This is a genomic window from Actinomadura sp. RB99 (assembly GCF_014706005.1).
In the GTDB taxonomy this organism is placed as follows: Bacteria; Actinomycetota; Actinomycetes; order Streptosporangiales; family Streptosporangiaceae; genus Spirillospora.
In genome coordinates, this window is the sequence record NZ_JABMCA010000047.1 from 1 (window position 1) to 54,641 (window position 54,641).

At 74.6% G+C, this 54,641-nt stretch carries 54 protein-coding genes and 1 riboswitch (1 of these 55 running past the window's edge); of the genes, 30 read left to right on the forward strand and 24 right to left on the reverse strand.

Annotated elements, in window-relative coordinates:
• Positions 1-269: helix-turn-helix domain-containing protein (locus amrb99_RS32595; RefSeq protein ID WP_190863383.1), on the reverse strand; the 269-nt coding region annotated here is incomplete at its 3' end.
• A 149-nt stretch (positions 270-418) separates the two neighbouring features.
• Here amrb99_RS32595 and amrb99_RS32600 point away from each other — a divergent pair.
• On the forward strand, positions 419-1,684 hold the full coding sequence (locus tag amrb99_RS32600) for an alanine racemase (RefSeq protein WP_190863385.1): 1,266 nt from the start codon (positions 419-421) through the stop codon (positions 1,682-1,684).
• A gap of 33 nt (positions 1,685-1,717) precedes the next feature.
• On the opposite strand, the gene amrb99_RS32605 is transcribed toward amrb99_RS32600, so the two are convergent.
• Positions 1,718-2,395, reverse strand: a complete 678-nt coding sequence (locus amrb99_RS32605; protein WP_190863387.1) for a TetR/AcrR family transcriptional regulator — start codon at positions 2,393-2,395, stop codon at positions 1,718-1,720.
• A gap of 349 nt (positions 2,396-2,744) precedes the next feature.
• Here amrb99_RS32605 and amrb99_RS32610 point away from each other — a divergent pair, with 349 nt between their 5' ends.
• The gene (locus tag amrb99_RS32610) at positions 2,745-4,190 is read left to right on the forward strand and encodes an MFS transporter (protein ID WP_206700191.1); all 1,446 of its coding nucleotides are present in this window, start codon (positions 2,745-2,747) and stop codon (positions 4,188-4,190) included.
• On the opposite strand, the gene amrb99_RS32615 is transcribed toward amrb99_RS32610, so the two are convergent.
• From amrb99_RS32615 to amrb99_RS32625, 3 genes are all read right to left on the reverse strand, one after another.
• Positions 4,136-4,996 carry a helix-turn-helix transcriptional regulator gene (locus amrb99_RS32615; protein ID WP_190863389.1) on the reverse strand — a complete coding sequence of 287 codons (861 nt, stop codon included), beginning with the start codon at positions 4,994-4,996 and terminating at the stop codon, positions 4,136-4,138. The two genes, amrb99_RS32610 and amrb99_RS32615, sit on opposite strands and share 55 nt — an antisense overlap.
• A gap of 70 nt (positions 4,997-5,066) precedes the next feature.
• Complete coding sequence (locus tag amrb99_RS32620; protein WP_190863391.1) at positions 5,067-6,710, reverse strand: AMP-binding protein; 1,644 nt, start codon at positions 6,708-6,710, stop codon at positions 5,067-5,069.
• Positions 6,707-8,389, reverse strand: a complete 1,683-nt coding sequence (locus amrb99_RS32625; RefSeq protein ID WP_190863394.1) for an AMP-binding protein — start codon at positions 8,387-8,389, stop codon at positions 6,707-6,709. The genes amrb99_RS32620 and amrb99_RS32625 overlap by 4 nt, the downstream gene beginning before the upstream one ends.
• Positions 8,390-8,580: 191 nt before the next feature.
• Here amrb99_RS32625 and amrb99_RS32630 point away from each other — a divergent pair, with 191 nt between their 5' ends.
• On the forward strand, positions 8,581-9,234 hold the full coding sequence (locus tag amrb99_RS32630; RefSeq protein WP_190863396.1) for a class I SAM-dependent methyltransferase: 654 nt from the start codon (positions 8,581-8,583) through the stop codon (positions 9,232-9,234).
• Here the strand turns inward: amrb99_RS32630 and amrb99_RS32635 are convergent.
• Positions 9,202-10,053: a sigma-70 family RNA polymerase sigma factor gene (locus tag amrb99_RS32635; RefSeq protein WP_190863398.1), complete on the reverse strand. Its 852-nt coding sequence runs from the start codon at positions 10,051-10,053 to the stop codon at positions 9,202-9,204. The genes amrb99_RS32630 and amrb99_RS32635 overlap by 33 nt on opposite strands.
• On the opposite strand from amrb99_RS32635, the gene amrb99_RS32640 reads away from it, so the two are divergent.
• The gene (locus amrb99_RS32640; RefSeq protein ID WP_347256952.1) at positions 10,006-10,827 is read left to right on the forward strand and encodes an NAD(P)H-dependent oxidoreductase; all 822 of its coding nucleotides are present in this window, start codon (positions 10,006-10,008) and stop codon (positions 10,825-10,827) included. The genes amrb99_RS32635 and amrb99_RS32640 overlap by 48 nt on opposite strands.
• Positions 10,828-10,838: 11 nt before the next feature.
• On the opposite strand, the gene amrb99_RS53400 is transcribed toward amrb99_RS32640, so the two are convergent.
• From amrb99_RS53400 to amrb99_RS32660, 4 genes are all read right to left on the reverse strand, one after another.
• On the reverse strand, positions 10,839-11,606 hold the full coding sequence (locus amrb99_RS53400) for an antibiotic biosynthesis monooxygenase (protein ID WP_190863400.1): 768 nt from the start codon (positions 11,604-11,606) through the stop codon (positions 10,839-10,841).
• Between the two features lie 73 nt (positions 11,607-11,679).
• Positions 11,680-12,231, reverse strand: coding sequence for a copper resistance CopC family protein (locus amrb99_RS32650; RefSeq protein WP_347256953.1), 552 nt, complete (start codon positions 12,229-12,231; stop codon positions 11,680-11,682).
• Positions 12,228-12,941, reverse strand: a complete 714-nt coding sequence (locus amrb99_RS32655) for a YcnI family protein (protein ID WP_190863402.1) — start codon at positions 12,939-12,941, stop codon at positions 12,228-12,230. The genes amrb99_RS32650 and amrb99_RS32655 overlap by 4 nt, the downstream gene beginning before the upstream one ends.
• Before the next feature lie 74 nt (positions 12,942-13,015).
• Positions 13,016-13,630, reverse strand: coding sequence for a hypothetical protein (locus tag amrb99_RS32660; protein ID WP_190863404.1), 615 nt, complete (start codon positions 13,628-13,630; stop codon positions 13,016-13,018).
• A gap of 108 nt (positions 13,631-13,738) precedes the next feature.
• Positions 13,739-13,967, forward strand: a riboswitch (cobalamin riboswitch).
• A 94-nt stretch (positions 13,968-14,061) separates the two neighbouring features.
• Here amrb99_RS32660 and amrb99_RS32665 point away from each other — a divergent pair.
• From amrb99_RS32665 to amrb99_RS32675, 3 genes are all read left to right on the forward strand, one after another.
• Entirely contained in the window at positions 14,062-16,386 is a 2,325-nt protein-coding gene (locus tag amrb99_RS32665; RefSeq protein WP_347256954.1) for a ribonucleoside-diphosphate reductase subunit alpha, read from the forward strand.
• Positions 16,386-17,384: a ribonucleotide-diphosphate reductase subunit beta gene (locus amrb99_RS32670; RefSeq protein ID WP_190863406.1), complete on the forward strand. Its 999-nt coding sequence runs from the start codon at positions 16,386-16,388 to the stop codon at positions 17,382-17,384. The genes amrb99_RS32665 and amrb99_RS32670 overlap by 1 nt, the downstream gene beginning before the upstream one ends.
• A 78-nt stretch (positions 17,385-17,462) precedes the next feature.
• Positions 17,463-17,759 (forward strand): hypothetical protein, encoded by a 297-nt coding sequence (locus amrb99_RS32675; protein WP_190863408.1) that lies wholly within the window; start codon positions 17,463-17,465, stop codon positions 17,757-17,759.
• A 64-nt stretch (positions 17,760-17,823) separates the two neighbouring features.
• Here amrb99_RS32675 and amrb99_RS32680 read toward each other — a convergent pair whose 3' ends face one another.
• Positions 17,824-18,804: an aldo/keto reductase gene (locus amrb99_RS32680; protein ID WP_190863410.1), complete on the reverse strand. Its 981-nt coding sequence runs from the start codon at positions 18,802-18,804 to the stop codon at positions 17,824-17,826.
• Between the two features lie 121 nt (positions 18,805-18,925).
• Here amrb99_RS32680 and amrb99_RS32685 point away from each other — a divergent pair, with 121 nt between their 5' ends.
• From amrb99_RS32685 to amrb99_RS32695, 3 genes are all read left to right on the forward strand, one after another.
• A complete protein-coding gene (locus amrb99_RS32685) occupies positions 18,926-19,762 on the forward strand; it encodes a helix-turn-helix transcriptional regulator (RefSeq protein WP_190863412.1) in 837 nt (278 codons plus the stop codon).
• A gap of 89 nt (positions 19,763-19,851) precedes the next feature.
• Positions 19,852-20,808, forward strand: coding sequence for an EamA family transporter (locus amrb99_RS32690; RefSeq protein WP_190863414.1), 957 nt, complete (start codon positions 19,852-19,854; stop codon positions 20,806-20,808).
• An 11-nt stretch (positions 20,809-20,819) separates the two neighbouring features.
• The gene (locus amrb99_RS32695) at positions 20,820-21,752 is read left to right on the forward strand and encodes a LysR family transcriptional regulator (protein WP_190863417.1); all 933 of its coding nucleotides are present in this window, start codon (positions 20,820-20,822) and stop codon (positions 21,750-21,752) included.
• A 12-nt stretch (positions 21,753-21,764) separates the two neighbouring features.
• Here the strand turns inward: amrb99_RS32695 and amrb99_RS32700 are convergent, their stop codons facing one another.
• On the reverse strand, positions 21,765-22,196 hold the full coding sequence (locus amrb99_RS32700) for a MarR family transcriptional regulator (RefSeq protein ID WP_190863420.1): 432 nt from the start codon (positions 22,194-22,196) through the stop codon (positions 21,765-21,767).
• A 98-nt stretch (positions 22,197-22,294) separates the two neighbouring features.
• Here amrb99_RS32700 and amrb99_RS32705 point away from each other — a divergent pair, with 98 nt between their 5' ends.
• Positions 22,295-22,930 (forward strand): MBL fold metallo-hydrolase, encoded by a 636-nt coding sequence (locus tag amrb99_RS32705; protein ID WP_190863422.1) that lies wholly within the window; start codon positions 22,295-22,297, stop codon positions 22,928-22,930.
• A 7-nt stretch (positions 22,931-22,937) separates the two neighbouring features.
• On the opposite strand, the gene amrb99_RS32710 is transcribed toward amrb99_RS32705, so the two are convergent.
• Positions 22,938-23,840 carry a hypothetical protein gene (locus amrb99_RS32710; protein ID WP_190863424.1) on the reverse strand — a complete coding sequence of 301 codons (903 nt, stop codon included), beginning with the start codon at positions 23,838-23,840 and terminating at the stop codon, positions 22,938-22,940.
• 118 nt (positions 23,841-23,958) lie between these two features.
• Here amrb99_RS32710 and amrb99_RS32715 point away from each other — a divergent pair, with 118 nt between their 5' ends.
• Together amrb99_RS32715 and amrb99_RS32720 are read left to right on the forward strand one after the other, a co-directional pair.
• The gene (locus amrb99_RS32715) at positions 23,959-24,576 is read left to right on the forward strand and encodes a superoxide dismutase (RefSeq protein WP_190863426.1); all 618 of its coding nucleotides are present in this window, start codon (positions 23,959-23,961) and stop codon (positions 24,574-24,576) included.
• 128 nt (positions 24,577-24,704) lie between these two features.
• Positions 24,705-25,118: a thioesterase family protein gene (locus amrb99_RS32720; protein WP_190863522.1), complete on the forward strand. Its 414-nt coding sequence runs from the start codon at positions 24,705-24,707 to the stop codon at positions 25,116-25,118.
• 30 nt (positions 25,119-25,148) lie between these two features.
• Here the strand turns inward: amrb99_RS32720 and amrb99_RS32725 are convergent, their stop codons facing one another.
• Together amrb99_RS32725 and amrb99_RS32730 are read right to left on the reverse strand one after the other, a co-directional pair.
• Positions 25,149-26,567 carry an amino acid permease gene (locus tag amrb99_RS32725; RefSeq protein ID WP_241756146.1) on the reverse strand — a complete coding sequence of 473 codons (1,419 nt, stop codon included), beginning with the start codon at positions 26,565-26,567 and terminating at the stop codon, positions 25,149-25,151.
• 34 nt (positions 26,568-26,601) lie between these two features.
• Positions 26,602-26,997 (reverse strand): helix-turn-helix domain-containing protein, encoded by a 396-nt coding sequence (locus amrb99_RS32730; protein ID WP_190863428.1) that lies wholly within the window; start codon positions 26,995-26,997, stop codon positions 26,602-26,604.
• A gap of 82 nt (positions 26,998-27,079) precedes the next feature.
• Between amrb99_RS32730 and amrb99_RS32735 the strand changes: the two genes are divergently transcribed.
• The gene (locus amrb99_RS32735; RefSeq protein ID WP_190863430.1) at positions 27,080-27,793 is read left to right on the forward strand and encodes an SDR family oxidoreductase; all 714 of its coding nucleotides are present in this window, start codon (positions 27,080-27,082) and stop codon (positions 27,791-27,793) included.
• 46 nt (positions 27,794-27,839) lie between these two features.
• Here the strand turns inward: amrb99_RS32735 and amrb99_RS52685 are convergent, their stop codons facing one another.
• On the reverse strand, positions 27,840-28,571 hold the full coding sequence (locus tag amrb99_RS52685) for a PaaX family transcriptional regulator C-terminal domain-containing protein (protein ID WP_190863433.1): 732 nt from the start codon (positions 28,569-28,571) through the stop codon (positions 27,840-27,842).
• A gap of 112 nt (positions 28,572-28,683) precedes the next feature.
• Between amrb99_RS52685 and amrb99_RS32745 the strand changes: the two genes are divergently transcribed.
• The 6 genes from amrb99_RS32745 (at position 28,684) to amrb99_RS32770 (ending at position 38,133) form a co-directional block, all read left to right on the forward strand.
• Complete coding sequence (locus tag amrb99_RS32745; RefSeq protein WP_190863435.1) at positions 28,684-30,450, forward strand: acyl-CoA dehydrogenase family protein; 1,767 nt, start codon at positions 28,684-28,686, stop codon at positions 30,448-30,450.
• A gap of 1 nt (position 30,451) precedes the next feature.
• Positions 30,452-31,222, forward strand: coding sequence for a crotonase/enoyl-CoA hydratase family protein (locus amrb99_RS32750; protein ID WP_190863436.1), 771 nt, complete (start codon positions 30,452-30,454; stop codon positions 31,220-31,222).
• 106 nt (positions 31,223-31,328) lie between these two features.
• Complete coding sequence (locus amrb99_RS32755; protein ID WP_190863438.1) at positions 31,329-33,485, forward strand: PQQ-binding-like beta-propeller repeat protein; 2,157 nt, start codon at positions 31,329-31,331, stop codon at positions 33,483-33,485.
• 46 nt (positions 33,486-33,531) lie between these two features.
• Positions 33,532-35,601 (forward strand): serine/threonine-protein kinase, encoded by a 2,070-nt coding sequence (locus tag amrb99_RS32760; protein ID WP_190863440.1) that lies wholly within the window; start codon positions 33,532-33,534, stop codon positions 35,599-35,601.
• Positions 35,602-35,686: 85 nt separating this feature from the next.
• On the forward strand, positions 35,687-36,934 hold the full coding sequence (locus amrb99_RS32765; RefSeq protein ID WP_190863443.1) for a cytochrome P450: 1,248 nt from the start codon (positions 35,687-35,689) through the stop codon (positions 36,932-36,934).
• A 101-nt stretch (positions 36,935-37,035) separates the two neighbouring features.
• On the forward strand, positions 37,036-38,133 hold the full coding sequence (locus tag amrb99_RS32770) for a zinc-binding dehydrogenase (protein ID WP_190863445.1): 1,098 nt from the start codon (positions 37,036-37,038) through the stop codon (positions 38,131-38,133).
• Positions 38,134-38,181: 48 nt separating this feature from the next.
• Here the strand turns inward: amrb99_RS32770 and amrb99_RS32775 are convergent, their stop codons facing one another.
• A complete protein-coding gene (locus amrb99_RS32775) occupies positions 38,182-39,114 on the reverse strand; it encodes a 2-hydroxyacid dehydrogenase (RefSeq protein ID WP_347256955.1) in 933 nt (310 codons plus the stop codon).
• A gap of 140 nt (positions 39,115-39,254) precedes the next feature.
• Here amrb99_RS32775 and amrb99_RS32780 point away from each other — a divergent pair, with 140 nt between their 5' ends.
• A complete protein-coding gene (locus tag amrb99_RS32780; protein WP_190863447.1) occupies positions 39,255-40,265 on the forward strand; it encodes a nitronate monooxygenase in 1,011 nt (336 codons plus the stop codon).
• A gap of 82 nt (positions 40,266-40,347) precedes the next feature.
• Here amrb99_RS32780 and amrb99_RS32785 read toward each other — a convergent pair whose 3' ends face one another.
• Complete coding sequence (locus amrb99_RS32785; RefSeq protein ID WP_190863449.1) at positions 40,348-40,629, reverse strand: hypothetical protein; 282 nt, start codon at positions 40,627-40,629, stop codon at positions 40,348-40,350.
• On the opposite strand from amrb99_RS32785, the gene amrb99_RS32790 reads away from it, so the two are divergent.
• Positions 40,628-41,236 (forward strand): hypothetical protein, encoded by a 609-nt coding sequence (locus amrb99_RS32790; RefSeq protein WP_190863451.1) that lies wholly within the window; start codon positions 40,628-40,630, stop codon positions 41,234-41,236. The genes amrb99_RS32785 and amrb99_RS32790 overlap by 2 nt on opposite strands.
• 19 nt (positions 41,237-41,255) lie before the next feature.
• Here amrb99_RS32790 and amrb99_RS32795 read toward each other — a convergent pair whose 3' ends face one another.
• Positions 41,256-41,684: a MarR family transcriptional regulator gene (locus amrb99_RS32795; RefSeq protein WP_190863453.1), complete on the reverse strand. Its 429-nt coding sequence runs from the start codon at positions 41,682-41,684 to the stop codon at positions 41,256-41,258.
• 108 nt (positions 41,685-41,792) lie between these two features.
• Here amrb99_RS32795 and amrb99_RS32800 point away from each other — a divergent pair, with 108 nt between their 5' ends.
• The gene (locus tag amrb99_RS32800) at positions 41,793-42,674 is read left to right on the forward strand and encodes an MBL fold metallo-hydrolase (protein ID WP_190863456.1); all 882 of its coding nucleotides are present in this window, start codon (positions 41,793-41,795) and stop codon (positions 42,672-42,674) included.
• Positions 42,671-43,873, forward strand: a complete 1,203-nt coding sequence (locus amrb99_RS32805) for an MFS transporter (RefSeq protein ID WP_190863458.1) — start codon at positions 42,671-42,673, stop codon at positions 43,871-43,873. The genes amrb99_RS32800 and amrb99_RS32805 overlap by 4 nt, the downstream gene beginning before the upstream one ends.
• Before the next feature lie 2 nt (positions 43,874-43,875).
• On the opposite strand, the gene fahA is transcribed toward amrb99_RS32805, so the two are convergent.
• The 4 genes from fahA to amrb99_RS32825 form a co-directional block, all read right to left on the reverse strand.
• The gene (gene fahA / locus amrb99_RS32810) at positions 43,876-45,048 is read right to left on the reverse strand and encodes a fumarylacetoacetase (protein ID WP_190863460.1); all 1,173 of its coding nucleotides are present in this window, start codon (positions 45,046-45,048) and stop codon (positions 43,876-43,878) included.
• Positions 45,045-45,887 carry a hypothetical protein gene (locus amrb99_RS32815; protein WP_190863462.1) on the reverse strand — a complete coding sequence of 281 codons (843 nt, stop codon included), beginning with the start codon at positions 45,885-45,887 and terminating at the stop codon, positions 45,045-45,047. Before amrb99_RS32815 ends, fahA begins: the two co-directional genes overlap by 4 nt.
• Positions 45,884-47,080, reverse strand: a complete 1,197-nt coding sequence (locus tag amrb99_RS32820) for a cupin domain-containing protein (RefSeq protein ID WP_190863464.1) — start codon at positions 47,078-47,080, stop codon at positions 45,884-45,886. Before amrb99_RS32820 ends, amrb99_RS32815 begins: the two co-directional genes overlap by 4 nt.
• Positions 47,081-47,229: 149 nt before the next feature.
• Entirely contained in the window at positions 47,230-47,760 is a 531-nt protein-coding gene (locus amrb99_RS32825; protein WP_190863466.1) for a MarR family transcriptional regulator, read from the reverse strand.
• 117 nt (positions 47,761-47,877) lie between these two features.
• Here amrb99_RS32825 and amrb99_RS32830 point away from each other — a divergent pair, with 117 nt between their 5' ends.
• The gene (locus amrb99_RS32830) at positions 47,878-49,614 is read left to right on the forward strand and encodes a pyruvate dehydrogenase (RefSeq protein WP_190863469.1); all 1,737 of its coding nucleotides are present in this window, start codon (positions 47,878-47,880) and stop codon (positions 49,612-49,614) included.
• 13 nt (positions 49,615-49,627) lie between these two features.
• Here the strand turns inward: amrb99_RS32830 and amrb99_RS32835 are convergent, their stop codons facing one another.
• Positions 49,628-50,524 (reverse strand): LysR substrate-binding domain-containing protein, encoded by an 897-nt coding sequence (locus amrb99_RS32835; protein ID WP_190863471.1) that lies wholly within the window; start codon positions 50,522-50,524, stop codon positions 49,628-49,630.
• A gap of 92 nt (positions 50,525-50,616) precedes the next feature.
• Between amrb99_RS32835 and amrb99_RS32840 the strand changes: the two genes are divergently transcribed.
• The 5 genes from amrb99_RS32840 to amrb99_RS32860 form a co-directional block, all read left to right on the forward strand.
• Positions 50,617-52,014 carry an MFS transporter gene (locus amrb99_RS32840; RefSeq protein ID WP_190863473.1) on the forward strand — a complete coding sequence of 466 codons (1,398 nt, stop codon included), beginning with the start codon at positions 50,617-50,619 and terminating at the stop codon, positions 52,012-52,014.
• A 109-nt stretch (positions 52,015-52,123) separates the two neighbouring features.
• Entirely contained in the window at positions 52,124-52,462 is a 339-nt protein-coding gene (locus amrb99_RS32845; protein ID WP_194737396.1) for a helix-turn-helix transcriptional regulator, read from the forward strand.
• A 48-nt stretch (positions 52,463-52,510) separates the two neighbouring features.
• Positions 52,511-52,918: a VOC family protein gene (locus amrb99_RS32850; protein ID WP_190863478.1), complete on the forward strand. Its 408-nt coding sequence runs from the start codon at positions 52,511-52,513 to the stop codon at positions 52,916-52,918.
• 59 nt (positions 52,919-52,977) lie between these two features.
• Entirely contained in the window at positions 52,978-54,153 is a 1,176-nt protein-coding gene (locus amrb99_RS53405) for a sensor histidine kinase (RefSeq protein ID WP_206700192.1), read from the forward strand.
• Positions 54,150-54,641 carry the 5' portion of a response regulator transcription factor gene (locus amrb99_RS32860; protein WP_190863480.1) on the forward strand. 180 nt of this gene lie beyond the right edge of the window, so the window shows 492 of its 672 coding nt (coding positions 1-492); its start codon is at positions 54,150-54,152; its stop codon lies off the right edge, out of view. The genes amrb99_RS53405 and amrb99_RS32860 overlap by 4 nt, the downstream gene beginning before the upstream one ends.

A 54,641-nucleotide genomic window follows, 5' to 3' on the forward strand; every position in this document is an offset into this window, starting at 1 on the left:
GCCAGGTGCGGCGCCGCGACGGCGCGCACGTCGCGGGCGCCGGGACGGCCCGGGGCGTCGGCGAGCGCGGCGAGCGTCCCGAGCCGCGCGCCGAGATGGAAGCGGTGGTTCTCGTCGCGGCGCACGAAGCGCTCGGCCTCCAGCGTGCGCAGCAGCCGCAGGACGGTCGTCTTGTGGACGCCGAGCCTGCCGGCCAGCTCGTCCAGGTTGCGCGGGCCGTCGCCGAGCTCGATCAGGATGCTCAGCCCGCGTCCGAGGCTCTGGCTCATCGGGTTCCCTCCTCCCGGCGGCCGATGCCGGAGCGCAGCGTACCCGCGGCCCCGCACCGCCGGAGCCGCCGCGCGCGGGCGGCCCGCCCGGGGGTCGCGCCGCGCGGCGCGGGGAAGGATCATGGCGGGCGGAGGCGACAGGGGAGGGCATGCCGGTGACGGGGATCGACACCACGGCCGTGGACGCGCTGGACGGGGAGCCGCTCGACTGGCGGTTCAAGGCGATCCCGGCGTCCGCGCAGGGCATGACGGTGGCGCAGGCGCGGGACGCGCGGCTGCCGCTGGACGACTTCGGCACGCCGCTGCTCACGCTCGACGGCGGAGCGCTCGACCACAACGTCCGGTTGATGGCGGACTGGGTGAGCGCCACCGGTATGGAACTCGCACCGCACGGTAAGACGACGATGGCGCCCGCGCTCTGGCGCCGGCAGCTCGACGCGGGCGCGTGGGGCATCACGCTCGCGACGTTCCCGCAGCTGCGCGTCGCGCGCGCGTTCGGCGTCCGCCGCCTGCTGCTCGCGGGCGCGCCGCTCGACCCCGCCGGCCTCGCCTGGCTGGCCGGCGAGCTGGACGGCGACCCCGAGTTCGCGTTCGTCTGCTGGGCCGACTCGGTGCGGTCCGTCGAGCTGATGCACGAGGCGCTGCACCTCGCGCGGGCGCAGCGGCGCGTGGACGTGTGCGTCGAGCTCGGCGGCCCGAACGGCCGGACGGGCGTCCGCGACGACGGCGAGGCGCGGGCCGTCGCCGACGCGATCCGCGCGGCGCCGTCGCTGCGGCTCGCCGGGATCGGCGGCTACGAGGGCGCGCTCGCGCACGACGCGTCCGCGGAGAGCCTCGACGCCGTCGACGCCTACCTGCGGCGGCTCGCGAACCTGCACGGGCGGCTCGCCTACGAGACGGACGACCCGGTCGTCACGGCGGGCGGCAGCGCCTTCTTCGACCAGGTCGCCGAGGTGCTCGGCGGGCTCGACGCGCGGGTGGTGCTGCGGTCCGGCGCGTACCTCGTCCACGACGACGGCTTCTACCAGGACATCACGCCGTTCGACCGGGGCGCCGGAGCGGGCGGCGAGCACCTGCGCCCGGCCATGCACGCGTGGGGCCGCGTCGTGTCCGCGCCGGAGCCCGCTCTGGCGCTGCTGGACGTGGGGCGCCGCGACGTCCCGTTCGACTCGGGCCTGCCGCGTCCGCAGCTCGTCCGCGGCAAGGGCGCCGGGCCGGTCGAGGGCGCGCGCGTCACCGCGCTGAACGACCAGCACGCCTTCCTGCGGGACGCGTCCGTCGAGCCCGGCGACATCGTCCGCCTCGGCCTGTCCCACCCCTGCACCGCGTTCGACAAGTGGACGCTCATCCCGGTCGTCGACGACGCCGCCGCCGAGCATCCCGTGGTGACCGACTACATCCGCACCTACTTCTGACCGCCCTCCTCCCGACCGCCCCCCGGCCCGGCGTCAGTGGTCGAGGAGGGAGCGGACGTGCCCGAGGATCGGGGTGCAGAGGGCCGGGAGGGTCGCGTGCTCGCCCAGCGCGACGCGGCCGGTGACCAGCGACGCGATGCCGCCGATGAGCATCCGGCAGGCGAACTCCGGGTCGGGCAGCGCGCGGAACCGCTCGTCCTCGGCCAGCAGCCCGTCCACGACCTCGGTGAAGCGGCGCTGCACCCGGTACCGCAGCGCGGCGGCGGCCGGGCCCGCCGCGTAGATCTCCAGCAGGAACGTGCGGGCCGCCGCCGCGTCCGCCGCCAGTTCCCGCAGGTAGGCGCGCAGCGCGCGCTCTAGGCGGCCCATCACCGGCTCGTCGCGCGCGCTCAGCGCCTCGTTCACGACGCCGAGGATGCGGTCGGCGGCGTGCTCGTACGCCGACATGAAGCATTCCTGCTTGTCGGTGAAGTGCTCGTAGAACGTCTCGCGCGACACGCGCGCGCGTTTCAGCACGTCCGCGACCGTCGTGCGGGCGTAGCCGCGCTCGCCGACCGCCGCCGTCATGCCCTCCAGCAGCCGGAGCCGCTGGGACGCTCTGACCTGCTCGCGGCTCAGATGGTGCCGCCCGCGCGGCAGCGACCCGCCCCCCGCCTCGCCGGGCCTTGCACCCGCACCGCCGGAACGCGCGTCCGCACCGCCACCGCTCACGGCGCAAACGCTAGCCGGTCGCGGCGTCTCCGCCCAGTAGATCGGGTTGTTCACGAACAATCGTGTTCGCGGGGATGTTACGGTTTTCCCTTGCACATGGGGGGCCGGACGTCTCCGCCGGCGCGTACGGCGGGACGGCCGAGCGATCAGGGCCCGGCGCAGCCGGTGCGCGGTGATGTCGCTACGTCCAGGCAGTGCGCCACGGGGGCCGATCTGCACTGGACGGCGCGTGCCGCCGCACCATCAAGGCTGACCCCGTCGCCGGGCCGATCGCCCGCCCCGCCCGTCCAGTCGGCTCTGCCGGCCGCCGGTTCCGCAACGGGTTGTGCGCGCGCGGGGTTGTCCCGTCATGACTCCCACAGACGACCGCGTCCGGCATCCGCGCGGGATGCTCGCGGTGCTGTTCCTCGGCCAGTTCCTGGTGAACGTCGACACCGCGATCGTGAACGTGGCGGGCCCGTCCGTCCAGGACGACCTGCACCCGTCCGGCGGCGCGCTGGAGCTGGTCGTGTCCGGCTACACGCTGACCTACGCGGTGCTGCTGGTCACCGGCGCGCGGCTCGGCCAGGCGCGCGGGCACCGGCGGATGTTCCTGCTCGGCCTCGCCGCCTTCACCGCCGCGTCGCTGGCCTGCGGCCTCGCACCGGCCACCGGGGCGCTGGCGGCGGCGCGGCTCGTCCAGGGCGCGGCGGGCGCGCTGATGGTGCCGCAGGTGCTGTCCGGCATCCAGATCCACCTCACCGGTAAGGCGCGGGCGCGCGCGCAGGGCATGCTGGTGCTGACGCTGTCCGGCGGCGCGGTCGCGGGACAGGTCCTCGGCGGCGTCGTGGTGTCCGCCGACCTGTTCGGGCTCGGCTGGCGGCCCGTCTTCCTGGTGAACGTGCCGGCGGGGATCGCGCTGCTCGCGGCGGGCGCCCGCCTCCTGCCCCGGGACGCCGGGAACGGCTCCGGCCGGCTCGACCTCGGCGGCGTCGCGCTGCTGTCGGGGAGCGCGCTGCTGGCGACCGTCCCGCTGATCTTCGGGCGCGAGGCCGGCTGGCCCGCCTGGACGTGGATCTGCCTCGCCGCGAGCGCCCCCGCGCTGGCGCTGTTCGTCCGGCGGCAGCGGCGCGTCGCGGCGCGCGGCGGGACGCCGCTGATCGACCTGCGCGTGCTCGCCCGGCCCGTCGTCGCCTGGTCGCTCGCGTCGATCGCGCTCGCGACGTCCACCTACTTCGCGATGCTGTTCACCCTCGCGCTCTACCTGCAGCAGGGCCTCGGGAAGAGCGCGATGTTCTCCGGCCTGGTGCTCGTGTCGTGGGTCGCCGCGTTCGGCGTCGCCGGGCCGCTGCTGCCCCGCCTCCCGGCCCGCGTCGCCGCCCACGCCCCGGTCGCCGGCTACCTGATCCTCGCCGCCGCGTACCTCGCCATCGGCCTGACCAGGGCGGACGGGGCGCTCCTCGTCGTGCTGCTCGGCTTCGGCGGCCTCGGGCTCGGGCTCGGCTTCGCGTCCCAGCTCGGGCGCGCCACCGCCGACGTCCCGGCCCGGTTCGCCCCCGACCTCAGCGGCGTCGTCAACACCAACTCGCAGCTGTCGGCCGTCGCGGGCGTCGCCGTCTTCGGCACCCTGTACCTCGGCCTCGGCGGCACGCCGCGGCACGCCTTCACCGTCGTGATGACCGTGTTCGCGGGCACCGCGCTCGCCGCGTGCGCCGCCGGGTTCGCCGGATGGGCCGCCGCGCGGCGCGAGCAGGCCCCGGGTCAGGGCAGCAGCCCGGCGCGGCGCGCCGACGTCACCGCCTCCAGCCGGGTGTGAGCGTCGAGCTTGCGCATCGCCGACCGCAGGTAGCTCTTCACCGTCTCCGGCAGCAGCCCGAGGCGGTCGGCGGCCTCCGCGTTCGTGCAGCCGATCGCGACGTACGACAGCACGTCCAGCTCGCGCGGCGACAGCACCGGACGCGGCGGCACCGCCGGTCCCGCGGCGTCCGGGTCGGGTCCGGCGGCGCCGGGGGCCAGCCCGGCGGCGGCGAGCCGCAGCGTCATCGCGCGCAGCCGGTCGCGGGTCGGGCCGTCCGCCACCTGCTCGGCGAGCGCCCGCAGCTCGGCGTGCACCGCCCGGACCTCCTCCCACCGCGCCGCCGCGTCCGGCGGCTCCGGCGGGCGCCACGCCAGCGCCTCGTCGGCACGGTCCCGGACGGCGAGGTCCTGCTCCAGGTCGCGGGCCGCCTGCACCGCCGCGCCGACGATCCGGTCGGCGAGCGACAGCGGCTCGCGCAGCGCCCCATACAGCACGCCGCGGACGCGCCGCCGCACCACCACCGGCACCGCCACGATCGACAGCAGCCCCTCGCGGCCGACCGGCTTGTCGTAGTCGTGGCTGATGGACGCCGCGCACGGGTAGTTGCTCACCCACACCGGCCGGCCCGTCGCCATCGACTTGCCGCCGAGCCCGTTGCCGTGCCGGACGACGAGGCCGTTCAGCGAGTCGGTGGTGTTGCCGACCAGCTCGGTGATGCGCAGCCGGTCCCGGCCGCTGAGGGCGCCGCCGAACACCATGGGCAGGCCGGTCGTGCGGTGCAGCGTCAGCACCGCCGACCGGACCGCCCCGGCGTCGTCGCCCATGCCGCCCAGCATGCCCGCGCGGGACCGATCACGGAAGGTCACGCGCCCGGAAAAACGCGCCGGCCGGACCTCACGCGTGCTTCCGGGCAGCCACGTCGCCGAGCCCGAGGATGTCCACGGCCTCGGCCCGCATCTGCACCTTGCGGATCTTCCCGGTGACCGTCATCGGGAACTCGTCCACGACGTGCACGTAGCGAGGGATCTTGAAGTGCGCCAGCCTGCCGCGGCAGAACTCGCGCAGCGCCTCGGCGGTGAGCTCCGGCGCGCCCTCGCGCAGCCGCACCCACGCCATCAGCTCCTCGCCGTACTTCTCGTCCGGGACCCCGATGACCTGCGCGTCCACGATGTCGGGATGGGTGTAGAGGAACTCCTCGATCTCGCGCGGGTACACGTTCTCGCCGCCGCGGATCACCATGTCCTTGATCCGGCCGGTGATGTTGACGTAGCCCTCGTCGTCCATCACCGCCAGGTCGCCGGTGTGCATCCAGCGGGCCGGGTCGATCGCCTCGGCCGTCTTCTCCGGCTCCTCCCAGTACCCGAGCATCACCGAGTAGCCGCGCGTGCAGAACTCCCCGGGAGTGCCGCGCGGGACGGTCACGCCCGTCTCCGGGTCCACCACCTTGATCTCCAGGTGCGGCATCACGGTGCCGACCGTCGACACGCGGCGGTCCAGGGAGTCGCCCGCCCGGGTCTGCGTCGACACCGGCGACGTCTCCGTCATGCCGTAGCAGATCGCGACCTCCGCCATCCCGAGCCGGTCGATGACCTGCTTCATCACCTCCACCGGGCACGGCGACCCCGCCATGATCCCGGTGCGCAGGCTCGACAGGTCCAGGGCGTCGGCGGACGGCTCGTTCAGCACCGCGATGAACATCGTCGGCACCCCGTACAGCGACGTGCAGCGCTCCGCCGCCACCGCGTCCAGCGTCGCCTTCGGGTCGAACGCGGGCGCCGGGATGACGATGCACGCGCCGTGGCTGGTCGCCGCGAGGTTCCCCATCACCATGCCGAAGCAGTGGTAGAAGGGCACCGGCACGCAGATCCGGTCCTCCTCGTCGTAGCCGCACAGCTCCCCGACGAAGAACCCGTTGTTCAGGATGTTGTGGTGCGACAGCGTCGCGCCCTTCGGGAACCCGGTCGTCCCCGACGTGTACTGGATGTTGATCGGGTCGTCCGCGCCGAGGCCCTCGCCGATGCCGTGCAGCAGGTGCCGGTCGCCGGCCCGCCCCGTCTCCACCAGCGCGTCCCACGCGTCCGTGCCGATGAGGACCACGTCGGCCAGCGCGGCGCAGCGCGGCCGCACCTCCTCGATCATCGCCGCGTAGTCGGACGTCTTGAACGACGGCGCCGCGACGAGCGTGCGGATCCCCGCCTGGTTCAGCACGAACTCCAGCTCGTGCACCCGGTACGCCGGGTTGATGTTGACCAGGATCGCGCCGAGCTTCGCCGTCGCGTACTGGACCAGCATCCACTCCGCGCAGTTCGGCGCCCAGATCCCGACCCGGTCGCCCTTCGTCACGCCGAGGTCCCGCAGCCCGAGCGCGACCGCGTCGACGTCGGCGGCGAACTGGTCGTAGGTCCAGCGCCGCCCGGACGCCATGTCCACCACGGCCTCGCGGTCGGCGAACGCGGCGACCGTCGCGTCCAGGTTGGCGCCGATCGTGTCGCCGAGCAGCGGCGTCGCCGAGACGCCCGACGCGTAGGAGAGCGTCATCGCAGGTCCTCCTCACGGAACTCCCCGGGCGGCCGGTCGTCCGCGCCCGGATGCTTGCCGATCTCCGCCGTCCGCAGCTCCACCCGGCGGATCTTCCCGGAGATCGTCTTCGGCAGCTCGCCGAACTCCAGCAGCCGCAGCCGCTTGTACGGGGACAGCTGCGCCCGGCTGTGCTCGAAGATCGCCCTCGCGGTCTCCGCGGTCGGCTCCCAGCCCGCCGCGAGCGTCACGTACGCCTTCGGCACCGCGAGCCGCACCGGGTCCGGCGACGGCACCACCGCCGCCTCCGCCACCGCCGGATGCTCGATCAGCACGCTCTCCAGCTCGAACGGGGAGATCTTGTAGTCGGACGCCTTGAACACGTCGTCCGCGCGCCCGACATAGGTGATGTAGCCGTCCGCGTCCCGGGAGCCGATGTCGCCGGTGTGGTAGAAACCGCCCGCCATCGCCTCCTCGGTCCGCGCCTCGTCCCCGTGGTAGCCCGTCATCAGCCCGAGCGGCCGGTCCTCCAGGTCGAGGCAGATCTCGCCCTCCTCGCCCCGCTCCCCGGTCACCGGGTCGATCAGCGCCACCGCGTAGCCCGGCACGGGACGTCCCATCGAGCCCGGCTTCACCTCCTGGCCGGGCGTGTTCGCGATCTGGACGGTCGTCTCGGTCTGCCCGAACCCGTCCCGGATCGTCCGGCCCCACGCGTCCTTCACCCGCTGGATGACCTCGGGGTTCAGCGGCTCGCCCGCCGCGACCACCTCGCGCGGCGGCGTCGGCAGCCGGCCGAGGTCGGACTGGATCAGCATCCGCCACACCGTCGGCGGCGCGCAGAAGCTCGTCACGCCGCACCGCTCCATCGCGTCCAGCAGCCGGTCGGCGTCGAACCGCGTGTAGTTGAAGATGAACACGCACGCCTCGGCGTTCCACGGCGCGAAGATGTTGCTCCACGCGTGCTTCGCCCACCCCGGCGACGAGATGTTCAGGTGGACGTCCCCGGGCCGCAGCCCGAGCCAGTACATCGTCGACAGGTGCCCCGCCGGGTACGACGCGTGCGTGTGCTCGACCAGCTTCGGCTGCGCCGTCGTCCCGGACGTGAAGTACAGCAGCAGCGTGTCCGACGACATCGTCATCCCGTACTGGGAGAACACGTCGCTTCCGTCGTAGGCGTCGGCGTACCGCAGCCACCCGTCGACCGGCTCGCCGACCGCGATCCGGGTGAACTCGCCGTCCAGCCCGGCGAACTTCCCGGCGTCGGACGAGCCCGCCACCACGTGGCGGGCCCGTCCCCGCGTCAGCCGGTCCTGGAGGTCCGCCGGGCCGAGCAGCGGCGTGCACGGGATCAGCACCGCGCCGAGCTTCATCGCCGCGAGGACCGTCTCCCACAGCTCGACCTGGTTCCCGAGCATCAGCACGATCCGGTCGCCGCGCCGCACCCCGGCCGCGCGCAGCATGTTCGCGACCTGGTTCGACCGCCGCGCGAGCTGCGCGAACGAGTACCGCTCCTCCGCGCCGTCCTCCTCGACGATCCACAGCGCGGGCGCGTCGTTCCCCTCGGCGATCTTGTCGAACCAGTCGAGCGCCCAGTTGAACCCGGTCAGCACCGGCCAGCGGAACTTCTCGTACGCGGTCGCGTAGTCGTCGCGATGCGCGAGCAGGAAGTCGCGCGCCGCACGGAACTCGACTGCGGGCATGGTCTCTCCTCGTAGCCGCACGGACACCTGGCACTCCCGCCCCACGGGCGGCCCCCGGTCTCCCGGGACGCCGCCGCCCGAAAGGCGTGGTCAGGGGCATGGTCGGACATCCAGAGTGACCCACGCCACCCCCGAACGGGGGTAGTCGTACCCGGTTGCCGCGGTCGCCGATCGCCGTAGGGTCGGTGAGCATGATCGCCTCCCACCTCGCCACCACCCGCGCCGGCTACGACTCCGTCGCGGACCTGTACGCCGACCTGTTCGGCACCGCGTTCCTCGACATGCCGTTCGACCTCGGGATGATCAACGCGTTCGGGCGGCTCGTCCGGGACGCCGGGCCGGTCGCCGACCTCGGCTGCGGCCCCGGGCACCTCACCGCCCACCTGCGCTCGCTCGGCTGCGACGCGTTCGGCGCCGACGTGTCCGCGGAGATGATCCGGATCGCCCGCGCGGCCCACCCGGGCGTCCGGTTCGACCACGTCCCGATGACCGAGGTGGACGTCCGCGACGGCGAGCTCGGCGGCGTCCTCGCCTGGTACTCGATCATCCACGCGCCGGTGGCGGACGTGCCCGGCCTGCTCGCCGCGTTCCACCGGATGCTGGCGCCCGGCGGGCACCTGCTGCTCGGCTTCTTCGCGTCCGACACCGCCGAGCCCGTCCCGTTCGACCACAAGGTGGCGCCGGCGACCCGCTGGCCCATCGACGCCCTCGCCGACCTGGCGGCCGGCGCCGGCTTCGCCGAGGTCGCGCGGCTCCGCCGCGAGCCCGGCGAAGGCGAGCGCCACCGCCAGGGCCACCTCCTCGTCCGCAAGTCAGTGCAGGAGGGCGAGGCGGAGGCGGTGTAGGCGGGCCGGGTCGCTGATCACGGTGAAGCCGGCGATGCGGCCGTCCTCCACGGCGACCTGGAGGACGGCCGCGAGGCGCCCGCGGGGGGCGACGACGACGCCGACCGCGCCGTCCACCAGGGCGAGACGGGCGTTCCGGGCGCGGACGGGGTTGGCGAGCGTCTCCCCGGCGATGCGGCGGGCGCCGCGGACCTCCGCCGCACCCTCGGCGCGCCGGAACGCGTCCGGCGCGAGGACCGCGAGCAGCGCGTCCATGTCGCCGGAGCGGGACGCGGCGAGGAACGCCGACACGGCCTCCCGCTGCCGCGCGAGGTCGGCGGCGGGCACCGACGGCGACCCATGGACGCGCTGCCGGGCCCGGCTGGCCAGCTTCTTCGTGGTCTCCGGTGTCCGCTCGACGATCCCGGCGATCTCCGCGAACGGCACGGCGAACAGGTCGTGCAGCACGAACGCGACGCGCTCGGCGGGGCCGAGGCGGTCCAGGACGACGAGCATCGCCAGCCCCACCGAGTCGGCGAGGACCGCCTCCTCCTCGGGGTCGCCCCCGGCGCGCTCCGGCCCGTCCAGGCCGTGGAGGCCGCCGGGGTCCTCGCCGCGGCGCCGCCGCGACCGCAGCATGTCGAGGCAGATCCGCCCGGCGATCGTGGTCAGCCAGCCGGGCAGGTTCGCGACGTCCCCGGCGCCCGCCCGGGACGCCCGCAGCCACGTCTCCTGGACGGCGTCGTCGGCCTCGTCCAGCGAGCCGAGCATCCGGTACGCGACCGCCCGCAGGTGGCCGCGGCACTCGTCGAACCGCTCGGCCAGCACCTGCTCGTCCATTGGTCCCCTTTCGTCGGCGCGGGTCGTCATAGCTGTGGGAACAAGGACGACACGAGAGCGAAGGAGACGCGCTCCACCATGCTATCGGCCCACGACCAGGTCACCTCGCTGCTGCACCTGGACTCCAGCCACTCCGGCGACTCCATCACCCGGCGCCTGTCCGCGCGGTTCGCGGACGCGTGGCGGGAACGGCACGGGACGTCCGGCTACCGGTACCGCGATCTCGTCGCCGATCCGGTGCCGCCGATCTCGGCGGCCTACTGCGAGCTCGGACGCCGCGTCGAGAAGAACGGCTACGTCCCGCCCGCGAAGGTCGACGCGCTCGTCGAGGGCGCCGCCGAGGAACGCGAATGGTCGTTGACCCTGCCGCTGATCGAGCAGTTCCTGGACGCCGGAACGGTTGTGATCGGCGCTCCGATGTACAACTTCTCGATCCCCGCGTCGCTCAAGGCGTGGATCGACCGGATCACCTTTCCTGGCGCGTACACCGACCCGGACACGGGCCGGAGCCTGCTGCACGGCAAGCGGGTCGTCGTCGTGACGGCGCGCGGCGGCGCGTACGGTCCCGGTACGCCGCGCGAGGGCTTCGATTTCCAGGAGCCCTATCTGCGGGCCTATTTCGGCAATCTCGGTGTCGCCGAGGACGGCGTGTCCTTCGTCAATGCCGAAATGACCCTCGCCGACCTCGTCCCGCATCTGGCGCGATTCAGGGAAATGGCGGCACGGTCACTCGCCGAGGCCCGCGAGGCGGTGGTCGATCTGGCCGCGCGGTAGCGGCGCAGCCGCTACTTGGCGGGGGTGTAGGGCGGGGCTTCGCCCCAGCTCCAGTGGGGCATGGGCGCTTCGAGGGGCGGGGTCGCGCCCGGCTGGGAGTTCGCCAGCGCGATGCGGGTGCCCCACTCGATGTAGGACGCGAACGCGGCGCGGAACTCGGGGTCGGCGGGCAGTCCGGCCTCGTCCGCCGCGTCCATGAGCAGGCTCACCCAGCGGCGGCGCTGCGCCTCGGTGATCGCCTTGCCGAGGTGCTGCCGGACCATGTGGTGGTAGCCGCCGCGCTCGCGGCTGTAGCGCTCGGGGCCGCGGAACACCTCGCCCAGCCAGATCGCGACCCATTTCGGGTGGTCCGGGGCCATGTGCTCGAAGAGGGGGCGGAGCAGGTCGTCCTTGAGGACGGCGGTGTAGAAGACCTCGGTGAGGCGCTGGAGGGCGTCGGCGCCGCCGGCCCAGTCGTACATGGTGGGGACGGACGAGCCCTTGCCGTGGACGGGGGTCGCCTCGTAGTGCCGCATCTCCTCGATCTGCTGGACGTACGGCTTGATCTCGGCGAAGAAGGCGGGGAAGTGCTCGCCGGAGCGGAAGCCCTGGGAGTGGTCCTCGGCGGACGTCCAGCGGATCCGCAGGATGTAGCACTCGGGCTCGTCGACGCAGCGGGTCAGCTCGTAGTCGACGCACTGCGGGGCGGCGGCGAGCGGGACGGCGGCGCGGGCGTAGGCGGCTTCGAACTCCTCCGCCCTCGCCCGATCGATCCGGTAGCGGATGTACTCGACGATCACTGGGCCCCCAGGGATGATCTTCCGGTCGGGTAATCACTGTAACGCTGTAATCACCCGACCGGAAGACCGATGATCATTTCTCCGGGGATTCTCCCGAGGTTCGGCGGTACCAGGCGAGCCCGCCGCCCGCGACCACCACGACGGCGGCGGCCAGGCCGATCCACAGCCAGCCGGACGAGCCGCCGGAGCCGTTCCCGGCGGCCTTCGCGGCGGGCGCGGTCGCCCCGGGCGCGGCGCCGGCGGCGCCGGCGGCGCCGGTGGACCCGGTGACGGTGAACGTGTAGGTGCCGCTGATCGGGTGGCCGTCCGGCGACACGACGCGCCAGCCGACCGTGTACACACCGTTCGGCAGCGTGCCCTTCACCGCCTCGGTGACCTTGTTGTCCACCGCCTGGGCCTTGCCCGCCTCGTGCCGCCCGCCGCCGGCGTCCGTCAGCACGACCTGCGGCAGCTGCACCGGGTCGGCGTACGTCAGGACGATCTGGGACGGCGGCGCGACCGTCGCGTTCGCGGCGGGGTTCGCGCCGGTCAGCGACGTATGGGCGGAGGCGGGCGGGGCGGTCAGCGCCAGCGCGGCGAGGGCCGCGGCGGCGCCGGCGGCGGTGCGCCGGACGGCCCGGCTCACGCCCGGCTCCGCGCCCGGGACAGGCCGTAGCCGCCGACCGCGATGCCGATCACGCCGACGCCGATGCCGGCGCCGCCGAGCAAGCGGGCGGTGCCGTCGTCGGTGCTCGCCTCCGCCTTGGCGGCGGGCTTGGACCGGGCGGTGAGCCCGGCGGCTGCGGTGTCGGTGGCGCCCTTGGGCGTCAGCTTGAGCGTGGGCGCCGGGTGCTCGGGCTCGTTGGTGCCGTCGCCCGGGTCCTGCTCCCATTTGACGACCTGGCCGTCGGAGTAGGTCTGGTCGGCCTTGAACGTCAACGTGTCGGTGTCGGTCGGCAGCGGGCCGAGCGAGACGTCGAACTCCTGGAACTGGCCGGGCTCGATCCTGCCGCCGGACCAGGTGATCTGCGTGACGGCCTTGGTCAGCTCGCCGCCCTCGGTCTTGATCGGCTTCGGCAGCGTGGACTCGACGACCTTCGCCGTCCAGCCGGGGACGGGCCGCACCGACACCGACGCGAGCGGGTGGTCGGTGGGGAGGTTCACCACGAGCTTGGTGGTGGCGGCGTTGTCCTCCTCGTTCGGCACCCGGAACGAGACCTTGGCGTAGGAGCCCTGCTCGGCGGTCTTCGGGTTGACGGTGACGTGCGCGGACGCGGCGGTCGCGAACGCGACCACGCCGGCGCCGGCGAGGACGGCGAGCGTGCCGAGCCGGCGGGCATGCGTGCGGGAAGGCAAGACGGAACTCCGTTCGAGTCGTACGGGAAGGGCCGGGCGCCGGGATCCGGCGGCCGGTGACGTACGGCGCTCGCTCAGAGGTGGGCGAGCGCCCTCGAACGCGGAGGGGGTCCCCGCCGGACGACCTGGTGCCGGAGCGCGCGTCCCGTGGCGATCGCGCCGGCCGCCACCGGCACCACCGGGGTACGCAGCGGGCGCTCCGCCGGTTCGATCAGCAGCAGCGCGAGCAGCAGCCGGATCGGGCGGTCGGCGGCGGACGCGAGGCGCCGCGCGAGGGACCACGCGGCCCGCTCGCCGCGCCGCAGCCACCAGGCCGCGACCACGGCGGCGGCGACGTGCGCGACGGTCATGGACGTGCCGGAGCCGTGCATCGCGGGCGTCGCGGCGGCGTGTCCCGCGTGCGCGGCGGTGTCGCAGTCGCGCATGCCCTCGGTCGCGCTCGCGAACAGCGTGTGCAGCGCGAACTGGCCGCCGAGCAGCCCGCCCATGATCGTCGGGAGGGAGCGCTCGTGGCCGGCGAGGGCGGCGGCGACGGCGAGGGCCGCGCCGAACCCGGCGAGCACCGCCCAGCCCGGCACCGGCTCGTGCGACGCCAGGTCGTGGCCGACGGTCGCGAGCGCGACGCACACGGTCGCGAAGACGACCGCGCGCGCGGTGCGGAAGGCCGGCTGCCTGGGACGCGGGGACATGACGGGGACATCGTCCCACCACGGTCCGCGGGCGCGCATCCGACCCCCGCGATCCGATCCCGACGCACCCTACATGTTGGGGTTGCGCAATGAGGATCAACAAGATGTAGGGTTCAATCCCGTGCTGGTTCGCCCCCGCCGCTCGCGGCGGGGGCGTCGTAAGAGGGAACCCGGTGCAAGTCCGGGACTGCCCCGCAGCGGTGAGCGGGAACGACCGCCGTCACAGGCACTGAACCGGATCGTCCGGATCGGGAAGCGACGGCCAGTAGGTCGTGCCTCCGGCAGGAGGCGCGGGTGCCCGCGAGTCCGAAGACCTGCCATGCACGCCGTACGTCCGAGGCTTCGCGGGTGAGCCGGGGGACGGTGCGCGGCAGCCTGCCGCCGCGCCCGTTCGCATGCCCTCGCGAGGCCGTCTCACGAGGGGAGAGAACGTGACAGTCACCATGCCTGCGGAGGCGCCGGCCGCCGGGGGGATCGCGGCCGAGGTCGCCGCGGCCTGCGCCGGTGTCGAGGGGACCGCGCCGGAACGGGTGCTCGGCGCGGTCCGGGCCGGGGACGGCGCGAGCGCCGCCGCCCTGCGGGACCTGGCGATCGGGGAGGCCGCCGCGCTGGTCGCGGTGGAGCCGGGGTACTCCCGGGTCGCCGCGCGGCTGCTGGCCGCCCGGATCCGCGACGAGACCGCCGAGGCCGGCGTCCGGGGCTTCGCGGAGTCCGTCGCCGCCGCGCACGCCGAGGGCCTCCTCGCCGACGGCCCCGCCGCGTTCGTCGCCGAGAACGCCGCCGCGCTGGACCGCCTCATCGACGAGGGTCCGGGGGGCGCGGGGGGTCGCCCCCCCTCGGGAGGCGCGGTCGAGGAGGCGGACGACCGGTTCGGATACTTCGGGCTCCGCACCCTCTACGACCGGTACCTGCTGCGGCATCCGCGGACCCGGCTCGTCCTGGAGCGCCCGCAGCACTTCTTCCTGCGGGTGGCCGTGGGCCTGTCCGACACCGTCGACGAGGCCGCCGAGCTGTACCGGCTGCTCAGCACGCTGTCCTATCTGCCCAGCTCGCCGACCCTGTTCAACTCCGCGGCGCGGCGCCCGCAGCTGTCGTCGTGCTTCCTGCTGGACTCGCCGCGCGACGAGCTGGAGGCGATCTACGAGCGGTACGGGCAGGTCGCGCGGCTCAGCAAGTACGCGGGCGGGATCGGGATCTCGTGGACGCGGGTCCGGTCGCGCGGGTCGCTGATCCGGGGGACGAACGGGCACTCGAACGGGATCGTCCCGTGGCTGCGCACGCTGGACGCGTCCGTCGCCGCCGTCAACCAGGGCGGCCGCCGCAAGGGCGCCGCGTGCGTGTACCTGGAGCCGTGGCACGCCGACGTCGAGGAGTTCCTCGAACTGCGCGACAACACCGGCGAGGAGGCGCGCCGCACCCACGACCTGAACCTGGCGAACTGGATCCCGGACGAGTTCATGCGCCGCGTCGAGGCGGACGGGACGTGGTCGCTGTTCGACCCGAAGGAGGTCCCGGAGCTGACGGACCTGTGGGGCGACGCCTTCGACGCCGCGTACCGGGCGGCCGAAAAGGAGGGCCGGTACGTCCGGCAGGTCCCGGCGCGGAAGCTGTACGGGCGGATGATGCGGACGCTCGCGGAGACCGGCAACGGCTGGATGACCTTCAAGGACGCCGCGAACCGGGCCTGCAACCAGACCGCCGAGCCGGGCCGGACCGTCCACCTGTCGAACCTGTGCACCGAGATCCTGGAGGTCACGGGCGACAACGAGGCGGCGGTGTGCAACCTCGGGTCGGTGAACCTGGCCGCGCACGTGTCGCCGTCCGGGATCGACTGGGACCGGCTCCGCGCGACCGTCCGCACCGCCGTCCGGTTCCTGGACCGCACCATCGACCGCGGCTTCTACCCGACGCCCGAGGCGGAAACGGCGAACCGGAAGTGGCGTCCCGTCGGCCTCGGCGTCATGGGTCTCGCCGACGTGTTCTTCACGCTCCGGCTCCCGTTCGACTCCGCCGAGGCCCGCGAGCTGTCCACCCGGATCGCCGAGGAGATCGCGCTCGCCGCCTACGCCGCGTCCGCCGACCTCGCCGAGGCGCACGGCCGGCTCCCCGCCTACGCAGAGACCCGCACCGCGCGCGGCCAGCTGCACATCGACCACTTCCCGGACGCCGCGCCCACCCGTCCCGCCGAATGGGACGCGCTCCGCGCCCGGATCGCCGACGTCGGGCTCCGCAACTCGCTGCTGATCGCGATCGCGCCGACCGCCACGATCGCGTCCATCGCGGGCTGCTACGAGTGCATCGAGCCGCAGGTGTCCAACCTGTTCAAGCGCGAGACGCTGTCCGGCGAGTTCCTGCAGATCAACGGGTACCTCGTCGAGGACCTGAAGTCGCTCGGGCTGTGGAACGACGCCGTCCGCGAGGCGATCAAGCGGGCGAACGGCTCGATCCAGGGCCTCGTCGACCTGCCCGAGGAGATGCGGGACCTCTACCGGACGGCCTGGGAGCTGCCGCAGAAGGCCCTGATCGACCTCGCCGCCGCCCGCACCCCGTACATCGACCAGTCGCACTCCCTGAACCTGTTCATGGAGACGCCGACGATCGGGAAGCTGTCCTCGATGTACGCCTACGCGTGGCGCAGCGGCCTCAAGACCACCTACTACCTGCGTTCCCGGCCCGCCACGCGGATCGCGCAGACGACCGTCGCCGCGGCGGTCTGCTCCCTGGAGAACCCCGAGACCTGCGAGGCGTGCCAGTAATGCCGCTGCTCGACCCCGGCATGGACCTGACCCTGCGGCCCATGCGCTATCCCGACTTCTACGCGCGCTACCGCGCCGCGATCCGCAACACCTGGACGGTCGAGGAGGTGGACCTCGCCTCCGACCTCGCCGATCTCGCCCGCCTCACGCCGGCGGAGCTGCACCTGGTGAACCGGCTCGTCGCGTTCTTCGCCACCGGCGACTCGATCGTGGCGAACAACCTCGTCCTCAATCTCTACAAGCACGTCAACGCGCCGGAGGCGCGGCTGTACCTGTCGCGGCAGCTGTTCGAGGAGGCCGTGCACGTCCAGTTCTACCTGACCCTCCTCGACACCTACCTGCCCGACCAGGACGAGCGGGCCCGGGCGTTCGCGGCGATCGAGCACATCCCGTCCATCCGGGCGAAGGCGGAGTTCTGCTTCCGCTGGATCGACTCGCTCGGCGCGCTGGACGAGCTGCGCACCGCCGCGGACCGGCGCGCGTTCCTGCTCAACCTGATCTGCTTCGCCGCGTGCATCGAGGGCCTGTTCTTCTACGGCGCGTTCGCCTACGTGTACTGGCTGCGCTCCCGCGGCCTGCTGAACGGCCTCGCGTCCGGGACGAACTGGGTCTTCCGGGACGAGTCCATGCACATGGAGTTCGCGTTCTCCGTCGTCGACACCGTCCGGGCGGAGGAGCCGGAGCTGTTCGACGCGGAGCTGACCGCGCAGGTCACGACGATGCTGGAGGAGGCCGTCGAGGCGGAGCTGGCGTTCGCGCGCGACCTGTGCGGCGACGGCCTGCCCGGGATGAGCGCCGGCGACATGCGCGCCTACCTGGAGTACGTCGCCGACCAGCGGCTCGCCCGCCTCGGCCTGCCGGTCCGCTACGGGACGGCGAACCCGTTCGCGTTCATGGAGCTGCAGGACGTCCAGGAGCTGTCGAACTTCTTCGAGCGCCGCGTGTCGGCATACCAGATCGGTGTGGAGGGCACCGTCGCCTTCGACGAGGCGTTCTGACGCCCCGCGGGCCCCGGCCCCGAACTTTCCGGCCGGGATACGCGTTGAACTGGGGAAGCTAGGCCGAGGAGGAAGAACATGGCTTCTCTCATCGACCGGATCATGAATTTCGTCCGGGGACCGCAGGGGCAGAAGGCCCGGGCGAAGGCGGAGCGGCTCGCGCAGAGCCCGCAGGCGCAGAAGGCGAAGGCCAAGGCGGAGCAGTTCGCGCACGGCCCGCAGGGCCAGAAGGCGCGGGCCAAGGCGGAGCAGCTCGCCCGCAGCCCGCAGGCGCAGAAGGCCCGCGCGAAGGCGGAGCGGTTCATCAACGACCCGCGCAACCAGGAGAAGGCCCGCAACCTCCTCTCCCGCCTGCGCGGCGGTCCCCGCCGCTGACCGCGCGGACGGCCCGCCCCGATCCCGGGACGGGCCGTCCGGTGGCTCCGGCGTGGGGGCCGGCTCAGGTGTCGAGGTTGGCGAGGTAGGACTCGTTGCCCTGGGCGCCCGCCGCCGCGTCCGGGGGGACGATCTCCTCCAGCCGCGCGAAGACCGGCGCGTCCAGCGCCAGGTCCCCGGCGGCGGCGTTGGCGCGGGCGTTCGCGGCCTTGCGGGTCCCCGGGATCGGCAGCGCGCCGCGGTCGACCAGCCAGGCCAGCACGAGCTGCGCCGCCGTGACGCCCTGCTCGGCGGCGAGCGCCGCCACCCGGTCCGCGAGCGAGACGTTGCGCTCCACGTTGCCGGCCTGGAAGCGCGGGTTCCCGCGCCGCCAGTCGCCCGCCTCCAGGTCGTCGAAGCCGCGGACCTGGCCGCCGAGGAGGCCCCGCCCGAGCGGGCTGTAGGCGACGAACGCGACGCCCAGCTCCGCGCACGCCAGGATCAGCTCCTTCTCCGGCGCCCGCTGGAGCGGCGAGTACTCGGTCTGCAGCGCCGTCACGGGGTGGACGGCGTGCGCGCGCCGCAGCGTCCGCTCCGACACCTCCGACAGCCCGTACCCGCCGATCTTCCCCGCCTGGACGAGCTCGCCGAGCACCCCGGCCGTCTCCTCGATCGGGGTCGTGGGGTCGAGGCGGTGCAGGTAGTACAGGTCCACGTGGTCGGTCCGGAGCCGCGACAGGCTGGCGTCCAGGGCCCGCCGGACGTACTCGGGCCGCCCCATGCCGGGGACGAGGATGCCGTCCGCGTCCTGGTTCCCGCCGAACTTGGTGGCGAGGACGTACTCGTCCCGCCGCTTCTCCAGCGTGCGGCCGATCAGGGTCTCGCTGTACCCGGCGCCGTAGATGTCGGCGGTGTCGACGAACGTGACACCGGAGTCCAGCGCGGCCAGGAGCGTCTCCGTGGCGTCGCGCTCCTCGACGCCGCCGTAGACGGGCGCCACGTTCATCGCGCCGAACCCCACCACCGACACCTGCGGGCCGCCCGTTCCAAGGGTGCGATAGCGCACTGGTCAGTCACCTCTCGTCTGTCATGGATGTGCTTTCACCCTGCCGCGCGCGCCCCCGGGCGACCAGTGCCCGCCGATGGCTAGGACTCAGAGGGCCACCCTCCGGAGGCACACTGGGCCCATGGCGACACGCGAGATGGCGGACTTCCTGCGTTCCCGGCGCGACCGCATCAGACCCTCGTCCGTGGGCCTGCCCGACGGCGGGCGGCGGCGCGCCCCCGGCCTGCGCCGCGCGGAGGTGGCGCTGCTCGCCGGGATCAGCCCCGACTACTACATGCGGCTGGAGCAGGGCCGCGGCATCCGCCCCTCGCCGTCCGTCCTGGACGGTCTCGCCCGGGCGCTCGTCCTCAACGACGACGAGCGCGACCACCTCTATCGGCTGGCGCTGTCGCTGCCGTCCCCGCCCCCCGCCGCGGACGCCCCGGTGGCGGACGCCCCGGTGCACCCCACCGTGCGGCGCCTCCTGGACGAGATCGCCCCCGTCGCCGCCTACGTGATCAATCCCCGCCTGGACGTGCTGGCCTGGAACGGGACGGCCGCCGCGCTCATGCCGCACCTGGCGGAGCAGCCCGCGTCCCGCCGCAACATGCTCCGGTACGCGCTCTGCGACCCGCGCGCCCGCACGTTCTACGTGGAGTGGGAGGAGGTGGCCCGGCACGGCATCGCGCAACTGCGCACCGCCACCGGCCGCGACCCGGACGACCCCGCGACGCGGGCCCTGATCCGCGAGCTGTCACGGACGCCGCACTTCGGCACCTGGTGGGACCGGCAGGACGTCAAGGGCCCGGGGATGGGCCGCAAGGAGTACCGGCATCCGGTGGTCGGCCGGCTGGCCCTCGACTACATCGGCATGGTCCTCCCCGGCACCCCCGACCACCAGTTCGTCACGCTCACCGCCCCCGAGGACGGCCCCGCCCGAGCCGCCCTGGACGAGCTCGCCGCCCTGGCCCGCTCCTGAGCGCCGGCGCACATCGAATAAGCATCACTGAAGCTTTTCGCAGAAAAAAGTAACTGGATCTTTTCCGTGCGGTCCGGGACGGTGGCGGGATGGCCTCCCGCTCCGGTTCCGCTCACGTTCTCGCCCTGGCGGGCACCGTCGTGCTCTGGGCCTCGGCCTTCCCCGCCATCCGGGTCGGCATCGACGGCCTCGGCGTGGCGGCGCTGTCGTTCCTGCGGATCGCGATCGCGGCGATGGCGCTGGCCCTGGTGGCGCCGCTGGCCAAGGTGCGCCCGCCCCGGCGCCGCGACCTGCCGATGATCGCCTTGTGCGGGGCCACCGGCGTCACCGCCTACCAGGTCCTGCTCAACTGGGGCGAGGTCCGGGTGGAGGCCGGGACCGCGAGCCTGCTGATCGCGACCGCTCCCGTCTTCAGCGTCCTGCTGGGGAGCCTGCTCCTCGAGGAGCGGCCGACCCGCACCGTCATCGCGGGGAGCGTCGTCGCGCTCGCCGGCGCGGCCATGGTCGGCCTGGCCGAGGGCACCGGCGGGTTCACCGTCTCGGCCCTCATCGTCCTCGCCGCCGCCGTCGTCCAGGGGACCTACCACTTCGCGACCAAGCCCCTGCTCCGCCGCTACACCGGCCTGGAGGTCGCCACCTACGCGATGGCCGCGGGAACCGTCTTCGCGCTGCCCCTGGTCCCCGCGGCGTGGCCCGCGACGTTCCGCGCACCGGCGGACGCGCTGGCCTCCGCGGTCTACCTGGGGCTGCTGCCGTCCGCGCTCGGCTTCGTCATCTGGGCCTACGCCGTCGCCCGCCTGCCGCTCGCGGCCTCCACGGCGGCCCTGTACCTGGTGCCGCCGGTGGCGCTGATCGTCTCGTTCGCCTGGCTCGGCGAGGTGCCCCACCCCGTCGAGCTGTTGGGCGGCGCGGTCAGCGCGGCGGGGGTGATCCTCATCCACCGGCACAGGGCGGCGCCGGATCCCGGCGACGCCCCGGACGGCGACGTGCCCGAGGCCGTAGGGACACACTGGGAACCGCCGCCCCGATTCGAGCGATCCGAGTAAGGAGCCCGTCCGTGCTCGACGTACGCCGTCTGCGGATCCTCCAGCACCTGGCCGCCTACGGCACCGTCGCGGCCACCGCCGAGGCCCTGCATCTGACGCCGCCGGCCGTTTCCCAGCACCTCGCCGCCCTGCGGAAGGAGGCGGGCACGCCGGTGGTGGAGAAGGTCGGCCGCACGCTGCGGCTGACCGCGGCCGGAGAGCTGCTGGTGGCCCATGCCGAGATCATCCTGGCGGAGCTCGCGGCGGCCGAGTCCGGCCTGGCCGCCCTGCAGACCGGACGGCGCGGCATCGTGCGGATCGCCGCGTTCCCCTCCGCCGCCCGCGCCCTCGTCGCGCCCCTGTGGCGGCGCCTGGCCGAGACGGACGCCTCGCCCGCCCCTTCGCTACGGCTCTCCGTCGTGGAACCCGACGAAGCCCTCGACCAGCTGCGCAAGCGCTCCACCGACCTCGCCGTGGTGCACAGCTACACCGTGCTGCCGCGGGACTTCCCCGCAGCATGCGAGCAGGCCGTCCTGATGGAGGAGCCGGTGCTGCTGGCCCTGCACCCCCGGCAGGCCGAGGATCTGCACCTGGCCCCCGGGCAACCCGCGGATCTCTCCCGGCTGTCCGATATGCCGTGGCTGACGCCCGGGCCGGAGACCTCCTGCCACGAGATGATCCAGCGCGCCTGCGGCCTCGCGGGCTTCGTCCCGGACATCCGCGCCCGCGGCAGCGACTTCTCCGTGCTGGCCGCCCTGGTCGCGGCGGGAGCGGGCGCCGCCCTGATCCCTCGCATGGCGTTGCCGGAGACCACCGCGGCCCTCAGCCTCCACCCGCTGGTCCAGCCCGTCTCCCGGACCATCTTCACCGTCAGCCGGGCGGGCACCGCCAGGCGCCCCGACCTGCGGCGCGTCCTGGACCTGCTCCACGACCCGGCGGCCGTTCCCGGGGAAGCGCGCGACTGACCCCGTACCGGGTCAGTGCGGGCCGGCGGACGCGGTCAGCCGGTCGAGGAGGGCGGGGAGCTCGGCGAGGCGGTCCCGCTCGTCCGGGGTGAGGGCGGTGGCGATGGCGGCGGCGAGCCAGTCGCGGCGGGCGCGGCGGTCGCGGTCGAGGGCGGCGCGGCCCTCGGGGGTGATCGCGATGACGCGGCCCCGGCCGTCGCGGGGGTCGGGGCGGCGGACGGCGTAGCCGAGGCTCTCGAGGTCCTTCACCGTGCGGCTCTGGCTCTGGTGCCGGACGCGGCGCCGCTGCGCGAGCGAGGCGATGCTCGCCTCGCCCTCGCGGTCGAGCAGCCCGAGCGTCTGCGCGACCGGCGGCGCGAGCGCGTCGGCCTGGGACCGGGCGGTGCGGACGAGCCCGCCGATGGACGTGCGCAGCCGCTCGGCGAGCTGGTCGTGGTCCGTCATGGCGGCCTCCGGGGTGCGGCGTCCCGCCAGTATATACAGCAAAGGTGTACAGTTTGAGCTGTAGATATGGCGGAACGGACAGGAAGGAAGGCCGCCCGATGCAGCTCACCAAGCACGCCCACGCCTGCGTCGTCCTCGAGAAGGAGGGCACGACGATCGTCCTCGACCCGGGGAAGTTCACCCCGGACGCGGAGGCCGCCGTCGCCGCCGCGGACGCCGTCCTGATCACCCACGAGCACTTCGACCACTTCGACGACGCGCTCCTCGGCGCCGCCCTCGACAAGCGCCCCGACCTGCACGTCTACGGCCCCGCCTCGGTGCGGGACAAGCTCGGCGAGCACGGCGGGCGGGTGCGGGCCGTCGCGTCCGGCGACGCGCTCTCCATCGGGGACTTCGCCGTCACCGTCCACGGCGAGCGGCACGCGGTGATCCACCCGGACATCCCGATCGTGGCCAACACCGGCTACCTGATCGACGGCCGGCTGTACCACCCGGGCGACGCCTACCACGTGCCGGACGTCCCGGTGGAGGCGCTGCTGCTGCCCACCAGCGGGCCGTGGACGAAGCTCGCCGAGGCCGTCGACTTCGTCCGGAACGTCCGGCCCAGCAGGCTGCTCCAGATCCACGAGCTGATGCTCAGCGAGCTGGGCCAGAACTCGGTCGCCGGAATGCTGAACAACCTGACCGGCCTGGAGATGACGCTCCTCGCCCCGGGGGACGCCCGCGAACTCTGAGCGGGCGCTAGACGAAGTCGGCGAAGTCCATGTTCGCGATCTCCAGGTTGGCGGCCATGCTCCCGGCCTCGTCGAGGGGGACGCGGGCCACCTGGCCGGGGGTGTCGTAGAGGTCGACGACGAGCAGCGGGCGGGCCGGATCCGCGAGGGCCTCCGCGTCCGCGAGCGCCACCATCGTGGTGTGGCCGTCCGGGCTCCGGCCGGGCGGCACGAGAGCCGGGACCTGGCCCGGCTGCAGGTCCGCGTAGGCGGGGTCGTCGACGACCACGGGATCCAGGTCGACGTGGTCGCCGTACTCGCCGTCCTCGGGGTCCCCGTCCAGCTCCGGATCGGGGAGGGCGCCGAGCAGCGCGCGCCAGCCCGCGTCATCGAGGAAATCGGTGCGGACGAGGATCGTCCCGCCGCCGGCGGGCAGCCGCGGGAACGAGGTGCGGACGACCGCGGTCGGGGTGGGCGTCTCCGGGGCGCCGCCGTCGCCCCGGTACCTGCCCCACCGGTCCATCCCCTGGACGAGCTCGTCGAAGCGCAGGGCGCCGGACGCCAGGTCCGCCAGGACGCGGCCGAGGTCGTTCGCGGCGACCCGGACACCGCGTCCGGGGACGTCGCGCATGTCGACCACCAGCGGATCGTCACCGCCGAACACGACGGGGATGTCGGCGTGCACGATCACCTGCGGCGCCGGGCCGTCCGCCGCGGCCAGCGCGGGGAAGTCCCCGCCGTGCAGGTAGTCCCAGCCGGGGTGCTCGGCGAGGCGGAGCCGTACGCCGCCGTCCAGCGTGACCGTGTCGCCCTCGCGCCGTCCGCCCAGGGCGGTGAGGGCACCGCCCCAGCGGGCCTTGCCGTCCTCGTAGGAGGTGCAGACGAGCAGCACCTCGCCGTGCGCGGGCGCGGGCAGCCTCGGGTGCGGCATGGGGCCTCCGTCGGAGTGGCAGGACGAGCCGTCGCGCCGATTCTGCCGGGGGCCTCGGACATCGGGCGCGCTTGTTGCATGCTGGACGTAGGTGCGAATGATTTGCAATAGTGGCGGCATGGCCGACTACACGCTGCCCGACCTGCCGTACGACTACGCCGCGCTGGAGCCGGCGATCACCGGGGAGATCCTGGAGCTGCACCACTCCAAGCACCACGCCGCCTACGTCAAGGGCGCCAACGACACGCTGGAGAGGCTCGCCGAGGCGCGCGGCAAGGAGCAGTTCGGCGGGCTGGTGGGGCTGGAGAAGACGTTCGCGTTCAACCTGTCCGGGCACGTCCTGCACTCGATCTTCTGGGACAACCTGTCGCCGGACGGCGGGGACCGCCCGGACGGCGAGCTGGCCGCCGCGATCGACGAGCACTTCGGGACGTTCGACGCGTTCCGCAAGCAGCTGACGGCCGCGACGTCCACCGTCCAGGGGTCCGGGTGGGGCGTGCTCGCGTGGGAGCCGCTCGGTGAGCGCCTCGTGGTCGAGCAGGTCTACGACCACCACGGGAACGTCGGCATGAACACCACGCCGCTGCTGGTGTTCGACGCCTGGGAGCACGCGTACTACCTGCAGTACCGCAACGTGCGGCCGGACTACGTCGAGAAGCTCTGGTCGCTGGTGAACTGGACGGACGTCAAGGCCCGCTTCGACAAGGCCCGCTTCGACAAGGCCGGCACAGCGTAGACGGTCGCCGCGCCGCGTCCCGAGACCACGGCGCCCTCCAGGCCGGGATCGTGCTCAGAACCCTTTCCCTGCGGCCCGGAGGGCGCCGTGCCGCGTGCCACCAGGGGATACCTAGACTGGCGCGCGTGATGAGCGACTACCCGCACCAGGTCAGCGTGCCGACGCGCTGGAAGGACAACGACGTCTACGGCCACGTCAACAACGCCGTGCACTACTCGCTGATGGACACCGCCATCAACGAGTGGATGATCGGCAAGGCGGGGTTCGCGCCGCTGGACGCGCCGTCGATCGCGCTGTGCGTGGAGTCGCACTGCCAGTACAAGGCCGAGGTGTCGTTCCCGGACACGATCCGGCTCGGCCTCCGCGTCGGCAAGCTCGGCACGTCCAGCGTCCGCTGGGAGATCGGCATGTACCGGGCGTCCGACGACGCGCTCATCGCCGAGGGCCACTTCGTGCACGTCTTCGTCGACCGGGAGACCCGCCGTCCCGTGCCGATCGCCGAGCCGATGCGCACCGAGATGGCCAAGCTCGTCGTCGCGTGACGGCGTCCGGGGCCGCGCGTCCGGGGCCGGTCAGCGCCGGTTCAGCAGGGAATGGCGCCGGCTGTAGGCGAAGTAGACGGCGCAGCCGATCAGGAACCACACCACGAACCGCACCCAGGTCTGCCACTGCAGGAACGTGATCAGCCAGACCGAGAAGACGACCCCGACGGCGGGTACCACCGGCATCCCCGGCGTCCGGAACTCGCGCGGCAGGTCGGGGCGCCGGTAGCGCAGCACGATCACCGCGACGCACACCACGATGAACGCCAGCAGGATCCCGATGTTGGTGAGCTCCGCCGCCTCCGCGATCGGCAGGAACCCCGCGATCAGCGCCGACCCGAGCCCCAGGATCCAGGTGATCCGCGTCGGGACGTGCCGCGCCGGGTGCGTCCTCGCGAACCAGCCGGGCAGCAGCCCGTCCCGGCTCATCGAGAACCACACCCGCGTCGCGCCCATCATGAACGTGAACAGCACCGTCAGCACGCCGAGGATCGCGCCGACGGCGATGACGATCCCGACGGTGTCCAGCCCGACCGACTTGAACGCCGAGGAGAACGCGGCGTTCGGGTTGATCTCCCGGTAGTCGACCATCCCGGTCAGCACCAGGCACGCCAGCACGTACAGCACCATCGAGATCGCCAGCGAGTAGATGATCGCCTTCGGCATGTGCTTGCGGGCCTCCCGCGACTCCTCCGCCGCGGTGCTCATCGCGTCGTAGCCGAAGACGGCGAAGAAGACCGTCGCGGCCCCGGTGAACGCGCCGGACAGGCCGAACGGGAAGAACGGCGAGTAGTTCCCGCTCCGGATCTTGAAGACGCCGACCACGATCACCAGCAGGACGATCGCGACCTTCAGGTACACCAGCACCGTCTCGAACCGCGCCGCGCTGCGCATCCCGAGGTTCAGCACCCACGCGATCAGCAGGCACAGCAGCGCCGCGAACAGGTTGACCTTGTAGCTGCCGTCCGCCACGTCCTTCGGCTCGGTCCCCGGCGCGCCGCTCATCCACAGCGGCAGATGGACGTGCATGAACCCGAGCAGGTCGTCGAAGTACCCCGATATCCCGATCGCGACCACCGCCACGATCGCGGTGTACTCCAGCAGCAGGTCCCACCCGATCGCCCAGCCGGTGAACTCGCCGAGCACCGCGTACCCGTAGGTGTACGCCGACCCCGCCTTCGGGATCAGCCCCGCGAACTCGGCGTACGAGAACGCCGCCGCCGCGCTCGCCACCCCGGCGACGAGGAACGAGATCAGCACCGCCGGCCCGGCCTTCTCGTTCGCCACGGCCCCGGCCAGCGAGAAGATCCCCGCGCCGATGATGCCGCCGACCCCGATCGCGGTCAGCTGCCACAACCCGAGCGTCCGGGTCAGGCCCGCGCCCCCCGACTCGTCCTCGATCTGCTCGATCGGCTTCCGCCGGACCATCCCGTCCAGGACCGAAGGCATGCAGCCACCTCCCAGGCACCGTCGCCACGGCAGATCATGTGCCCCCGCCCCGCGCCGCAAACCCGCCGGCGGCCGGGTCGGTGGTGGCGTCGAAGGTGTGCTGGGCGGTGATGATCTCGGCGGCGTGCTCGCGGATCCAGCCGGTCAGGCCGCGGAGGGGGACGGTGATGCCGCGGCCCAGCGGGGTGAGGGCGTAGGTGACCGAGGGCGGGACGGTCGGCTCCACGGTGCGCAGGACGAGGCCGTCGCGGACGAGGGTGCGGAGGGTCTGCGACAGCATCTTCTCGCTGACGCCCTCGATGCGGTCGCGGAGCTCGTAGAAGCGCAGGTCGGAGGAGTCCAGCGCGGTGAGGACGAGGATGCCCCAGCGGCGGGTCACGTGGTCGAGGACCACCCTTGCGGGGCAGTCGCGCCGGAAGACGTCGTCCATCAGGGCACCTACTCTCGGCGCATGGGCTTACCTTTCGGTACGTACTTTCGAAAGGTTAGCCGCCTCTCCTAGCGTGGGCGGCATGGAACCAGTCGCGCTCGTGACCGGTGGGGGCCGTGGCATCGGCGCCGCCACCGCAAGGGAACTCGCCCGCCGCGGATACCGCGTGGTCGTCAACTACCACCGCGACCGGGCGTCGGCGGAGGCCGTCGCCGCGGAGACGGGCGGGACGGCGATCCGCGCCGACGTCCGGGACCCGGCCGAGGTGGCGGCGCTCGTGGCCGCGTGCGGGCCGGTCACCGCCCTGGTGTGCAACGCGAACATCGATCCGTCGTTCGGGCCGGTGCGGTCGCTGCCGTGGGAGGCGTTCATCGCGAAGGTGGAGGGCGAGCTGGCCGCCGCGTACCACGTGACCCAGGCCGTCCTGCCGGACATGCCGGAGCACGGGCGGATCGTCTACGTGTCGAGCCTCAGCGCCGACCTCACGCGGCCGATGACCGGCGCGCACACGACGGCGAAGGCGGCGCTGGACGCGTTCGCGCGGCATGTGGCGGCGGAGGCGAGCCCGGTGGCGGTCAACGTGGTCGCGCCTGCGGCGGTGCGCACCGAGGGGTCGTCGGCCGCGCGGACGCCGGAGGTCGAGGCGGCGCTGGCCGGGCGGTCCGTGCTGGGGCGGATGGTGGAGCCGGACGACGTGGCGGCGGTGATCGCCGCGGTGGCGGACGGGTCGCTGCCCGCGGTGGCGGGCGCGCGCATCCCGGTCGACGCGGGGTTCCGGGTGCTCGCGGCGCCGTGAGCAGGCTCCGCGGGGGCGGCGGGCGCGAGGGCGGCGGGTGCGGCGGTCAGGGTTGGAGTTCGCTGGTGAGGAGCCGGGCGAAGTCGGTCTCGAAGGTCTCGTAGCCGCCGCGGAGGGCGTCGCCGGGCCAGCCGGGCGGGAGGAGCTCGGGCGGCAGGATCGGGTCGCGGAGCAGGTGGCGGAGGGCGGCGGCCGCGAGGGTGAAGCGCTCGGCGATGCCGTCGGCGCCGGCGAGGGCGGCGCGGAGCGCCTCGGCGGTGGCGGCCCAGCCGTCGAGGTCCCAGAGGGTCCGGGCGAGGGCGGCGGGGTCCTGCTCGGGGCGGCCTTCGAGGAAGGTGCACTGGCGGACGACGGTGCCGGGGCGGGGCCGGTCGAGGTTGGCGGGGCGCAGCCAGGTGCCCTCGCGCAGCTCGGCGAGGCGGAGCGCGGACATGGCCTGCCGGAGCGCGGCGCGGTCGGCGGCGGGGCGGCGCTCGGCGGTGATGACGGCGATCTCCCAGGCGCCGTCCCAGGGGCGGGTGCGGGGGCGGCGGCTCTCGTCCTGGCGGGCCTGGCGCTCCAGGAGCCGGTCGGTGAGGGCGTACCGGCCGTCGGTCTGGACGAGGTCGCCGGAGGTGACCATGCGGGAGAGCGCGACGCGGACGGTGCCCTCGGCGATGCCGAACAGGTCGCCGACGCGGACGAGGTGGCGGGCGGCGAGGCGGGGCGGGTGGACGCCCAGCAGGGTGCTCAGCACGACGGAGCGTGCCGTGAGCGGGCGGATGTTCAGCGTGTCCATGGCTGCTGCGGACTTTAGCCGGTGCGGGCCCGGCGGAGCGGGCGGTCCGGGTGCGGCCGCCGGTGAGATTACAGTCTTCCATCACGTGAAATGGAAGCGTAATGTCCGGGGCATGGCCTCTTACCTGATCGAGCCGTTCGACCGGCTCCCCTTCGGCGGCGCGGACAAGGCCCGCCGGTACGCGACGGAGCGCTACCAGGGGGCGGCGGGCCTCAACTGGTACGACTGCGACCCGACGCTGCGGTTCCTGATGCGGCGCCACCTCGCCGACGGCTTCGGCTGGGCCGAGCCCCGGCTCCGCGAGCTGGGCGCGCTCATGGGCGGCCCGGTCAACGCGTGGGCGGAGGAGACCGACCGGAACCCGCCGCGGCTGGAGAAGTACGACCGGTGGGGGCGCGACGTCAGCGAGGTCGTCATGCCGGGGTCGTTCGAGGCGGCCCGGCGGGAGCTGGTGGCGACGTCGTTCACCCGGCCCGCCTTCGTCGCGGAGGCGAAGGCGAACGGCGTGGACCCGGCGCCGCTCGGCGTCGCCTGGAGCTACCTGCTCGACCAGGCCGACATCGGCATGGCGTGCGCGCTCGGCACCGGCGGCGACATGGTCGTAGGGCTCACCGAGCTGTTCGCGCCGGACGAGGTGAAGGAGCGCGTCCGCGCGCTGTTCGCCGAGGGCGCGTTCTCCGGCGAGGCGGCGCAGATGCTCACCGAGCGGTCGGGCGGCTCCGACCTCGGGGCGCTGGAGTCGACGGCGACGCGGGACGGCGACGCGTGGCGTCTCAACGGGTTCAAGTGGTTCGCGTCGAACGCCAACGGGTCGGCGTTCGTCGTCCTCGCCAAGCCCGAGGGCGCGGTGGACGGGGTGCGCGGTATCGCGCCGTTCCTGGTGCTGCGGGAGCGGCGGGACGGGACGCGCAACGGGGTGCGGATCCGCCGGCTGAAGGACAAGCTCGGCACCCGGTCGGTGGCGTCGGCGGAGATCGAGTTCACGGACGCGGAGGCGTTCCTGCTGGCTCCGGCGTCGAGCGCGGGCGAGGGCGGGGACGGCAAGGGCCTCGCGCGGATGATGGAGCTGACGAACGGCGCCCGGCTCGGCATCGCGATGATGGGGCTCGGCTGCGCGCGCCGGTCGCTGGTGGAGTCGCTCTGCTACACGCGGGCGCGGGAGGCGTTCGGGGCGTCGTTGGACGAGCAGCCGCTGATGCGCCGCAAGCTCGCCGAGATGATCGTCGAGACCGAGGCCGTCCAGGCGCTGGTGTTCGACGGGTACCTCGGGCGACCGAGGCTGCGGGTCGGGGCGGCGCTGGTGAAGCTGCGCGCGGCGCGGCTCGGCGTGACCGCGGCGAGCGACGCGATCGAGATCCACGGCGGCAACGGGTACATCGAGCAGTGGCCGGTCGCCCGCATCCTGCGGGATGCGCAGGTCAACCCGATCTGGGAGGGCGGCGACAACATCCTCTGCCTGGACGTCCGCCGCGCCATCGAACGCGACGACGCGCACGAGCCGTTCATCGACCGGCTCACCGAGGCCGTCGCGAGCGCCCCCGGCGGCGACGACGCGACCGCCGAGCTGGTGAACGCGCGGATCGGGCACCTCCGCGAGGCGATCGGGAAGTGGCGCGGCCTCGACCGGGCGACGGCGGAGGCGCGCCTGTACCCGCTCGCCCAGTACATGGCCGACGTGTACGCGGCGGCGCTGCTGCTGGAGCAGGCCGGCTGGGAGCGCGCCGACTCGGGCGCCGACCGCAAGGCGCTCGTCGCGCGCCTCTACGCTCGGAGGCACCTCGCCGACGCGGGCCCGCTGCGGGCGATCGACGCGCCGGCGGAGGACCTCGAACGCTTCAAGGACCTGGCGGACGGCGCGTTCGTCCGCGTGGAGGAGTGACATGCGCGTCAGGAGCGAGCGCCGCGGGCCCGTGACGACCGTGATCATGTCCCGTCCGGAGGCGCGCAACGCCGTGGACGGGGCGGTGGCGGACGGGCTCGCGGCGGCGTTCCGGGCGTTCGACGCCGACCCGGACGCGAGCGTCGCCGTCCTGTGGGGCGAGGGCGGGACGTTCTGCGCGGGCGCCGACCTGAAGTCGATCGGCACGGAGCGGAGCCCGCGCGTGGACGCGCCGCCCGCCGACGGCCCGCTCGGCTGCACGCGGATGCGGCTGTCGAAGCCGGTGGTCGCGGCCGTCGCGGGGCACGCGGTCGCGGGCGGCATGGAGCTGGCGCTCTGGTGCGACCTGCGGGTCGTCGAGGAGGACGCGACGTTCGGCGTGTACTGCCGCCGCTGGGGCGTCCCGCTGGTGGACGGCGGGACGGTCCGGCTGCCGCGGCTGATCGGGACGAGCCGCGCCATGGACCTGATCCTCACGGGCCGTCCGGTCGGCGCGCGGGAGGCGTTCGACATCGGCCTCGCGAACCGGCTCGTCCCGCCGGGGACGTCCCGGGAGGCGGCGGAGGAGCTGGCGGCGGACCTCGCCCGCTTCCCGCAGGCGTGCCTGCGCAACGACCGCATGTCCGTCCTGGACGCGGAGGGCCTGCCGGAGGAGGAGGCGCTCGCCGTCGAGTACCGGCACGGCCTCGGCTCCCTGCGGGACGCGCTCGACGGCGCCGGGAGGTTCACCGCGGGCCACGGCCGCCACGGGGATTTCGGCGACCTGGGCTGACGGCGCTCGCACCGCCGCGCCCGCCCGCCGCGCCCGCCGCGGGACGGGCGGGAGGCGGGCGCGAAGGCCGCCGCGGAATGCCCGGATCGCTCTATCATGTCGGCCGGTGGACAGCCGGTTGAAGAGCCTGGGCGCGCACGACCCCGCGCGGGTGGGACCGTACCGGTTGCTGGCGGTGCTCGGCAGCGGCGGGATGGGCCGCGTCTACCTGGGGCGGTCTCCGGGGGCGCGGGCCGCGGCCGTCAAGGTGGTGCGTCCCGAGCTGTCCGGCGACCCGGCGTTCCTGGCGCGGTTCCAGCGCGAGGTGGCGGCGGCTCGCGCGGTCGGCGGCGCCTTCACCTCGCCCGTCCTGGACGCCGACCCCTCGGCGGATCCGCCGTGGCTGGCCACCGCGTTCGTCGCCGGGCCCTCGCTGAGCGACGCGGTGCGGGCGCACGGCCCGCTGGAAGAGCCGGTCGTGCGCGTCCTCGGCGCCGCGCTCGCCGAGGCGCTGGCGGCGGTGCACGCGGCGGGGCTCGTCCACCGCGACCTCAAGCCCGCGAACGTACTGCTCGCCGCCGACGGCCCCCGGGTCATCGACTTCGGGATCAGCCGGGCGCTGGACGGCACGGCGGTCACCCGCAGCGGCGCGCTGGTCGGGTCCCCGGCGTTCATGGCGCCTGAGCAGGTCGCCTCGGGACGCCGCGCGGGGCCCGCCGCCGACGTGTTCGCGCTGGGCGGCGTGCTCGTGCACGCCGCGACCGGCACGCCGCCGTTCGGCACCGGGGCGGTCCCGGCCGTGCTCGCCCGCGTCGTCGGGGCGGACCCGCGACTGGACGGCGTGCCGGACGGCCTGCGGCCCCTGGTGGCCGCGTGCCTGGACAAGGATCCCGGCCGGCGCCCGTCCCCGGAGGAACTGGTCGAGCGGCTCGGCGGGGCCGATCCGGGGGAGTGGTGGCCCGCGCCGGTCCGCGCGGAGATCGCCGCGCGCGCGGGCGAGGCGTCCGCCCTGCTCGCCGCGCCGCCCCTCGTCCCGCCCATCCCGGACGGGATCCCGACGCACCCGGGGGCGGCCGAAGACGACGCGCCGACGGTGCGCGAGCCGTCGCCGACGCGCATTCTGACCGGCCCTCCCGGCCGCCGCCGCTTCCTGGTCGCGGCCGGTGCCGCCGCGGGGGCCACCGCGGCGGCGGGCGTCACCGGATGGCTGCTGCACGACCGCGACTCCGACCGGCCGCACGGCCCGCGCTCCGCGACCGTCGGCGCGCCCCAGGGACCGCGCCCGCTCTGGACCTACACCCCGGCGCTGGACGACCTGGTGCCGAACCCGCCGACCGTCGTGCGCGGCGGCACGGTCCTGCTCGGCGAGACGTCCGGGCTCACGTGCCTGGACGCCGCCACAGGCGCCCGGCGATGGGCGGTCCGCGTGGACGCTGGATTCGACCACGTCGAGGTCTCCGGCGACACGGTGTACGGCCGGGCACGCGACGGCGAGCTGTTCGCGTTCGAGGCCGCCACCGGCGAGCGCCGGTGGCGGGTCGCCGGAGACCGCCTTCCCCTGCGTCCCGACGACGACGTGGCCGGGGTCGCGGGCACGCTCATGATCGGCCGCCGGTACCCCACGGGCGAGGGCCCGGCGTCCGTCCGGGCGTTCGAGGTGCCGGGCGGGCGGACGCGGTGGCGGCTGGAGGTGGCGTCCCGGCTCATGCCCGTGCTGGTGGCGGGCCGCCTGCTGGCGGCCGGGAAGGGCGCCGTGCTGGCGGTCGACGCGGCGACGGGGCGGCGGATGTGGCGGACGCCGCTGGCCGAGGACCCGCCGTCCCTCCAGGTGTCCGAGTCGGCCGTGCTGGTCCCCGGAGCCGGCACGCTCACGGCGTTCGCGAGCGGCACCGGAGCGCGGCTGTGGACCGCCGGAGGGTTGGGCCGGCTCCTGCCGACCGTCCTCGCGGCCGCCGGGAACCTGGTGTGCGTCGCCGACGGCCCCACCGCGATCGGCCTGGACGCGCGCACGGGGAGCGTCCGGTGGCGCACCCGGCTGCCCGCCGCCCCGGCCGCCGCGACGCCGCCGTGGTCCCCGGCGCTGGTCGCCGTGCCGCTCGCCCCCGATGACGCGCAGGCCCGGGCCGGCGCCGGCGCCGGGCTGGCGGCGCTGGACCCGGGCGGCGGCCGCGTCCGCTGGACGTACCGCGTCCCCAACGACGCCGTGACCGAGTGGGACGTGCGGACCGACGGCGCTCGCGTGTACGCCTTCGACGGCAGGCGGCTGCTGGTGTTCCGAGGATGACGGCCGACGCGGAGAGGACCGGAGTGCGGAGAGGACCGGAGTGGAGATGACGGAACCGCTGCGCCCCGAGGACCCGGAGACGCTCGGGCCGCACCGCCTCGTCGGGCGGCTGGGGCAGGGCGGGATGGGGCGGGTCTACCTCGCGCGCTCCCGCGCCGGGCGGCTGCTCGCGGTGAAGGCCGTCCACGCCGAGTACGCCGACGACCCGGCGTTCCGCGCGCGGTTCCGGCGGGAGATCGACGCCGCGCGGCGGGTGGCGGGGGCCTTCACCGCGCCCGTCGTCGACGCCGACCCGGACGGATCGCCGCCGTGGCTCGCCACCGCGTACGTGCCCGGCCCGTCGCTGCGGGACGCGGTGCTGCGGCACGGCCCGCTGCCGGAGGGCACGGTCCGCGCGCTCGGGGCCGGGCTCGCCGAGGCGCTGGCCGCCGTGCACGCGCCGGGGCTCGTGCACCGCGACCTCAAGCCGTCGAACGTCCTGCTGGCGGCCGACGGGCCGCGGCTGATCGACTTCGGCGTCAGCCGGGCGGTGGACGACGCGGCGCTGACGGCCGCCGGGGCGGTCGTCGGCTCGGCCGGGTACCTCTCGCCCGAGCAGGCCGCCGCGGACGAGGCGGGCCCGGCGTCCGACGTGTTCTCGCTCGGCGCGACCCTCGCCTTCGCCGCGACCGGCCGCCCGCCGTTCGGCGACGCCCGCCTGGAGGTGCTGCTCTACCGGGTCGGCCACGAGGACCCCGACCTGGCCGGGCTGCCGGGACCCCTCCGCGACGTCCTGGCCGCCTGCCTGCAACGCGATCCGGCGCGGCGGCCGCCTATCGGCCGGCTGCCCGCGCTGTTCCTCCCCGAACCCGGCGCCGCCCCGGCTCCGGCTCCGGCGCGGCACTGGTTGCCGGACCCGGTCGCGGCCGAGGTGGCGGAGTGGACCGCCAACGCCGCGAACGCCGGGGACGGCACGTCCGGTGGCGGAGGGATCGGCCGCCGGTGGCTGCTGGCGGGGCTGGCGGCCGCCGGGGTCGCGGCGGTGGCGGGCGGCGTGATCGCCTTCGCGTCCCGCGGCGACTCCAAGCCCCGGCCCCGGCCGTCGGCCGAGCCGAAGGTCACCCCGCGCCGGCTCTGGAGCGCGCGGGCCGAGAACCCGGACGGCCTGGCGATCGCGGACGGCCTGGTGCTCTACGCCACCGGCGCGTTCTCCGCGGACCTCGTCGCGCTCGACCTGAGCACGGGACGGCGGCGGTGGCGCAAGGGCGGGCTGCTGTTCGCCGACCAGCCCGGCGGGGAGTGGGCCCGGCCGCCCGTCGCGGCGTCCGGCAGTGCCCTGTACGCCGCGCTGGGGTCGCTCGACGACGGCGCTCCGATGCGCGCCCTCGACCCGGCCACCGGCGCCGTCCGGGCGACGATCGAGCTGCCCGGCGACCTCGGACCGGGCCTCGTGTGGGGAGCGCAGGGACCGGTGGTCTTCTGCAGGTCCTCCGGCGCCGCCCGCGCTCTGATCGCGGTCGACGCGGCGTCCCGGAAGGTCCTCTGGTCGTACCAGGGGCAGAGCGCGATGGACGAGATGATCACCGTCCCGCCCGCCGGGGGCCTGGTGTTCCGGACCGAGCGGTCCGGGACCGTGCACGCCCACGCGGTCGCGGACGGCACCGAGCGCTGGCAGGCCCCGACCGACACGGCCGCCGGCGGTCGGCCGGTGATCGCGGCCGGGGACGCCGTGTACGTGTCAGGCGGCTACCTGTACGCGCTGGACGCCGCGACCGGGCGCCGGCGCTGGGCGTTCGCCACCGGGACGGACGGGCGTGCCGCCGTCCGGGGCGGCGACGTCTTCGTCACGCTGCCCCGCCTCACCGCGCTCGACGCGCGCACCGGCGCGCCGCGCTGGCAGGTGGAGGCGGGCGGGACGCTCGGGCGCCTCGCGATCTGCGAGGACCTGCTGCTCGCCGTGGACCTTGACAGGGAGCACCCTGCCGTGCACGGCTGGGAGGCGGGCACGGGGAAGCGGCGCTGGGAGTATCCGCTCCCCGCGGACGAGGGCGGGAACCCCTACCGCTCCGTCGAGACCGCCGGAGACGTGTTCGCGATCCGCCACGGTTCGGCGATCGACGCCTTCCAGGTCACCTGACCCGGCGCCGCCCCGGGAGTAACCCTGCACTTACGGTCCGGGGCGCGCCGTTCTAAGCTCGACACCGACGACCCGAAGGAGCGGTATGACCCTGAGCGTGGACGAGGCGGGCTGGGCGCTCGCCGACCCGAAGGCGTACGCCGACGAGGCCCGGCTGCACGAGGCGCTCGCGCTGCTGCGGCGGGAGTCGCCGGTGCGGTGGGTGGACGCGCCGGACTACAACCCGTTCTGGGCGATCACGAAGCACGCCGACGTGCTGGAGATCGAGCGGAACCACGAGATCTTCCTGAACGCCCCGCGCCCGCTGCTCGGCACCGCCGAGTTCGACGAGCTGAACCGGGAGCGCGCGGAGCAGGGCATCGCGCTGCGCACGCTGATCCACATGGACGACCCCGACCACCGGGTGATCCGGGCGATCGGCGCGGACTGGTTCCGGCCGCGCGCGATGCGGGCGCTCGAACCGCGCGTGAAGGAGCTGGCGAAGCGGTACGTCGACCGGATGGTGGAGCTCGGCGGCGAGTGCGACTTCGCCCGGCAGGTCGCGGTGCACTTCCCGCTGTACGTCATCCTGTCGCTGCTCGGCCTGCCGGAGAGCGACTTCGACCGGATGCTGAAGCTGACGCAGGAGCTGTTCGGCGGGGACGACGACGAGCTGCAGCGCGGCCAGACGAACGAGGAGAAGCTGCAGGTCCTGCTGGACTTCTTCGCCTACTTCCAGGGGCTGACGGAGGAGCGCCGCAAGCACCCGACCGACGACCTGGCGTCCGCCATCGCGAACGCGCGGATCGACGGGGAGCCGCTGAACGACTTCGACACCGCGTCCTACTACGTCATCATCGCGACGGCCGGGCACGACACGACCAGCGCGACGATCGCGGGCGGCCTCCAGGCCCTCATCGAGCACCCCGAGCAGCGCAAGCGGCTCGCGGACGACCCGGGCCTGATGCCCCTCGCCGTGGACGAGATGATCCGCTGGGTCACCCCGGTGAAGGAGTTCATGCGCACCGCGACCCGCGACTACGACCTGCGCGGCGTGACGATCCGGGAGGGCGACGCGGTGCTGCTGTCCTACCCGTCGGCGAACCGCGACGAGGACGTGTTCGACGACCCGTTCTCCTTCGACGTCGGGCGCGACCCGAACAAGCACCTGGCGTTCGGGTTCGGCGTGCACTACTGCCTGGGCGCGGCGCTGGCCCGCATCGAGGTCCGCGCCTTCTTCGAGGAGCTGCTGCCGCGGCTGCGCTCGATCGAGCTCGCGGGTCCGGCCGAGAGCATCGCGACCACGTTCGTCGGCGGGCTGAAGCGGCTGCCCGTCCGCTACTCGCTGGACTGACGCGCCCGCCTCCCCGCCGCCCGCCCGGCACCGCCCGCCCGGCACCGCCCGCCGCCCGGCACCGGCCGCCCGACACCCGCCGTCCTGACAGGAGAGCCCCAGTGCAGATCGACGCCGCGGTGCTGCGCGCCGCAGACGCCCCCTACACGATCGAGCGCGTCGAGCTCGCCGACCCCGGTCCCGGCGAGATCGTCGTCCGGATCGCGGGCGTCGGGATGTGCCACACCGACCTGCTCGGGCGGGTGCCGGGCGACCTGGTCGCGAAGCCGGTGATCCTCGGGCACGAGGGGTCCGGCGTGGTCGAGGCGGTGGGGCCGGACGTCACCGGCGTCACCGAAGGCGACCACGTGGTCATGTCGTTCGACTCGTGCGGGTCCTGCGCGAACTGCCGCGACGCGGTGCCCGGCGCCTGCCCGCAGATGGCCGCGCTGAACATGATCGCGGTCCCGCTGGACGGGCGGCCCCGCGCCACCGACGCCGGCGGGAACGCGGTCGGCAACCGGTGGTTCGGGCAGTCGTCGTTCGCGTCGCACGCCCTCGGCACCGTGCGGAACGTCGTCCCGGTGACCAAGGACGTGCCGATCGAGAGGCTCGGGCCGCTCGGCTGCGGCGTGCAGACCGGCGCCGCGTCCGTGCTGATCTCCCTCGGCGTCCGGGCCGGCGACAGCATCGCGGTGTTCGGCGCGGGCGCGGTCGGGCTCGCCGCCGTGATGGCCGCGAAGGTCGCGGGCGCCACCACGATCGTCGCGGTCGACCTGAACGGCGCGCGCCTCGACCTGGCCCGCGAGCTCGGCGCCACCCACACGGTCGACGGCGCGGACGACGACATCGCCGGCCGGATCCGGGCGCTGTCGGGCGGCGAGGGCGTGCAGTACTCGTTCGACACGACCGCCGTCCCGTCCGTGGTGTCGGCGGCCGTCGCGTCGCTGCGCACCACCGGCGTCTGCGGCCTCGTCGGCGTCGGCTCCGAGGAGTACCGGCTCGACCCGAACCTGCTGCTCATGGGCCGGACGGTCAAGGGCATCATCGAGGGCGACGCCGTCCCGCACACCTTCATCCCGAAGATGATCGACCTGTGGCGCAGGGACCTGTTCCCCTTCGACCGCCTCATCGCGACCTACCCGCTCGACCGGATCAACGAGGCCGAGGCGGACGCCGCGTCCGGGAAGGTCGTCAAGCCCGTCCTCCTGCCCGGCTGAGCCGCGAGCCGCTGCGGCCCGCCGCGGGTCGCAGCGGGCCGCAGCGGGTCACCGCACGCGGTGGAGGAGGTCGCGGCCGGAGGCGAGCCGGCGGCAGTTCTCCGCCGCGACCTCGAAGTACCGGTCCCACGTCTCGCCGGTGAGCCACGCGACGTGCGGCATCACGACGACGTTGTCGAGCGCGAGCAGCGGGTTCCCCGGATCGACCGGCTCGCGCTCGAAGACGTCCAGGCCGGCGCCGCCGAGCCGGCCGGACTCCAGCGCCGCGACCAGCGCCGATTCGTCGATCACCGCGCCGCGCGCCGTGTTCACCACGACCGCGCCGGGCGGCAGCAGCGCGAGCCGCTCGGCGTCCAGCAGGTGGTGCGTCTCGTCGGTCAGCGGGATGTGCACCGACAGGACGTCGCTCGCCCGCAGCAGGTCGTCCAGCTCCCGCCAGGCCGGGTCGTCGCGGCGCGGGCGCCGCGAGGTGTACAGGACGCGGGCGCCGACCGCCTCCAGCATCCCGCGCAGCAGCCCCGCGATCTCGCCGCCGCCGAGCAGCCCGACCGTCCGGCCCCGCAGCTCCCCGCCGGCCAGCGACCGGTCGGCGGGCCAGCCCTCGCCGCGCCGCGTCCGCGCGTCGAACGCGACCAGCTTGCGCAGCGCCGCGAGCGCCAGCAGCAGGCTCGTCTCCGCGACGGCCTGCGCGTTGCGGCCCGGCATGTTCGCGACGGCGATCCCGCGCTCGGCGGCGGCGTCCAGGTCGATGGTGTTCACCCCGGTGCCGAGCTTCTGGACCAGCCGCAGCTTCGGCGCCCGGTCCATGTCGGCGGCGGTCAGCGGCCGCAGCACGTGCCAGATCACCTCGGTGTCCGGCAGCAGCGCGTGGAAGCGGGCGTCGTCCTGCTCGGAGCAGGAGACGATGTCCAGGCCGGGCTCGGTGTGGTCCATGTCGTAGTGCAGCAGCACCCGCATCCTGGTCCCTCTCGGTCGGTTCACGTTCGCTGAACCCGGCGGTCGCGGCCGGTGTCCCGCGGCTATCTTTCCGATCGTGGCGCATGCCGCGAGCCCGGGAAGGGCCGCCCCCGGCGGCCGCGCGGGCGGTGGTTGATCCGCGACGCCCCGGAAAGGGAACCGATATGACGGCATCCTGGCTTCCCGACCTGCCGATCGTCCAGGCGCCGATGGCGGGCGGCCCGTCCACGCCGGAGCTCGCCGCGGCCGTGTCGGACGCGGGCGGCCTCGGCTTCCTCGGCGCCGGCTACAAGACGGCGGACGCCGTGCGCGCCGACATCGACCGGACGCGGGCGCTGACGTCCCGCCCGTTCGGCGTCAACGTCTTCATGCCGTCGCACGACGACGTCGACCCCGCCGCCGTCGCCGCCTACCGGGACGCCCTCGCTCCCGAGGCGCGGCGGCTCGGCGTCGACCCCGGCACCCCGGGGGCCCGCGACGACGCCTACGACGCCAAGATCGCCGTCCTGCTGGCGGACCCGCCCGCCGTCGTGAGCTTCACGTTCGGCTGCCCGGACGCCGCCGTCGTCCGCGCCTTCCAGGAGCGCGGCACCACCGTCGTCGTCACCGTGACCACCGCCGAGGAGGCCCGGCTGGCGTCCGCCGCCGACGCGCTGTGCGCGCAGGGCACCGAGGCGGGCGGGCACCGCGGCTCGTTCACCAACACCTTCGACGGCGCGCTCCCGCTCCGCGACCTGCTCCGCGACGTCCTCGCGGTCACGGACCTCCCCGTCATCGCCGCCGGCGGCCTCGGCACGCCGGACGACGTCGCCGGCGTCCTCGCCCTCGGCGCCGTCGCCGCCCAGCTCGGCACGGTGTTCCTGCGCTGCCCGGAGAGCGGCGCGAGCGCCGTGCACAAGGCCGCGCTCGCCGACCCGCGCTTCACGTCCACCGCGATGACCAGGGCGTTCAGCGGACGTCCCGCGCGCGGCCTGGTCAACCGCTTCCTCGCCGAGCACTCCGCCGACGCGCCCGCCGCCTACCCGGACGTCCACTACGTGACGTCGCCGCTGCGCAAGGCCGCCGCCGCGCAGGGCGACCCGGACATCCCCAACCTCTGGGCCGGCACCGCCTTCCGCGCCGCCGCCGAGACCCCGGCCGCCGACCTCGTCCGGCACCTGGCGTCCCGCCTCTGACCCGCGCTTCGCGTCCGGCCCCCGACCCGCGCCTCCTCGCGGCCGGGCCCGGCCCGGCGGGGCCGCGCCCGGCGGGGCCGTGTCAGCCGACGGGGTCGTCCCGCAGGCCGCGCGGGTGGCAGGCCACGTGCCGCCCGTCGCCGGTCAGCCGGGCCGGGCGGACGAGGTGGTCGGTGCCGTAGCCGCGGCGCTGCTGGTAGACCCAGAAGGCGGCGCGGGCCCGGCCCGTCCAGCGATCGAAGATCATGACCTCGCGGGTGCCGGCGAGGTGCAGCGCCGCCGTTGGAGATTCCCTCCGGCGGGGGAGGCGGGTCGTGCCGGTGGGGGAGGTGTGGCCGGGGCGTGCGCGCGATCTTCGAAGCATGACCGAATCCGCTGTTGCCGCCGTGCGCCCCGGGCGGCTGCGGGCCGCGTGGGCCTCCGCGCACGCGCCCGTCCCCGGGGTGCCGCGCTGGGCGCGGGCCGCCGCGCTGACCGTCCCGCTCGTCGTGCTGCCGTCCAGCCTGTGGCGGATCGCGGGCGTCGCCCTGCACCTGCCGATCGTCCGGCACACGGGAGGCGACGAGAGCGGCAACCTGCCGTCCTGGCTGCCGATCGAGCTGTACGTCGTGCTGCTGTCGATCCTCTCCGAGCTGCTGGCGTTCACCGCCGTCGGGCTCGTGTCGACGTGGGGCGAGGTGTTCCCGAAATGGGTGCCGTTCCTGCGCGGACGGCGCGTGCCGACGCTCGCCGCGGTCGTCCCGGGCGCGATCGGCGCCACCGTCCTGACATGCCTGTGGACGTGGGTGTTCGTGATGCTGGCGTTCGGCCGCAACATCGCGGGCGACCGGCTCACCGCCGACTCGCCGCTCAACGCCGACACCTGGCAGGGCGCCTTGGTCGTCGTCTCCTACGTCCCGCTGGTCGCCTGGGGGCCGCTGCTCGCGGCGGTCACGTTCGCGTACCACCGGCGCCGCGCCCACGGCGCCTGAGGCACCGGACCGGCGCTGGTCAGCGCGGTTGCCGGGCGCGGAGCAGCAGGTTCTGGAGGGCGCCGAGCTCGTCCTCGCCGAGGCCGCCCAGGGGCGAGTCCTTCGAGAGCAGTTCGAGCAGGCGCGCGCGCAGTTCGGTGCCGTCCGCGGTCAGGACGAGCTCCTTGGCGCGGCGGTCCTGCGGGTGGGGGCGGCGCTCGACCAGGCCGCGCTTCTCCAGCTTGTCGACGACGAACGTGGCGTTGGACGGCTCGCAGCTCATCCGTTCGGCGAGGTCGCGCATCGTCATCGGCCCGGTCAGCTCGCGCAGCGCGGTGGCCTGGGGGCCGGTGAGCCCGAGCGTCGTGGCGCGCTCGCGGACGTGCTCCTCGATCTGCCGGGACAGCCCGGTCACCAGCCCGCACAGCTCCCGCTCGGCGGTGGCGGCGAACTCCGGATCGGTGCTCATGGCCCGAGCTTACATCAAGCTGCAATGGTTGCAGCTTGAATAGTTCTAGTTGTAAGTTTCCCGTCGTGCGGCGGCCGCAGGGCGCGGCCGTCCCGAAGGGAGACACCCATGCCCAGCACCCCCGGCACGCCCGACGCGGGCACCCGGAACCGGTTCGCCGCCGAGGCGGGCGCCAGGACGATCCGGCTCGGCGACCTGGCGATCACCTACGTCCCGGACGGCGCCGTCGAGCTGAAGCCCCGCGCCTGGTTTCCCGGTACCACCGACGCGTTCTGGGCCGAACGCCCCGAGTACCTCAACGCGGCGGGCAACCTCGTCGCGAGCATCGGCGGCCTGCTGGTCGAGCACGGCGACCGCGCCCTGCTGATCGACGCCGGCGTCGGCCCGCTCGCCTGGCCGGACGCCCCGGACCGGCCGATCGGCGCCCTGCGCGGCGGCGCGCTGCCCGCGAGCCTCGCCGGGCTCGGCCGCGGCCCCGCCGCGATCGAGGCCGTCGCCATCACCCACCTGCACGTCGACCACACCGGCTGGCTGGCGCCCGCCGCCGGCGGCCCGTCGCCGCTCGCCGGCGCGGAGGTACTGGTCAGCGCGTCCGAGTGGGAGCACCGCGCGCTGTCCGACACCGACCCCGCCGTCCTCGACGGCTTCGCCGCGCGGGTCCGGACGACCGCCGACGGCGAGGAGATCTTCCCCGGCGTGCGGGTCCGGACGACGGCCGGCCACACCGCCGGGCACACCGTCTACGAGATCGCCTCGGGCGGGCGGCGGCTCCTCGCGTTCGGCGACGCGCTGCACTCGCCCGTCCAGGTGGACCACCCGGAGATCTCCGCCGTGGTCGACCACGACCCGGAACTGTCCGCCGACGTCCGCCGGAGCCTCATCGCCGAGCTCGCCGACCCGGACACGATCGGCTTCGGCGTCCACTTCGGCGACGTCCAGTTCGGGCGCGCCGTCCCCGGTACTCCCGGCTGGCTCCCGGAGGACCGGTGACCGCGTCCGCCACCGCCCGCACGGGCCACTGGCCCGCCATCGTCGCCGCCGCGGCCGCCGCGACCGCGGCGGTGATGCCCGGGTTCACCGTCGGCGCGCTCGCCCCGTCGATGCAGCACGCCCTGCACACGAACCGGACCACGCTGGGGCTGGCGATGAGCGCCTTCTACGCGGCGAGCGCGCTCGGCTCGCCCGCCGCGAAGCGGCTGGCCGCGCGGCTGCCCGTCCCGGCGGCCCTGTCCGCGGCGGCGGCCGTCGCGTCGCTGTCGATGCTGGCCCTCTCCCGCGCCGGGCACGTCGCCGTCCTCTTCCCGGTGCTGGTCGCCGCCGGGTTCGCCAACGGGCTCGTCCAGCCCGCCGCCGGACGGCTCATCGCCGCCCGCGCCCCCGACCGCCGCCGCTCCCTCGCCGCCGGGACGATCGGCGCCGCGCTCGGCGCCGGCACGCTCGTCCCCGGCCTGCTCGTCGCGCTCGTCGTGCACCCGTACGGCTGGCGCGCCGCGATGGCGATCGCCGGGCTGCTGGCGCTCGTCCCCGTGGCGCTGGCCCCGCTGACCCGCACGCCCGCGGCCGGGCCCCGGCGCGCGGCGGCGGCGTCCGCGCCGATGCCGCGCGCCGTCCGGCGGACGCTGGTCCTGTGGGCGGTCGCGGCGGCCCTCTCCGCGACGGGGAACAACGCGGTGGCCTCGTACTTCGTGCAGCTCGGCGCGCACTCCGGGGTGCCGGACGGCCTCACCGGCGACCTCCTCGCGATGAGCGCGGTCATCGCGATCGCCGTGCGGCTGGCCGCCGGCGCGCTCGCCGACCGGGCGCCGCGCGGCGACCGGACGGTCATCGCGGTGATGATGCTGAGCGGCGCCGCCGGGCTCGCGCTCATCGCCGCCGGCTCCCCGGTCACGTTCCTCGCCGGGGCCGTCCTGGCGTTCTCCGCCGGATGGGGCTGGACGGGCCTGCTCCTGTCGGCGGCGCTCCGCCTCCTGCCGGACCGCGCGGAGAACGCGGGCCACACCGTCCAGGTCGGCGTCTACACCGGCGCGACGATCGCCCCGTTCACGTTCGGCGCCCTGTCGGCGTCGCTCGGCTTCGCGGCGGCGGCACTGCTCGCCGCCGCGGCCGCCCTCACCGCCGCGTCCCTCATGGCCGCGACCACCCGGCCCGCGCTGAGATGCGGCGAGTCGCCGTCATTGCGAGCCGCATGAGGTCAACGAGCGGGAAGGACCCGGCCCGTCACCGCGCCGAGCCCGAGGCGCGCGCCGCCCGGACCCGGCGCGGTGGCGGAGATCGTGACGGTGTCGCCGTCCTCCAGGAACGTCCGGGGCTCGCCGCCGACCTCGACCGGCTCCTTGCCGCCCCAGGTCAGCTCGATGAACGCGCCGCGCTGGTCCTTCTCCGGGCCGGACACCGTCCCGGACGCGAACAGGTCGCCGGTGCGGGACGAGGCGCCGTTCACCGTCATGTGCGCGAGCATCTGCGCGGGCGACCAGTACATCTCGCGGTACGGCGGCCGGGACACGACCTGCCCGTTCCACTCCACGACGAGGTCGAGGTCCAGGCCCCACGGGTTCTTCTCCCGCAGGTAGGGGAGCGGTTCCGGGTCCTGCGGCGGCGTCGGGACGCGGGCCGCCTCCAGCGCGAGCAGCGGCACCACCCACGGTGACACCGACGTCGCGAAGCTCTTGCCGAGGAACGGCCCGAGCGGCACGTACTCCCACGCCTGGACGTCGCGCGCCGACCAGTCGTTGACCAGCACGACCCCGAACACCCGCTCGGCGAACTCGTCCACGCCCACCGGCGCGCCGAGCGGCGAGCCGGTCCCGACGACGAACCCGACCTCCGCCTCGATGTCGAGGCGGCGGCACGGCCCGAACGTGGGCGCGGCCTCGTCCGGCGCCTTGCGCTGCCCGCTCGGCCGGACGATGCCGGTCCCGGACGGCACGACGGTGCCCGCGCGGCCGTGGTAGCCGACGGGCAGGTGCTTCCAGTTCGGCATCAGCGGCTCGGCGTCCGGCCGGAACAGCCGCCCGAGGTTGGACGCGTGGTGCTCGGAGGCGTAGAAGTCGACGTAGTCGGCGACCTCGAACGGCAGGTGCAGCGCCACCGCGTCCAGGGCGTGGACGGCGCCGTCCGGCAGGTCGTCCGCCACGGCGTCGATGACGTGCTCGCGGACCTCGACCCACCGCTCGTGGCCCTGCTCCATGAACGCGTTGAGCGACGGCCGGGCGAACACGCCGTCGCCGAGGACGGCGGCGAGGTCGACGACCGAGTCCGCCACCCGGACGCCGACGCGCGGCTCGCCGCCGGCCGGCGAGAACACCCCGTACGGCAGGTTGTCGAGCCCGTAGAGCGAACCGTCCGGGACCGAAATACGGGTCATGCGTCTTCCTTGAGCAGTGAGGAGGGGAGGAGGCCGAGGGCGGCGAGTTCGGTGAGCGGGTCGGTGATGCTGCACGTGCCGAACGACAGGAAGCGCGCGCGGGCGAAGGACGCCCGCGCCTCGCCGAGGCCGGCGACGCGGGCGGCGATGGACGCGGCGTCGCGGTCGGCGAGGACGGCGGCGACCTCGGCGGCGCCCGCGCCGTGCATCGCGACGTCGGTGGCGAGCAGCAGGTTGAGGAATCCGTGCTGGTGGAAGCCGGTCTCCGGGTCGGTGTTGCGGACCGGGTGGTGCAGCCCGGCGGTCGCCTTGAACGGGACGCCGGCGCGCACGGCGGCGAGGACCGCGGCGGCCAGCTCGTCCGGCGCCGGGTACAGGTTCGCGTGGACGCCGCCGGTGCGGAACTTCGCGCGGTGCCCGGCCTCGCCGAGCGCGGCGATGATCGCGGGACGGCGCTCGTCGCGCGGCACCTCCACGAACACCGGGACGTCGATGCGCTCCAGGCCGCACAGCAGGTCGGCCGCCGTCATCCCGGTCGGCACCGCCACCTCGACGGCGTGCACGGCGACCGGCAGGTCCGCGGCGGCCGCGACCGCCCGCGCGGCCTGCGCGGGCCCGTTCGGCGCGGTGATCGACAGGTCGAGCGGGTCGCCGGCGACCAGCGGGTACAGCTGGTCCAGCGCGGTCGCGGGCAGCACGAGCGGGCCGACGAGGGCGGCGTACGGGGCGGACCGGTGCCGGCGGTGGGCGGGGACGGCGTCGGCGAGCGGCGCGAGGCCGGGCGGGAACACGGCCGCGTCGTCGCACAGGCCGCGGGCGAAGGCGGGCACGTCGCTCATGGGGTCCGCCTTCCCGCCCAGGTCCACGCGTATGCGGGGTCCTCGCAGGCCAGGCCGCCCTCGCCGAGTTCGAGGGGGCGGAAGGTGTCGACCATGACGGCCAGCTCGTCGAAGAACTCGGTGCCGATGCTGCGCTCGTACGCGCCGGGCTGCGGGCCGTGCGCGAGGCCGCCGGGGTGGACCGAGACCGAGCCCTGCCCGATGCCGGAGCCCTTGCGCGCCTCGTAGTCGCCGCCGCAGTAGAACATGACCTCGTCGGAGTCGACGTTGGAGTGGTAGTACGGCACCGGGATGGACAGCGGGTGGTAGTCCACCTTGCGCGGCACGAAGTTGCAGACGACGAAGTTGGTGCCCTCGAACACCTGGTGCACAGGCGGCGGCTGGTGGACGCGGCCGGTGATGGGCTCGAAGTCGTGGACGCTGAACGTGAACGGGTAGAGGCAGCCGTCCCAGCCGACGACGTCGAACGGGTGGTTGGCGTAGGTGAACCGCGTCCCGCCGATGCCGCGGGAGGTGCGGTGCTTGACGAGGACCTCGACGTCGGTGCCGTCGGCGGTGAGGATCTCGCCGGGGCCGTGCAGGTCGCGCTCGCAGTAGGGGGCGTGCTCCAGGAACTGCCCGAACCGCGACAGGTACCGCTTGGGCGGCGCGACGTGGCCGGTGGCCTCGATGACGTAGGCGCGCAGCGGCTCGTCCCCGGCGGGCAGCCAGCGGTGCGTGGTGGAGGTGGGGATGACGACGTAGTCGCCCGGCCTGGCGTCGAGCGCGCCGAAGACGGTCTCGACGGTCGCGGCGCCGGACTCGACGTAGACGATCTCGTCGCCGGTGGCGTTGCGGTACAGCGGCGAGTCCGCCGCGGACACGACGTAGGAGAGCCGGACGTCGGCGTTGCCGAGCAGCAGCCGGCGGCCCGTGACGGCGTCGGTGCCCGCCCAGGTCTCCTTGGGGAACAGGTCGTGGAGCCGGAGGTGGCGCGGCTTGAGCGGCTGGTTCGGCGTGGTGGCCGGGTCGGGCACGTCCCAGGGCCGCGAGTCGACGATCGCGGAGGGGATCTCGCGGTGGTACAGCAGCGAGGAGTCGGCGGAGAAGCCCTCCTCGCCCATCAGCTCCTCGAAGTAGAGCCGGCCGGACGCGTCCCGGTGCCGGGTGTGCCGTTTCGGCGGCACGTCGCCGACCCGCCGGTAGTGCGCCATGATCCCTCGCCTCCCCGCAGATGATTAATGCGTTTACTATCTCTCCGCGACACTACGGCCCCCGGCGGGCAGAAGAAAGGCCCGGTTCCGGACACGGGGCGGAACGGGCCGGAGCGGACGGGAGCGGACCGGGAGGCGGGCGCGGCGGGTCAGCTCCGCTCGCGGACGTCGAACCGGTGCCGGCCCTCGATCAGCTTGTCCAGCAGCATCACCAGCATCCGCTGCTCGGTCTCGGTGAGCACGCCCGCCCACTGCCGCTCCCGCTCGTGCTGGCCCGCGAAGATCTCCAGCATCCGGCGGCGGCCGTCCTCGGTCAGCGACAGGATCACCGAGCGGCCGTCCCGCTCGCCCGGCGTGCGCACCATCATCCCGTCCGCCACCAGTGTCTTCGCCAGGTTGGACACGGCGGCGCGGCTCATCCCGGCGAGCGTGGCGGCGCGGCCCGGCTCCAGCGGCCCGGCGAGCCAGGTGACGAACAGCAGCCGGAACCCCGCCCAGGAGTGCCCGCGCGGCCGGTGCACCGTGGACTCCAGGTCGTAGGTGACGATGGCGGACGCCCGGTTCAGCGTCAGCAGCAGCCGGGTCGCGAGCCGGTCCGGGAAGCCGAACTCGTCCGCCAGCCGGCCTCCGGCGAGGTCGACGAACGACCAGAAGTCCAGGTCCTCGCGCTCGTCGTCCATGGTCGCCAGCCTAGCCCCGGCGGGCGGGCAAAGTGATTCACGGTTTGATCGGTCTGCGACGTGTCGGCGCGACGATCACGGGCAGGTCTCCCCGTGCACACGGCGAGTGGGGGGATCATGGCGACGGTCGCGGACCAGTTCATCCAGGTGCTCCGCCAGGCGGGCGTCCGGCGGATCTACGGCGTGGTGGGCGACAGCCTCAACCCGATCGTGGACGCGGTGCGCCGCACCGGCGGCGACATCGAGTGGGTGCACGTCCGCAACGAGGAGGCGGGCGCGTTCGCCGCCGCCGCCGAGGCGCAGACGACCGGGCGGCTCGCCGTCTGCGCGGGCAGTTGCGGCCCCGGCAACACCCACCTGATCCAGGGCCTGTACGACGCGCACCGGTCCGGCGCGCCCGTTCTCGCGCTGGCCTCGCAGATCCCGAGCACCCAGATCGGCAGCGGCTACTTCCAGGAGACGCACCCCGAGCGGCTGTTCACCGAGTGCAGCCACTACTGCGAGCTGATCAACGGGCCGGGGCAGATGCCGCGCATCCTGCGCACGGCGATCCAGCACGCGGTCGGCCTGGGCGGCGTCGCCGTCCTCGCGCTGTCCGGGGACGTCGCCAGCCAGGACGCCGAGAACCCGACCGGCGAGCACGACTTCCTCGTCCGCAAGGGCATCGTGAAGCCGCCCGCCGACCAGGTCGACCAGCTGGCCCACGCCCTCAACCGGGCGCGGAAGCCGATGCTGTTCTGCGGGTCGGGCGTGCAGAACGCGCATTCGGAGGTCATGCAGCTCGCGCACAAACTGCTGTCGCCGATCGGGCACGCGCTGCGCGGCAAGGAATGGATCCAGTACAACAATCCGTTCGACGTCGGAATGAGCGGGCTTCTCGGCTACGGCGCCTGCTACGAGGCGATGCAGGAGGCCGACCTCGTCCTCATGCTCGGCACGGACTTCCCCTACGATCCGTTCCTTCCGGGCCGCCACACCATCCAGGTCGACGACGATCCCGCCAAGCTGGGGCGCCGCACGCCGCTCACGCTCGCCGTCCACGGCGACGTCGGTGAGACGCTCCGCCTCGTCATGGACAAGGTCGAGCAGAAGCACGACCGGTCCTATCTCGACGAGATGCTGCGACGGCACACGCGCGCGCTGGAGGGCGTCGTCTCCGCCTATACGCGCGACATCGAGAAGCACATTCCGATCCATCCCGAATACGTGGCGGACGTCCTTGACGACCTCGCCGCCGACGACGCGATATTCACCGTCGACACCGGAATGTGCAACGTCTGGGTGGCCCGCTACATCACGCCGAACGGCCGCCGCCGCGTCATGGGCTCGTTCGTCCACGGCTCCATGGCGAACGCCCTGCCGCACGCGATCGGCGCCCAGTACGGCGCGCCCGGCCGCCAGGTCGTCTCGGTCTCCGGCGACGGCGGCCTCGGCATGCTGCTCGGCGAGCTGCTCACCGTGCGGCTGCACCGCATCCCCGTCAAGATCATCCTCTTCAACAACGCGTCGCTCGGGATGGTGCGGCTGGAGATGATGGTGGACGGCCTGCCGTCCTACGAGACCGACCACGAGGCCGTCGACTACGCCGCCATCGCGCAGGCCGCGGGCATCGAGGCGGCCCGCGTCGAGCGGCCCGCCGACGTCCGCGACGCGATGGCCGCCGCGCTCGCCGCGCCCGGCCCGTACCTGCTGGACGTCGTCACCGACCCGAACGCCCTGTCCATCCCGCCGCACATCACCCCGCAGCAGGTGAAGGGCTTCGCGCTCGCCGCCGGCAAGACCGTCCTCACCGGCGGCGTCGGCAAGATGCTCGATCTGGCGCGCAGCAACCTCCGCAACATCCCCCGCCCCTGACCGCGCGCCGCGCTCACGCGGAGCCGGCGGCCATGTCGCGGGCGTGCGCGACGAGGCGCAGCAGCGCCGGGTTTCGGTTGCCGCGATGCCACGCGAGCGCGATCGGGACGGTCGGGACGGGATCGGCGAACCGCCGCGTGACGACGCCGGGGACGTGCAGCGTGCCCGCCTTGCCCTCGGTGATGAAGGTGATGCCGTGCCCCGCCGCGACGGCGTGCAGCATCCGCTCCTCCTCGGGCTCCCAGTGCGCGACGGGCGGCCGGACGCCCTCGCCGAAGACCTGGTCGAGCATCCGGTCCCACATGCCGGGGCCGTGCTCGCGCGGCCACCAGACGAGCGGGCGGCCCGCCACGTCGGCGGTGCGGAGCCGCCGCTTGCGGGCCAGCGGGTCGTCGCCGCGGACGGCCGCCACGATCGGCTCCGCGCCGATCTCCAGGACGGCCAGGTCGTCGCGCAGGTCGATGGGCGGCCGGACGATCGCCGCGTCGATGGCCCGCTCGCGCAGCCGCTGCTCGTGCAGGACGGTGAAGCCGCTGGTGAGCTGGACGTCGACGGCGGGGTGCGCGGCCCGGAACCCGTCGACGAGGTCGGTGACGGCGCCGCCGGGCGCGGAGCGGGTGAGGCTGAGGGTGAGCCGCCCGGCCTCCCCGGTGCCGTGCCTCCGCACCAGGTCGGCGGCGGCGTCGGCGCGGGCGAGGACGTCGCGGGCGGCGGGCAGCAGCGCGGCCCCCGCCTCGGTCAGCGCCACGCCGCGCCGGTTGCGGGCGAACAGCTCCGCGCCGAGCTCGCGTTCGAGCGCCTTGATCTGCTGGCTGAGCCCGGGCTGGGCGACGTGCAGCCGCTGCGCGGCGCGGCCGTAGTGCAGCTCCTCGGCGACCGCCACGAAGTACCGCAGATGCCGCAATTCCATGCCACCGACGATAGCCGGTGATAACCCTCGCTTCTCACAGGAGAAGAACCTGAACTTGGACGCGGCCGCCGGACGCGTGGCGGAATGTCGACATGGTCACCGTAACGACAAGCCCGCGCGCCGCCGGGACGGCCGGCGCTCGGCAGTGGACAGCCCTCGGATCCGTGCTGCTCGCCACGTTCATGGGACTGCTGGACGCGAGCATCGTCACGGTCGCCGTCCCGTCCATCCAGCACGGGCTGGGCGCCTCGTTCGGCGAGGTCCAGTTCGTCGCCGCCGGGTACACGCTCGCCTACGCGGTCGGGCTGGTGACCGGCGGGCGCCTCGGCGACCTGTACGGGCGCCGGCGCAGCTTCCTGACCGGCGTCGTGCTGTTCCTCGTCACCTCGGTGCTGTGCGCGGCGGCGCCGTCGGCCCCGCTGCTGATCGGGGCGCGGGTGCTCCAGGGCCTGGCCGCCGCGGTGATGCTGCCGCAGGTGCTGTCGATCGTCCAGGCGTCGTTCACCGGCCCCGCGCGGGCGAGCGCCCTCGGGCTGTACGGGGCGACGATCGGGCTGGCGTCGATCTCCGGGCAGATCGTCGGCGGCGCGCTGCTCGCCTGGAACCCGCTCGGGCTCGGCTGGCGGTCGGCGTTCCTCGTCAACGTGCCGATCGGGCTGGTCGCCCTGGCCGTCGCGGGCGCGACCGTCACCGAGGGGCGCGGCGCGCGCTCCCGCCTCGACCTCGGCGGCGCGGGCCTCCTCGGGCTCGCCCTCGTCGGCCTGCTGCTCCCGGCCGCGCTGGGGTGGCCGGTGTGGAGCCTGCCGTTCCCGCCGGCGGGGCTGGCGCTGCTCGTCGCCTTCGGAGCCTTCGAGCGGCGGCAGGCGAACCCGCTGGTGCCGATGCGGCTGCTCGCCCAGCGGCGGATGGTGCGGGGACTGCTCACCGTCCTCGCCTTCTACGCGGGCAACGCCGGCCTGTTCCTCCTGCTCGCCTACCACCTCCAGGCAGGGCTCGGGCAGAGCCCGCTGCGGAGCGGGCTGATCTTCGCGCCGCTCGGCATCGGGTTCGCCGTCGCCAGCCTGGCCGGACGCAGCCGCGCCGCGCTCGTGCCGGGCGCCGCGCTGATGGCGGCCAGCCTGACCGCCGTGCTGCTGATCGTCTCCACCGTCCCGGGGCACGCGCAGATCGGGTGGCTGCTGCCCGCGCTCGCGGTCTCCGGGATCGGCGAGGGGCTGGTCGCCGCGCCGCTGATCGGCCGGGTCCTCGCCGGGGTCGACCCGGCGGACGGCGGCGCCGCGAGCGGCGTCCTGCTCACCGCCACGCAGGTCGCGAACGCCTCGGGCGTCGCGCTGATCGGCGGCCTGTTCGCGGGCGCGCTCGGCGCGGCCCCGGGCACGCCCGGCACCGCCCTGTCCGCCTACGACCACGCCACCGCGGTCACGACCGCGGCGGTGCTGGCCCTGGCCGTCCTGACCGGCCTGCTCGCCCGCACCCTCCGCGACCGCTGAGAACGGCCGCGGGGACCCCGCGCCCCCGTCCCGCCCGGCATGGTGGGATGGGGGCGTGAGCCGTGCCGTGGAGGAGAGCAACCGCAGGCTGCTGCGGGCGCGGGACGCGATGGACCGCGCCTACGCGCAGCCGCTGGACGTCCCCGCCCTGGCCCGGATCGCCCACGTGTCCCCGGCGCACTTCACCCGCGCGTTCCGGGCGGCCTTCGGCGAGACGCCGCACCGCTACCTGCAGCGCCGCCGCGTCGAGCGGGCGATGTTCCTGCTGCGGGACACCGACCGCAGCGTCACGGACATCTGCTTCGAGGTCGGCTTCGGCAGCCTGGGCACGTTCAGCCGCACGTTCAGCGCCATCGTCGGGCGGTCGCCGCGCGAGTACCGGCGGGCGGTCACGGCCGTGGACGTGCCGACCTGCTTCGTGAAGACGTGGACGCGGCCGGTCGACTGAGCAGTTTCGGATAAGTCTTCCGAGGCCGCGCTCACTAGCGTTGACCCCATGTTCAACGCGATCACGCATTCCCAGATCTACGTCCTGGACCAGGACGAGGCCCTCGACTTCTACGTCGGCAAGCTCGGCCTGGAGGTGAGCGCCGACGTCGACATGGGCTTCATGCGCTGGCTGACCATCAGCGTCCCCGGCGACCCCGAGCGCCACATCCTGCTGGAGCGCCCCGGCCCGCCGTCGCTGTCGGACGAGACGGCCGAGCAGGTCCGGGAACTGCTGACCAAGGGCGCGATGGGCGGCCACCTCATCTTCGGCACGGACGACTGCCGCAAGACCTACGAGACGCTGCGGGACCGCGGCGTGGAGTTCACCGAGGAGCCCACCGAGCGCCCGTACGGCATCGACGCCGCGCTCCGCGACCCGTTCGGCAACAGCATCCGCTTCACCCAGCGGGTCTGACCGCCTCCGGACGGATCCGCCCGCGCGCCGCGCGCGGGTTCCGTCCTTAGGGTGGTGCCGTGGGGAGCATCCGGGTGCGGCACCGCTCGGTGACGGTCGCGCCCTGGGCGCTGGACGCGGCGCTCTCCGCGGCCGCCTTCGCCGTGACCGCGTACCGGATCGGCACCGGCGCCGTCGACGCGGGCGGCCGCGCACCGGACGCCGCGGCCTACGGCATCGGGCTCGCGATGGCGGCGGCGCTGCTCGCGCGGCGGCGGTGGCCGGCGCTCGTGCTGGGCCTGGTCACGGTGCTGTGGATCGCGTACCACACCCGCGGCTACCCGGGCGGGGCGCCGGGGGTGCCGGTGTGGGCGGCGCTGTACTCGGTCGCGGTCGCGCCCCGGCGGTGGGCGGGGCTCGTGCTCGCGGGCGTGCTGATCGTCTCGGACGCGTCGGCCCGGTCGGAGGGCGGCGCCCACCCGCTCGACGCGCTGCTGGACGGGACGACCGTGGTGTTCGTCGCGATGCTGCTGCTCGGCGACGCCGTCCGCAGCCGGCGGGAGCGGCGGGCCGAGTACGAGGCGCGGCTGGAGGCGCTCGCCGCGCGGCAGGAGGACGCCGCCGCGCGGCGCGTCGCCGAGGAGCGGATCCGGATCGCGCGGGACCTGCACGACGTCTCCGCGCACACGATCGCGGTGATCGGCGTCCAGGCGAGCGTGGCCGCCGAGCTGCTGACCGAGGACCCGGAGACCGCCGGGGAGGCGCTGCGGGCGATCCGCGCGGCCGGCGCGGAGGCGATGGCGGAGCTCCGCGCGACGGTGGGCGTGCTGCGGGACGGGGACGGCGCCGAGGTGGAGGCCCCGGCGCCCGGTCTCGACCGGCTGCCCGACCTGGTGCGGAGCTACGGCTCCGCCGGGCCGCGCGTGGAGCTGGACGTCGAGGGCGAGCGGCGCCCGCTGCCCGGCGTGGTGGAGCTGACCGCGTACCGGATCGTCCAGGAGTCGCTGGCCAACGCGCTGCGCCACGGCGGCGCGGGGTCCGTGGCGGTCCGGCTCCGGTACCGCGCGGACGGCCTGGACGTCGAGATCGACGACGACGGGCGCGGCGGGACGCCGGCCGGTGACGGGTACGGGGTGCGCGGCATGGCGGAGCGCGCGGCGGCCCTCGGCGGGAGCCTGACCGCGGGGCCGGCCGCCGGGCCGGGGGAGTCCGGGTTCCGGGTGCGGGCCTGGCTGCCGGGCGGGGGGACGCGATGACGATCCGGGTGCTGCTGGCCGACGACCAGGCGCTGGTGCGGGCCGGGTTCCGCGTCCTGCTGGAGCGCGCGGACGACATCGAGGTCGTCGGCGAGGCCGGGGACGGTGACGAGGCGGTCGCGCTGGCCCGCGCGCGGCGGCCGGACGTCGTCCTGATGGACGTGCGGATGCCGGGCTGCGACGGGCTCGCGGCGACGCGGCGGATCGTGGCGGACGCGGGGCCGTCCGGTGCGAAGGTCGTGGTGCTGACGACGTTCGACCTCGACCGGTACCTGTTCGCGGCGCTCCGGGCGGGGGCGAGCGGCTTCCTGCTGAAGGACCTGGAGCCGGACGCGCTGCGGCAGGCGGTCCGGACGGTGCACGCCGGCGACGCGCTGCTCGCGCCCCGGCTGACCCGGCGGCTGATCTCGGTGTTCGCGGACCGGGCGGGGCGGCCCCCGGTGGCGCCGGAGCGGCTCGCGGCCCTCACCGTTCGGGAGCGGGAGGTC

What these genes read in the sequence shown, in the direction of transcription:
- amrb99_RS32825 (WP_190863466.1), bottom strand. Translation starts at nt 47,760, where the DNA reads ATGGACGACGAGCGCGAGGACCTGGACTTCTGGTCGTTCGTCGACCTC.
- amrb99_RS32760 (WP_190863440.1), top strand. Translation starts at nt 33,532, where the DNA reads ATGACGGAACCGCTGCGCCCCGAGGACCCGGAGACGCTCGGGCCGCAC.
- amrb99_RS32780 (WP_190863447.1), top strand. Translation starts at nt 39,255, where the DNA reads ATGACGGCATCCTGGCTTCCCGACCTGCCGATCGTCCAGGCGCCGATG.
- amrb99_RS32685 (WP_190863412.1), top strand. Translation starts at nt 18,926, where the DNA reads ATGGCGACACGCGAGATGGCGGACTTCCTGCGTTCCCGGCGCGACCGC.
- amrb99_RS32785 (WP_190863449.1), bottom strand. Translation starts at nt 40,629, where the DNA reads ATGCTTCGAAGATCGCGCGCACGCCCCGGCCACACCTCCCCCACCGGC.
- amrb99_RS32625 (WP_190863394.1), bottom strand. Translation starts at nt 8,389, where the DNA reads ATGCCCGCAGTCGAGTTCCGTGCGGCGCGCGACTTCCTGCTCGCGCAT.
- amrb99_RS32705 (WP_190863422.1), top strand. Translation starts at nt 22,295, where the DNA reads ATGCAGCTCACCAAGCACGCCCACGCCTGCGTCGTCCTCGAGAAGGAG.
- amrb99_RS52685 (WP_190863433.1), bottom strand. Translation starts at nt 28,571, where the DNA reads ATGGACACGCTGAACATCCGCCCGCTCACGGCACGCTCCGTCGTGCTG.
- amrb99_RS32660 (WP_190863404.1), bottom strand. Translation starts at nt 13,630, where the DNA reads ATGTCCCCGCGTCCCAGGCAGCCGGCCTTCCGCACCGCGCGCGCGGTC.
- amrb99_RS32620 (WP_190863391.1), bottom strand. Translation starts at nt 6,710, where the DNA reads ATGACGCTCTCCTACGCGTCGGGCGTCTCGGCGACGCCGCTGCTCGGC.
- amrb99_RS32715 (WP_190863426.1), top strand. Translation starts at nt 23,959, where the DNA reads ATGGCCGACTACACGCTGCCCGACCTGCCGTACGACTACGCCGCGCTG.
- amrb99_RS32730 (WP_190863428.1), bottom strand. Translation starts at nt 26,997, where the DNA reads ATGGACGACGTCTTCCGGCGCGACTGCCCCGCAAGGGTGGTCCTCGAC.
- amrb99_RS32690 (WP_190863414.1), top strand. Translation starts at nt 19,852, where the DNA reads ATGGCCTCCCGCTCCGGTTCCGCTCACGTTCTCGCCCTGGCGGGCACC.
- amrb99_RS32745 (WP_190863435.1), top strand. Translation starts at nt 28,684, where the DNA reads ATGGCCTCTTACCTGATCGAGCCGTTCGACCGGCTCCCCTTCGGCGGC.
- amrb99_RS32815 (WP_190863462.1), bottom strand. Translation starts at nt 45,887, where the DNA reads ATGAGCGACGTGCCCGCCTTCGCCCGCGGCCTGTGCGACGACGCGGCC.
- amrb99_RS32750 (WP_190863436.1), top strand. Translation starts at nt 30,452, where the DNA reads ATGCGCGTCAGGAGCGAGCGCCGCGGGCCCGTGACGACCGTGATCATG.
- amrb99_RS32845 (WP_194737396.1), top strand. Translation starts at nt 52,124, where the DNA reads ATGGACCGCGCCTACGCGCAGCCGCTGGACGTCCCCGCCCTGGCCCGG.
- amrb99_RS32700 (WP_190863420.1), bottom strand. Translation starts at nt 22,196, where the DNA reads ATGACGGACCACGACCAGCTCGCCGAGCGGCTGCGCACGTCCATCGGC.
- amrb99_RS32725 (WP_241756146.1), bottom strand. Translation starts at nt 26,567, where the DNA reads ATGCCTTCGGTCCTGGACGGGATGGTCCGGCGGAAGCCGATCGAGCAG.
- amrb99_RS32610 (WP_206700191.1), top strand. Translation starts at nt 2,745, where the DNA reads ATGACTCCCACAGACGACCGCGTCCGGCATCCGCGCGGGATGCTCGCG.
- amrb99_RS32720 (WP_190863522.1), top strand. Translation starts at nt 24,705, where the DNA reads ATGAGCGACTACCCGCACCAGGTCAGCGTGCCGACGCGCTGGAAGGAC.
- amrb99_RS32795 (WP_190863453.1), bottom strand. Translation starts at nt 41,684, where the DNA reads ATGAGCACCGATCCGGAGTTCGCCGCCACCGCCGAGCGGGAGCTGTGC.
- amrb99_RS32835 (WP_190863471.1), bottom strand. Translation starts at nt 50,524, where the DNA reads ATGGAATTGCGGCATCTGCGGTACTTCGTGGCGGTCGCCGAGGAGCTG.
- amrb99_RS32765 (WP_190863443.1), top strand. Translation starts at nt 35,687, where the DNA reads ATGACCCTGAGCGTGGACGAGGCGGGCTGGGCGCTCGCCGACCCGAAG.
- amrb99_RS32850 (WP_190863478.1), top strand. Translation starts at nt 52,511, where the DNA reads ATGTTCAACGCGATCACGCATTCCCAGATCTACGTCCTGGACCAGGAC.
- amrb99_RS32800 (WP_190863456.1), top strand. Translation starts at nt 41,793, where the DNA reads ATGCCCAGCACCCCCGGCACGCCCGACGCGGGCACCCGGAACCGGTTC.
- amrb99_RS32600 (WP_190863385.1), top strand. Translation starts at nt 419, where the DNA reads ATGCCGGTGACGGGGATCGACACCACGGCCGTGGACGCGCTGGACGGG.
- amrb99_RS32670 (WP_190863406.1), top strand. Translation starts at nt 16,386, where the DNA reads ATGCCGCTGCTCGACCCCGGCATGGACCTGACCCTGCGGCCCATGCGC.
- amrb99_RS32840 (WP_190863473.1), top strand. Translation starts at nt 50,617, where the DNA reads ATGGTCACCGTAACGACAAGCCCGCGCGCCGCCGGGACGGCCGGCGCT.
- amrb99_RS32790 (WP_190863451.1), top strand. Translation starts at nt 40,628, where the DNA reads ATGACCGAATCCGCTGTTGCCGCCGTGCGCCCCGGGCGGCTGCGGGCC.
- amrb99_RS32630 (WP_190863396.1), top strand. Translation starts at nt 8,581, where the DNA reads ATGATCGCCTCCCACCTCGCCACCACCCGCGCCGGCTACGACTCCGTC.
- amrb99_RS32820 (WP_190863464.1), bottom strand. Translation starts at nt 47,080, where the DNA reads ATGGCGCACTACCGGCGGGTCGGCGACGTGCCGCCGAAACGGCACACC.
- amrb99_RS32615 (WP_190863389.1), bottom strand. Translation starts at nt 4,996, where the DNA reads ATGGGCGACGACGCCGGGGCGGTCCGGTCGGCGGTGCTGACGCTGCAC.
- fahA (WP_190863460.1), bottom strand. Translation starts at nt 45,048, where the DNA reads ATGACCCGTATTTCGGTCCCGGACGGTTCGCTCTACGGGCTCGACAAC.
- amrb99_RS32710 (WP_190863424.1), bottom strand. Translation starts at nt 23,840, where the DNA reads ATGCCGCACCCGAGGCTGCCCGCGCCCGCGCACGGCGAGGTGCTGCTC.
- amrb99_RS32830 (WP_190863469.1), top strand. Translation starts at nt 47,878, where the DNA reads ATGGCGACGGTCGCGGACCAGTTCATCCAGGTGCTCCGCCAGGCGGGC.
- amrb99_RS32675 (WP_190863408.1), top strand. Translation starts at nt 17,463, where the DNA reads ATGGCTTCTCTCATCGACCGGATCATGAATTTCGTCCGGGGACCGCAG.
- amrb99_RS32735 (WP_190863430.1), top strand. Translation starts at nt 27,080, where the DNA reads ATGGAACCAGTCGCGCTCGTGACCGGTGGGGGCCGTGGCATCGGCGCC.
- amrb99_RS32635 (WP_190863398.1), bottom strand. Translation starts at nt 10,053, where the DNA reads ATGGACGAGCAGGTGCTGGCCGAGCGGTTCGACGAGTGCCGCGGCCAC.